Source organism: Protaetiibacter sp. SSC-01 (genome assembly GCF_014483895.1).
In the GTDB taxonomy this organism is placed as follows: Bacteria; Actinomycetota; Actinomycetes; order Actinomycetales; family Microbacteriaceae; genus Homoserinibacter.
The window spans coordinates 509978-565416 of record NZ_CP059987.1; the positions used below are offsets into that span (position 1 = coordinate 509978).

A 55439-nucleotide genomic window follows, 5' to 3' on the forward strand; every position below is an offset into this window, starting at 1 on the left:
CGAGATGGCGGCCGACCTGGGGGTGTCGGAGTCGCAGATCGGACTGCTCGTCACCGTGTTCGCCGCGACCGTGGTCATCTCGACCGCCCCGCTCACCGTGCTCACGCGCCGCTACTCGCGCAAGTGGCTCATGGTCATGCTGCTCGGCATCTTCGCGCTCACCAACGTGCTGTGCGCGATCGCGCCCACCTACTGGTTCCTCGTGGGCGCGCGCATCCTCGGCGGCCTCGCGCACGGCCTCTTCTGGGCCGTCACGGGCCCCTACGCGGCGCTCCTCGTGCCGCGCCACCAGCTCGCGCGCGCCATCTCGATCACGAACGCGGGCGGCACGATGGCGTTCATCCTCGGTGTGCCGCTCGGCACGTTCCTCGGGCACGCGCTCGGATGGCGTCTCGCGTTCGCCGCGATGGCCGCGGTCGTCGTCGTGTTCATGGTGTGCGTCATCGTGTACCTGCCGCCCGTGTCGCACCTCGTGCAGCTCTCGACCGGCGAGATCGCCGTGCCGACGCGCAAGGACCGCTCGCTGCCCGCCGTCGTCATCGTCTGCCTCACGGTCGTGCTCATCATCACGGGGCACAACATCTTCTACACGTACATCGCGCCGTGGGCGATCCAGGTGGGCGGCGTCGACGAGGCGGGCGTGAGCGGGCTGCTGTTCGCCTACGGTGCGGCGGGCGCCATCGGTCTCGCGCTCGGAGGCGCCTTCGGCGACCGCTTCCCGCGCGGCTCGGTCAACGTCGCGCTCGCGGGCGTCGCGCTCAGCATCCTGTTCCTCGCGGCGTTCGGCACCTCGGCGGTTCCGATCGTCATCGGCATGGTGATCTGGAGCGTGTTCTTCGGCGGCGTGCCCGCCCTCATGCACTCGCGCGTGCTGCACTCGGCGTCGGAGCGCATCCGCGACCTCGCCGCCGCGTGGCTCACGACGGCGTTCAACCTCGCGATCGGCGGGGGCGCGCTCATCGGCGGCTTCCTGCTCGACGGCCTCGGCATCCGCGTGCTTCCGTGGGTCGCGGCGGCGGTCATCGCGGGCGGGCTCGTGTTCGTCATCGTGACCGACCGCGCGCGCATGGCCGCGCACCGCTAGCAGCCGCGCGCCTCGGCGCGCTCAGGGCCAGGGGATGCCCGCGGGGCGCAGGTAGCGCACGCCCTGCGCGTCCCAGCGGGCGGCGAGGCGGATGAGACGGGGCACGAAGTCGTCGTAGTCGCGCGCGGACTGCGCGGTCCAGGCGACCTCGGCCATGGCCGCGAGCCGCGGCATCGCCATCTCCTCGACCTCGTCCACCGTGCGAAAGGTCTCGGTCCACAAGGGTGCCTCGACGCCCAGGATGTCGTCCTCGCCGATGCCGGGCAGCACCGTCGCCGGGTCCCACGCGTAGGCGTCCTCGATCGACGTGAAGCCGTTCGCCCACGTGAGCCCGCGCGGCGTGAGGAAGTCGTATTTCATGTCGAGGTAGGCGACGTCGGCGGGCGAGACGATGAGCCGACCGCCCTGCTCGACGATCGAGCGCGCCTCGGCGAGGTCGGCCTCCGAGGGCTCCACGTACCCCCAGTACTGGCCGATCGAGCCTGCGGGCAGCGCGCTCGACTGGCCGATCTGGTGCCAGCCGATGACGGTCTTACCGGTGCCCGCTGCGATGCGGGCCGCGCGCGTCACGAAGTACTCGTAGTCGTCGGCGGAGGTGGCGTGCGACTCGTCGCCGCCGATGTGCAGGTAGGGCCCGGGCGTGAGCTCGGCGAGCTCCGTTAGCACGTTTTCGACGAAGGCGTAGGTGACCTCAGACCGGGTGTCGAGCGTGGAGAACCCCACCTCGATGCCCGTGTAGGGCTTCGCGACCGTCCCGTCGGGGTTCAGTTCGGCGAGCGAGGCGAGCGCCGCGTTGGTGTGCCCCGGCATGTCGATCTCGGGCACGACGGTGATGAAGCGATCGGCCGCCGCCGCGACGATGCGGCGGTAGTCGTCTTTCGTGTAGAAGCCGCCCGGGTCGCTGTCGACCGCGTACCGCCCGCCGATCTCGGTGAGCTCCGGGTGGGCGTCGATCGCGATGCGCCAGCCCTGATCGTCGGTGAGGTGCAGGTGCAGCACATTGATCTTGAGCGACGCGAGCCGGTCGAGGTATCGCTCGACGTCGTCGACCGAGAAGAAGTGGCGCGCGACGTCGAGCATCGCGCTGCGGTACGCGAAGCGCGGGGCGTCGTGGATCGCGACCGCGGGCACCTCGCCGTCGGCACCCGGCGCGGGCAGTTGCAGAAGCGACTGCACCGCCCAGAACGCGCCCGCCGCATCACCCGCCTCGACGCTGATGCCCGTCGCGCCCACCTCGATGCGATGCTCCTCCGGCGCGAGCGCGGTGTCGAGGGCGAAGCGGATGCGCGGCTCGTCGCCGCCCGTCGGCAGCGCGATCCCCGTGCGCTCGGCGACGGCCTCGGCGTACGCGGCGACCACGGGCTCGAGCGACGGGTCGTCCGCGGCGATGCCCGTGGCATCCGTCAGCACGAAAGGTGGGTCGTCGCGCAGCTCGAGCTCGAGCGGCGCCGGCACGATCGACGGCACGGTGGGGGCGGATGCGTGCGGCGACAGGGAACCGGATGTCGCGCTCAGCGTCATCACCACCAGACCGGCCGCCGCGAGCACCGCGATCCCCGCGAGGCCGATCGTGGTCGCGGGGCGCACATCCGGTAGTCTGGCACCTGTCGCGACTGGCGTTCGGATGGGTCACCATCGGGGAGCGACGAACACGTGAACGGCGGCCGTACGCCTGGGCCGCCCCCAGCAATGACCGGGTAGTTTTCTCGTGACGTTAGGAGCGCCAGTGTCCGCCGAATCCACCTTCCTCCAGCCCCTCGCCGAGGTCGACCCCGAGGTCGCCGCCGCACTCGAGGCCGAGCTCGGCCGCCAGCGGTCGACGCTCGAGATGATCGCCTCCGAGAACTTCGTGCCGCGCGCCGTGCTCGAGGCGCAGGGCTCGGTGCTCACCAACAAGTACGCCGAGGGCTACCCCGGCCGCCGCTACTACGGCGGCTGCGAGTTCGTCGACGTCGTCGAGACGCTCGCGATCGAGCGCGCCAAGGAGCTCTTCGGCGCGAAGTTCGCCAACGTGCAGCCCCACTCGGGCGCCTCCGCGAACGCCGCCGTGCTCTCCGCGATCGCGCAGCCCGGCGACCGCATCCTGGGCCTCGAGCTCGCCCACGGCGGGCACCTCACGCACGGCATGAAGCTCAACTTCTCGGGCAAGCTCTACGAGGCCCACTCGTACAAGGTCGACCCCGAGACCTACCGCGTCGACATGGACGAGGTGCGCCGCGCCGCCCTCGAGGTGAAGCCGCAGGTCATCATCGCGGGCTGGTCGGCCTACCCCCGTCAGCTGGACTTCGCCGCCTTCCGTGCGATCGCCGACGAGGTCGGCGCGAAGCTGTGGGTCGACATGGCGCACTTCGCGGGCCTCGTCGCCGCGGGACTCCACCCCTCGCCCGTGCCGCACGCGCACGTCGTGAGCTCGACCGTGCACAAGACGATCGGCGGCCCCCGCTCCGGCTTCATCCTCACGAACGACGAGGAGATCGCGAAGAAGATCAACTCGAACGTCTTCCCCGGCCAGCAGGGCGGCCCGCTCATGCACGTCATTGCCGCCAAGGCGACCGCGTTCAAGCTCGCCGGCACCCCCGAGTTCCGCGACCGCCAGGAGCGCACGCTGGGCGGCGCCGCCATCCTCGCCGAGCGCCTCACGCAGCCCGACGCGACCGCCGCGGGCGTCGACGTGCTCACGGGCGGCACCGACGTGCACCTCGTGCTCGTCGACCTGCGCACCTCTGAGTTCAGCGGCAAGGAGGCGGAGGACCGCCTGCACGAGGTCGGCATCACCGTCAACAAGAACTCGGTGCCGAACGACCCGCGCCCCCCGATGGTGACCTCGGGTGTGCGCATCGGCACCCCGGCGCTCGCGACGCGCGGCTTCGGCGACGCCGAGTTCCGCGAGGTGGCCGACGTCATCGCGCTCGCCCTGCAGCCGGATGCCGACATCCCGGCCCTGCGCGCGCGCGTCGCGACGCTCGCCGACGCGTTCCCGCTCTACGAGGGCCTCACCTCGCCCGCCCGCTGGGCCTGACCGCGCCTCGTCCCCGAAAGTACGTACTTTTCGGGGATCGGGGGGCTCCCAGCGCGAAAAGTACGTACTTTCACGGAGATGACATGACCGCACAGGTTCTCGACGGGATCGCGACCGCGAGCGCGATCAAGAACGAGCTCAAGGAGCGGGTCGCGGCGCTCGCCGAGCGGGGGATCGTGCCGGGGCTCGGCACGCTCCTCGTGGGCGCCGACCCGGGCTCGGTGAGCTACGTCACGGGCAAGCACCGCGACTCGGCCGAGGTCGGCATCCGCTCCATCCGCGAGGAGCTGCCCGCCGACGCGACGGATGCCGACATCCGCGCCGCGATCGGCCGGCTCAACGCGAACCCCGAGGTCACGGGCTACATCGTGCAGCTGCCGCTGCCGAAGGGCATCGACGAGAACGCGATGCTCGAGCTCATCAACCCCGACAAGGACGCCGACGGCCTGCACCCGACCAACCTCGGCCGCCTCGTGCTCGGCGTCGACGGCGAGTTGCACTCGCCGCTGCCGTGCACGCCCGCGGGCGTCGTCGAGCTGCTGCGCCGCCACGACGTGCCCATCGCGGGCAAGCACGTGACGATCATCGGCCGCGGCCTCACCGTCGGCCGCCCGCTCGGGCTCGTGTTCACGCGCAAGGGCGTCGACGCGACCGTCACCCTCACCCACTCACGCACCGCCGACATCGCCGCCGAGGTGGCGAAGGCGGACATCGTGGTCGCCGCCGTCGGCGTTCCCCACTTCGTGAAGCCCGAGTGGGTGAAGCCCGGCGCCGCGGTGCTCGACGTCGGCGTCACGCGCGTCGGAACGACCGAGTCGGGCCGTGCCAAGCTTTCCGGCGACGTCGACCCAGCGGTCGCCGAGGTCGCCGGCTGGCTCTCGCCCAACCCCGGCGGCGTGGGGCCGATGACGCGTGCGATGCTCATCGCGAACGTCGTCGACGCCGCGGAGCGCGCAGCGCGCTCGTAGCCGCTTCGCACCCCCGCTTCGCTCGCGCGGGGTGCGACGCGTTAACGACGACGACGCCCGCTCGGGGCGGGCGTCGTCGGGGCGGCTCTACAGCTGCGGCGCGAGGGCGAAGCGGATGTCGCCCTCCGGGGTGATGACGGCGTCGAGCGTCATCTCGTCGAGCACCTGCGCGACCGGCGCATCCATGAAGACACGGGCGCCCTCGCGCTCGACCACGACCTCGCTCGGCCCGGGGGCCTCCGCGATCGCGATGTCGAAGCGGTTGTCGCCCTGCTGGATGCGCAGGCCCGCCGTGTCGGTCTCGCTCGCGCGCGACACCAGGTCGGAGACCACGGTTCCGGCGTTCTCGGTGAGGGTGAGCATTGCGGTTCCCCTTTCCTCGGTTTCGGAGTCGGCCACGATTCCGAGAATCCGCGGATGCCGCAACCCCGTCCCGCGGCGGGTCGCGGCATGTGGAGGGGATTGCCAGGAACGCCCCCGCTGGTTGAGTAGCCCGCGCAGCGGGCGTGTCGAAACCAGCCCGAGGTCACGCGTCGGTCGGTTTCGATACGCGCCTTCGGCGCTACTCAACCAACGGGTGGGCGTGCCTTCGGCGCTACTCAACCAACGGGTGGGCGTGCCTGCGGCGCTACTCAACCAACGGGGAGGTACCGCCTCACACCTCGCGGCGCGCACCCTCCGAGGGGGTCACGGTGAAGGTGACGGGCTGGCCGTAGCCGTGCTCCGCGAACGCGCCGTCGACCGCCACCTGCAGCCGCGAGACGAGCTCGCGCGGCACGAGGGCGATCGCCGAGCCGCCGAAGCCGCCGCCCGTCATCCGGGCCCCGATCGCACCCGCGGCCTGCGCCGTCTCGACCGCGAGGTCGAGCTCGGGCACCGAGATCTCGAAGTCGTCGCGCATCGACCGGTGGGATGCGTCGAGCAGCTCGCCGATCGCGCGCGGCCCCTGCGTGCGCAGCGTCTCGACCGTGTCGAGCACGCGCTGGTTCTCGGTGACGATGTGGCGCACCCGGCGGAAGGTGACGTCGTCGAGCAGCTCCTTCGCGCGCGGCAGGTCGTCGACCGTGACGTCGCGCAGCGCCGGCACGCCGAGCGCCGCCGCGCCCGCCTCGCACGACGCCCGGCGCTCGCGGTAGCCGCCGCTCGCGTGCGCGTGCTCGACCTGGGTGTCGATCACGAGGATCGTGAGGTCGTGCTCGGCGAGCCCGAGGTCGACCGCGGTGGCCTCCTGCGTGCGGCAGTCGATGAAGACGGCGGAGTCGTCGCGGCCGAGCAGCGACGCCATCTGATCCATGATCCCCGTCGGGGCGCCCACGAACTCGTTCTCGGCGGTGCGGCCCACGCGCGCGAGCTGCACGCGGTCGAGGCCGAGGCGCCAGAGCTCGTCGATCGCGAACGCGACGGCGCCCTCGATCGCGGCCGACGACGAGAGCCCCGCGCCGACGGGCACGTCCGACTCGAGCATGATGTCGAGACCCGGCACGGCGGCGAGGTCGGCGTGGCCGAGCTGCCCGAGCGCCCACACGACCCCGAGCGGGTAGCCCGCCCAGCCGCTCACGACATCCGGGCTCAGCTCGTCGAGCGCGATCTCGGCGATCTCGTCGGAGAAGGTCGATCCGACGCGGATGCGGGCGTCGTCGCGCAGGCCGACCGCGGCGAAGGTGCGGCGGTCGATCGCGAACGGCAGCACGAAGCCGTCGTTGTAGTCGGTGTGCTCGCCGATGAGGTTCGCGCGCCCCGGCGACGACCAGACGCCCGCCGGGGTCGTGCCGAACGCCTGCTCGAACTCGGCGCGCACGATGTCGCGCAGATCCTGGCTCATACCGAAGCCACCGCCTCCCGCAGCCGCTCGGCCGCATCCTCCGGAACGATATCCGCGATCCACGCGCCCATCGCCGACTCCGAGCCCGCGAGGAACTTGAGCCGCTCGGCGCCGCGTCGCGGCGAGGTGATCTGCAGCATGAGCCGCACGTCGTCGCGGCCCTCCCGCACGGGCGCCTGGTGCCACGCCGCGATGTAGGGCGTCGGGGTGTCGTAGAGGGCGTCGAGGCCGAGCAGCAGGCGCTTGAAGAGCACGGCGAGCTCGGCGCGCTCGGCCTCGTCGAGCGCGTCGATGTCGGGCACGTGCCGGTGGGGCAGCATGTGCACCTCGATGGGCCAGCGCGCCGCGAAGGGCACGAACGCCGTCCAGTGCTCGCCCGCGAGCACGACGCGCGGTCCCGCCTGCTCGCGCTCGAGGATCTGCTGGAAGAGGTCGGGCCCGAGCTCGGCGATCGCCTGCAGGGTCGAGCGCGTGCGCGGCGTCACGTAGGGGTACGCGTAGATCTGCCCGTGCGGGTGTCCGAGCGTGACGCCGATGGCCTCGCCGCGGTTCTCGAACGGGAACACCTGCGCGACGCCCGGCAGCGCCGAGAGCTCGCGCGTGCGATCCGCCCACGCCTCGATGACGGTGCGGATGCGCGTGACGCTCTGGGTGCCGAGCGAGCCGGTCGACTCGGGGCTGAAGCACACGACCTCGCAGCGGCCCACCGACGGGGCACTGCGGTCGAAGCCGCGGCCGGCGGGCGGAAGCGGGCCGTCGGAGTCGGGGCCGAACGACGGCGACTTGTTCTCGAAGACGACGACGTCGTAGAGGTCGGGGATCTCGGAGGGGTTGTCGGGCGTCTGCGGCGCGAGCGGGTCGAGGTGCGCGGGCGGCAGGAAGACGCGGTTGTTGCGGTTCGACGCGACCGAGATCCAGTCGCCCGTGAGCACGTCCTGACGCATGGTCGCGGTCGCGGGGCGCGGGTCGAGCTGCCGCTCGTCGAGGCGGCGCTCGGCGGGGAGCGTCGTGTCGGGGTCGTCGAAGTAGATGAGCTCTCGGCCGTCGGCCATGCGGGCCGTGCGGCGGGTGACACCGGACATGCACTTACGATAACGTAAGGCGATCTTGCCGAAACGAAAGGTTCCGTAAGTGACGGATGCCGCCCTCCCCGCCGAGGTCCGTCGCGCCCGCATCGCCGATCGCGTGCGCGAGGACGGCATCCTGCGCGTCGCCGACGCCGCCGCCGAGTTCCGGGTGAGTGAGGTCACCATCCGCTCCGACCTCGGCGTGCTCGAGGCCGCCGGGCTCGTGCGGCGCGTGCACGGCTCGGCGCTGCCCGCGGCGGGCGGGCCGCGCGAGGAGCCCGTCGAGCGCGTCTCGGCGCGCGACGCCGCGGCGAAGCGCGCCATCGGCCGCCGCGCGGCCGCGCTCGTCGACAATGGCACGAGCGTGCTGCTCGACGTCGGCTCGACGACCCTCGCGGTCGCCCACGCCCTCGTCGACCGCGTCGAGCGCGGCGACCTCGACGAGCTCGTCGTCGTCACGAACGGGCTCTCGATCGCGCTCGCCCTCGAGCCCGCGGTTCCGCGCGTCACGGTCGTGCTCACGGGCGGCACCCTGCGGCCGCTCCAGCACTCGCTCGTCGACCCCGGCGCATCCGAGTCGCTCGCGGGCCTGCACGTCGACCTCGCGATCCTCGGCTGCAACGGCGTCGACGACGACGGTCGCGTGACGAACCTCAACCTCGCCGAGGCGGGGGTCAAGCGCGCGATGGTCGCCGCATCCGCCGCGCAGCTCGTCGTCGCCGAGGCCGCGAAGCTCGGGGTGCGCCACCTCGGCACGATCGGGGTCGCCGACGAGCGCACGACCCTCGTCACGGCGGGCGCGTGGACGGATGCCGCAGCATCCACCGCACGCGCCCTCACGGCTCGCGGCGCCCGCGTGCTGCGCGCCGACGCCTGACGCTCCCGTCGGGCCGCTACATCCCCCCGGGGCAGATTTCAAGCTCCTACCGCGCCCCCGCGCGCCTCCCTAGCGTCGTACCGTGACGCAGAACACGGCCTCCATCCCCGCCGACGCCTTCTCCCTCCGCAGCCCCTTCGGGCGACGCGCGATCGGCCTCTCGGTCGCCGCGGCGGTCGGCGGCTTCCTCTTCGGGTTCGACTCCTCCGTCATCAACGGCGCCGTCGACTCCATCCAGGGCGACTTCGAGCTCGGCGCGTTCGTCACGGGCTTCGTCGTCGCGATCGCCCTGCTCGGATGCGCGGTCGGCGCCGTGCTCGCGGGTCGCCTCTCCGATCGCTGGGGTCGCCTCCGCGTCATGTTCATCGGCGCCATCATGTTCTTCGCGAGCTCGGTCGGGACCGGGTTCGCGTTCTCCGTGTGGGACCTCGGCGTGTGGCGCGTCGTCGGCGGACTCGGCATCGGCATCGCCTCCGTCGTCGCGCCGGCGTACATCGCGGAGGTCGCGCCGCGCCAGATCCGCGGCAGCCTCGCATCCCTGCAGCAGCTCGCGATCACGATCGGCATCTTCGCCGCTCTGCTGAGCGACGCGCTCCTCGCGGGCGGCGCGGGCGGAGCCGGCGAGAGCTTCTGGTTCGGGCTCGAGGCGTGGCGCTGGATGTTCCTCGTCGGCATCATCCCCGCCGCCGTCTACGGCATCCTCTCGTTCACGCTGCCCGAGTCGCCGCGCTACCTCATCGCGAACGGACGCTCCGACGAGGCGCGCGAGATCTTCGCGCGGCTCGTGCCGAAGGCCGACCTCGACCACACCGTGCGCGACCTGCAGAAGGCCATCGAGGAGGACCGCAAGAACGCCGGCGTCTCGCTCCGCGGCCCCGTGCTCGGGCTTCAGCGCATCGTGTGGGTGGGCATCATCCTGTCGGTGTTCCAGCAGTTCGTCGGCATCAACGTGATCTTCTACTACTCGACGAGCCTGTGGGCCTCGGTCGGCTTCGAGGAGTCGGCGTCGTTCACGATCAGCGTCATCACGTCGATCGTCAACGTGCTCGTCACCCTCGTGGCGATCTTCCTCGTCGACCGCGTCGGCCGGAAGCCGATCCTGCTCACGGGCTCCGTGCTCATGACGCTCTCACTCGCGACCATGGCGATCGCGTTCCTCTTCGCCGAGGGCTCGGGCGACGACGTCTCGCTGCCGGCACCGTGGGGTCCCATCGCGCTCGTCGCGGCGAACGTCTTCGTGATCGGCTTCGGCGCATCCTGGGGTCCGCTCGTGTGGGTGCTGCTCGGCGAGATCTTCCCGAGCCGCATCCGCGGGAAGGCGCTCGGTGTCGCTGCGGGTGCGCAGTGGATCGCGAACTTCCTCATCACGGTCTCGTTCCCCGCGATGAGCGGATGGTCGCTGCCGCTCACCTACGGCATGTACGCCCTGTTCGCGGCACTCTCGTTCGCGTACGTCGCGTGGCGCGTGCCCGAGACGAAGGGCATGGAGCTCGAGCAGACCGAGACGCTCTTCCACCGGAAGGAGTCCGAGAGGTCGCGCGCGTCCTAGGCTGGCGGTCGTGCTGACCCCCATCGGAGACGTCATCGAGCTGCGCACGGCGCGCTCCTCCGCGACCGTCGCGACGCTCGCCGCGGCCCTCACGAGCCTCGAGGTCGACGGGCGCGAACTCACCGAGCGCACCCCGTCGACGCGCCTGCCCGGCCACGGCAACGGAATCGTGCTCGCCCCGTGGCCCAACCGCGTGCGCGACGCCCGCTGGACCCACCGCGGCGAGGTGCAGCAGCTCGACATCACCGACCCGAGCCGCGGCAACGCCATCCACGGCCTGCTGCGCAACACCGCCTACCGCGTGCTCGAGCGAGCGGATGACGCGGTCGCCCTCGGCGCGCGCATCCACCCCCAGCACGGCTGGCCCTTCCTGCTCGAGACGTGGGTGCGTTACGCGCTCGCGGAGGACGGCCTCACGGTGACGCACGGGGTGCGGAACCTGGGAGCCGAGCCCGCGCCGTGGGCCGTGGGGGCGCATCCGTACTTCCGCGTCGGCGAGGTGCCCGTCGAGCAGCTGACGCTCGAGGTGCGCGCCGAGGGCTACCTCGAGCTCGACGAGCGGCTCGTGCCCGTCGCCGTGCGCGAGGTCGAGCCGGGCGGCGAGTTCGACCTGTCGGCACCGCGCGAACTCGGCGGCCTCGACCTCAACGTCGGCTACCAGGACGTCGTGACGGGCCCCGAGGGAGCCGCCGTTCTCACCGCTCCCGACGGCGCGCGCGTCGTGGTGTGGCAGGACGAGCCGTTCCGCTGGCTGCAGGTCTTCACGCCGCGCGACTTCCCGCACGTCGACGCCGAGGGTGCCGAGGCGCCCGCGCTCGCCGTGGCGCTCGAGCCGATGACGGCCGCGCCCGACGCGCTCAACTCCGGCGAGGGCCTCGTGTGGCTCGAGCCGGATCAGGACTGGGAGGCGTCGTGGGGCGTCCGCTACGAGGAGGGCGAATGAGCACGCGAACCGGAGTCGGCGAGCGCTTCGAGCTGCGCAACGGCGACGCGTACGCCGAGATCGGCACGGTCGCCGCGGTGCTGTGCGCGCTGCGTGTGGGCGACGTCGACGTGACGGAACCGCTGCCCGTCGAGACCGCGCCGCCCCCGTTCTGCTCGGGCATCGCCCTCGCGCCGTGGCCCAACCGTGTGCGCGCGGGACGCTGGGAGCTCGACGGCGTGCCGCAGCAGCTCGACATCACCGAGCCGAAGCGCGGCGGCGCCCTGCACGGGCTGCTCGAGTTCGCCGAGTACGAGGTGCGCGAGCGCAGCGACGACGCGATCACGCTCGGCGCCGTCATCCACCCGCAGCACGGCTGGCCGTTCCTGCTCGACACCTGGGTGCGGTTCGAGCTGCAGCCCGACGGTCTCACCGTGACGCACGGTGCCCGCAATCTCTCGGGCGTGCGCGCCCCGTACGCGACGGGGACGCATCCGTACCCCCGCATCGGCGCGCACGACGTCGCCGACCTGCTGCTCACCGTGCCCGCCGACGAGTACCTCGAGGTCGACGAGCGGCTCGACCCCATCGCGTGGCACGAGGTGTCGGGCGGCACCGACCTGCGCGACGGTGTGCGCGTGGGCGACCTCGAGCTCGACACGGCGTTCCGGGGGCTACGTCCCGTCGGCGGGGTGACCGCCGTGCTGAGCGCGCCCGACGGCTCGCGCCTCGAGATGTGGCAGGACGATGACTGGCGCTACCTGCAGGTCTTCACGACCCCGATCTTCCCGAGGGCCGACGGCCTCGGCACCGCGGTCGCCATCGAGCCCATGACGGCGCCGCCCGACGCCCTCAACTCGGGCGAGGGTCTCATCTGGCTCGACCCCGAGGAGTCGTACGAGGGCCGCTGGGGGCTGCGCCACATCGCGGCGTAGGCGGTCGAGGAGCGCCCGTGCAGCGGACGCGTCTCGAGACCCTCACCCGGGACCCGGGATTCGGCCGCCCGCAACTCGTATGCGCTCGGCAGAATGAATCGGTGCCGACCTCGAACACCGACCACATCCCCACGCCGACGCCCGCGCAGATCCGTCGTTGGCGGCGCTACCTCGCGGCCGAGCGCGCCGAGGCGGCGATCTACCGCGAGCTGGGGCAGCGGCGCGAGGGGCCGGAGCGTGAGATCCTGCTCGCCCTCGCCGACGCCGAGGCGCGCCACGAGAGCCACTGGCTGAAGCTGCTGGGGCCGAGGTCGGAACCCGCCCCGCACCCCGACCTGCGCACCCGGCTCCTCGGCTTCCTGGCCAAGCGGCTGGGCTTCCTCTTCGTGCTCGCGCTCGCCCAGCGCGCCGAGGGCCGCTCGCCCTACGACGACGACCCCAACGCGACCGTGCGGATGGCGGCCGACGAGCGCATCCACGGCGAGGTGCTGCGCGGGCTCGCCGCACGCGGTCGCACGCGGCTCTCGGGCACCTTCCGTGCCGCCGTCTTCGGGGCGAACGACGGTCTCGTGTCGAACCTCGCGCTCGTGCTCGGCATCGGCGCGACCGGCGCGCCGCCGAGCGTCGTGCTCTTCACGGGCATCGCGGGCCTCCTCGCGGGCGCCCTGTCGATGGGCGCGGGGGAGTACGTGTCGGTCAAGTCGCAGCGCGAGCTGCTCGCGGCATCCCGTCCCGACCCCGCGTCGCAGTCGGCGCTCGCGCACCTCGACGTCGACGCGAACGAGCTCGCGCTCGTCTACCGGGCGCGCGGCATGGCCCCCGAGGACGCCGAGGCGCACGCGCAGGACGTGCTCGCCACCCTGCATCTCGAGGCAGACGTCCCGCCCGAGGAGCTCGACCCGCACGAGGCCGTCGGCTCGCCCTGGCACGCCGCCGGCTCGAGCTTCCTGTTCTTCGCGTCGGGGGCGCTCATCCCGGTGCTGCCGTACCTGCTCGGCATGGCGGGGTTGCCCGCGGTCGTCGTCGCCTCGGTGCTCGTCGGCATCGCGCTGCTCGGCACGGGCGCGGTCGTCGGCATCCTCTCGGGCGCCCCGCCGCTCTACCGCGCCCTGCGCCAGCTCGCGATCGGCTACGGCGCCGCCGCCGCCACCTACCTGCTGGGCTTGCTCTTCGGCGCCACCCTCGCCTGATAGTTCCCGTTCCGCGTGTTAGTTCCCGAAGGAACGGGTGCAAACACGCGGAACGGGAACTATGGCGGGGAGAAGAGGCAGACTGGGCACATGGAGCGCGACGACCTCGTACGGCTGCGCAAGGCGCGCGACCGCATCGACCGCGAGTACGCCCAGCCGCTCGACGTGGAGGCGCTCGCCCGCACGGCCCTCATGTCATCCGGCCACTTCGCGCGCAGCTTCCGCGCCGCGTACGGCGAGACGCCCTACGGCTACCTCATGACGCGACGCATCGAGCGCGCGAAGGCGCTCCTGCGCCGCGGCGACCTCTCCGTGACCGAGGTGTGCGTCGAGGTGGGCTGCACCTCGCTCGGCTCGTTCAGCTCGAGCTTCACGAAGCTCGTCGGCATGTCGCCCTCCGCGTACCGCGCGGCCGCGCATCCGGATGCCGCCGAGTCAGCACTCGACGACCTCCCGTGCGTCGCGAAGAACGTCACGCGACCGGTCAGGATTCGAGAAGCGTCGGGAGCGTAGGCGGCCGTAGCGTGACGGCATGACGATCAAACTCCGCAACAGCTTCCTCTACGTCGACGACCCGGCCGCCGCGCTCGAGTTCTACCGCGACGTGCTCGGCTTCGAGGTGCTCATGGACGTCGACCAGGGCGGCGGCATGCGCTGGATCACGGTCGCGCACCCCGGCGCCGACGCCTCCATCGTGCTCACCCCCGTCACCGCGGGCGTCTCGGAGGAGGACGGCGCGACGCTCGCCGACCTGCTCGCGAAGGGCGTGCTCGCGGGCGTCGTGCTGCAGACCGACGACCTCGACGCCGACTTCGAGCGCATCGCGGCATCCGGCGCCGACATCATCCAGGAGCCCATGGACCAGCCGTGGGGCGCGCGCGACGCCGCATTCCGCGACCCTGCCGGCAACCAGCTCCGGATCAGCCAGGCCTGACGTGTGCGGTGTGTGCCTCCCCGGCGGGGGCTGGGCGCCACGTCCCGACGACGGCCGTGCCGTCCCGGTGCTCGTCTCGCACGACGCGCACGGCGAGGCCCTGCTCGTCGAGCAGTGACGCCGTGAGCGGCGCCTGGCGCTCGCTCGTCTCGATGACGACGCGGGCGCCGGGCGCGAGCCACTCACGGCATCCGGATGCGACGCGCGCCTGGACCGCGGTGCCGTCGGGTCCGCCGTCGAGGGCGATGCGGTGCTCGTGGTCGCGCGCCTCGGAGGGCATGAACGCGATCTCGTCGCTCGGCACGTAGGGCGCGTTGGCGACGACGAGGTCGACGCGGCCGCGCAGCTCGGGCGGCAGCGCGTCGTAGAGGTCGCCCGCGACCACGCGCTCGGGCGGGAGGTTCCTGCGGGCGACGGCCACGGCATCCGGGTCGATGTCGATGGCCCACACCTCGGCGTCGGGGCGTGCGGCGCGGATCGCGGCCGCGATCGCACCGACACCGCAGCACAGCTCGACCACGACCGCGTCGTCGGGCAGCCCGTCGAGTGCGAGGTCGACGAGCAGCTCGCTGCGCACGCGCGGCACGAAGACGCCCGGCGCGACGGCGATCCGCAGGCCCGCGAACTCGGCCCAGCCGAGCAGAGGCTCGAGCGGCTCGCCCGCGACGCGGCGCGCGACGAGCGCCTCGAGCTCGGCACCGGATGCGGCCTCCCGCAGCAGCGCGGCCTCGTCCTCCGCGAACACGCAGCCCGCGGCGCGCAGCCGCGCGACGAGCTCGGCGGTGCCGTGGGGGCCGGGGCCGACCGGGTCGAGGCCGAACGGGTAGGAGCCGGGCGCGATCACCGGGCAACCGTACCGCTGGCGGTGCGGCGGGTCAGCCCGCCCGGTCAGCCCGCCTGAGCCTCGCCCGCATCCGCATCCGCACCCACCGTCCGCCGCGCGGGCCGCGACGGCACGAGCTTCAGCCCGATCGCCGCGGCCACGATGACCCCGATGAACACCACCCTGAGCGCGGTCGCCGGCTCGTCGCCGACGAGCATCGCGTAGCCGACCGTGAGCGCCGCGCCGACGCCCGTCCACACCGCGTAGGCGGTGCCGATCGGGATGCGGCGGGCCGCCCAGCCGAGCCCCGCCATGCTCCCGACGAGGGCCACGGCGAACACGACGGTCGGGAGCGGCCGCGACAGCCCGTCGGAGTACCCGAGCGCTGTCGCCCACACGGCCTCGAGCACGGCGCTCGCGAGCAGCACGATCCACGGCATCCTCAGCTCACCGCCTTGAGGCCGACCACGGCGCCCACGAGAGCCGCGATGAGCAGCAGGCGCACGACATCCGCGCGCTCGGCGCCCGACACGATCGACCACAGCACCGTGAGGCTCGCCCCGATGCCCACCCACACGGCGTAGGCGGTGCCGGTCGGGATCTCGGCCATCGCGATCGCGAGGCCCACCATGCTGAGCGTCATCGCGACGACGAACACGATCGTCGGCAGCGGTTTCCGGAAACCCTTCGATGCCCCGAGCGCCGTCGCCCAGACGGCCTCGAGCATCCCGGATGCGATGAGCACGATCCACGACATGACGGTCTTCCCGAGTCAGTCTTGTCGTGGTGCGGGTACTGCTCCCTCGTCCGCGAGGCCGGATGCGGGCCTCCGACACCAGGGTAGCGAGCGTCGCCGGGCAGCGGCTGTGCACGCGTCGTCGTCGGCGCAGGTCGCCCGCTCCTGAGAGGATCGGGGGGTGAGCACCCCCGACCGCTACATCGTCGCCACCGACGGAGCCTGCAAGGGCAACCCCGGCCCGGCCGGGTGGGCCTGGGTCGGCGAGGACGGCGAGTGGGCCGCGGGGTCGCTGCCGAGCGGCACCAACAACATCGGCGAGCTGCTCGCGCTGCTGTATGCCATCCGCGACCACATCGACGTGCCCGAGCTCATCGTGCAGGCCGACTCGAAGTACGCGATCGACACCTACTCGTCGTGGATGGACGGACACAAGCGCCGCGGCTGGGTCACGAGCGCGAAGAAGCCCGTCGCCAACCGCGAGATCCTCGAGGACCTCATCGCCGTGCGCGACGCCCGCCGCGCCAAGGGGCTCCCGGATGTCGTGCTCGAGCACGTGCGCGGCCACGCCGGCCACCGGCTCAACTCGTGGGCCGACGAGCGCGCGGTGCGCGCATCCCGTCACGCCGCGAAGGGCACCGCGTCGGAGTGGTCGTCGCTCGGCGGCAAGCACGAGAAGCTCGACGTCTCGGTCGACCCGCCGCGCGGGTCTGGCGACCGGGTCTAGCGCCCAGCGCCGCATCCGCGCGCGTGACAGGGTGGTGAGCAGCCGCCCGGCGCTCTCGCCCGGCAGTGCTCGCTAGAGGAAGGTGTGCACGATGGACGACCGGATCGAGCGGGCTTTGGCCATCACGCCGGAGTCGTCGGCGTCGGCGCGAACGATCGACATCACGACGACGGGCGCGAAGAGCGGCCGCCCGCGGCGGATCGAGATCTGGTTCTACCGCGTCGACGGCGAGATCTACCTCACGACGACACCGGCTTCACGCGACTGGTACGCCAACTTGCGAGCGACCCCCGACTTCACCTTCCACCTCAAGAACGGCGTCAGGGCCGACCTCGCGGCGCGCGCTGAGCCCGTCCTCGAGCCCGAGGAGCGTCGCCGTGTCTTCGCCGCGATCATCGACGACCTGAACCAGCCGCGCCACAGCGACTACCTCGCCCAGCCCGTCGAGCCCCTCGACGCGTGGATGAGCGGCTCGCCGCTCGTGCGTGTGCACTTCGACGACTGAGCGCGCGTTCGAGGAATCCGGATGCGGTGGGCCCCGTGGGGCTCGAACCCACGACCTACGGATTAAAAGTCCGCTGCTCTACCGACTGAGCTAGAGGCCCGCGGCCCCCAGCGTAGCCGCCGAGCGCGCGGCTGCGCGCCGAGGGAGAATGGGGCGATGGCCGACGACTTCCACAAGCCGACGCTCTTCGGGGGGCGCGAGTTCGAGGCGTACGAGGGCGCAGCCCCCGACCCGGCCGTCAGCCGCCGCATCGCACACGACACGGCGCGAGCGCTCGTCGCGCGCGTACGAGACAGCGACGACCCCGAGGTGCTCGACCGCGTCGTGCGGCTCACCGACGAGCACGGGCTCGACGCGATCGCCGAGCTGTGGGCGCTGTCCGGCCCGCACACCCTGCCGGGAGCGCTGTGGCGCATCTACCTGCTGCGGGCGATGATCTCGAGCGACCCCGACGGCGTCGCCCTGCTGTTCCAGCGCGGCACCGAGGTGCTGCGCACGATCGACCCGGTCGTCGCCGGCGCCCCGACCCCCGCCGGGCCGGACGAGGTGCTGGAGCTGTCGAACCGCATCCTCCGCGGCGTCTTCGAGGGAGACCTCGCTCACGCGCTCGAGCGCGCGGCGGCGTTCTGCCGCGTCGAGGCGGCGGGAGCCGCATCCGTCGCCGACGACCAGGAGACACCCGCGCCCGAGCGCTCGACGACGCTCACGACGCGGGCCTCGCGGCTCACGACGATCGCCGACGACCTCGCGATCTGCGCCCGGATGGCGCACGACGGCTCGCTCGACTGACGCGGCCGGGCACGCCGCATCCGTTTCGCCGCATCCGTCCCGCTGCATCCGTTCCGCCGCTCGGCGGCCAGTCACCGTACCGTCCCCCGTATCCGCCTCACCGCGCCCGCACCCCGCATCCGCTGCAGGCTCCCCACCTCAGAAATGCAGGAGATCCGCGTCCGGATGCCGGTAGCTGCGGATGCCGTCGGTGTTCGCTGGGAGCATCTCCTGCATTTCTGAGGTCGCCGGGACGCATCCCGCACCTCGCGTAAACTGTAGGAGCCGGGCCGCAGTAACCCCGGGCTCCACTCTTAGCCGCTTCGAGCGGCCTCGCGCCGAGAGGCGTTCTGCGGCCCGGCACTCACATGTCCGGGCTCTGCGCGCCGCGGAAGCTGTTGTGCAGGAGTTCGGGTTCGCCGAATCGCCCCCACGGGCGCAAATCAACCTCGGGTGCTAGATATCAGCCGCCGAGCGGCGCTCGGATCCTGCACAACAGCAGAACTCCTGCACAACAGCATCCCTCCCTGCGCGGCTCACCCGAACTTGCCCGAGACGTAGTCCTCGGTGGCCTTCACCGACGGCATCGAGAAGATCTTCGTCGTGTCGTCGTACTCGATGAGCTTGCCCGGCTTGCCCGTGCCCTCGATGTTGAAGAACGCCGTGCGATCGGAGACGCGCGAGGCCTGCTGCATGTTGTGGGTCACGATGACGATCGTGTACTCCTTCTTGAGCTCCTCGATGAGGTCCTCGATCGCGAGCGTCGAGATGGGGTCGAGGGCCGAGCACGGCTCGTCCATGAGGATGATCTCGGGCGAGACGGCGATCGTGCGCGCGATGCACAGACGCTGCTGCTGACCTCCGGAGAGGCCCGAGCCGGGGCGGTCGAGGCGGTCCTTCACCTCGTTCCACAGGTTCGCGCCCCGCAGTGAGCGCTCGACGAGGTCGTCGGCATCCGTCTTCGAGATCTTGCGGTTGTTGAGCCGCACGCCCGCGAGCACGTTCTCGCGGATCGACATCGTCGGGAACGGGTTCGGCCGCTGGAACACCATGCCCACCTGCCGCCGCACGAGCACGGGGTCGACGCCCGGGCCGTAGAGGTTGTTGCCGTCGATGAGCACCTCGCCGTCGACGCGCGCGCCCGGGATGACCTCGTGCATGCGGTTGAGGGTGCGGATGAAGGTCGACTTTCCGCAGCCGGACGGGCCGATGAAGGCGGTCACCGTGCGCGGCTCGATCGTGAGCGTCACACCCTCTACGGCGCGGAAGGCGCCGTAGTAGACGTCGAGGTCGCGGACTTCGATGCGCTTGGACATGGGTTCCTTCGGGTGGGTCAGGTGGGTCAGGTGGGTCAGCGGGTATCAGCGCCCGAGCTTGGGCGAGAAGAAGTGGGAGACGAGGCGGGCGATCGCGTTGAGCAGCGCGACGATGAGGATGAGGGTGAGCGCCCCCGCCCACGCGCGCTCGATGTAGAACTGCGCGTCGGTGCCGGGGCTCACGTACTGCGTGTACACGAACACCGGCAGCGACATCATCCGCTCCGAGAACGGGTTGTAGTTCATGGATGCGGTGAAGCCGGCCACGATGAGCAGCGGCGCCGTCTCGCCGATGACGCGCGAGACCGAGAGCATGACGCCCGTCGTGATGCCCGCGAGCGAGGTCGGCAGCACGACCTTCACGATCGTGCGCCACTTGGGCACGCCGAGCGCGTAGGAGGCCTCCCGCAGCTCGTTCGGCACGAGGCGGATGATCTCCTCGCTCGAGCGCACGACGACCGGGATCATGAGGATCGACAGGGCGATCGACCCCGCGACACCCGACCGCACGCCGTCGCCGAACACGAGGGCGAAGAGCGCGTAGGTGGCGAGGCCCGCGACGATCGAGGGGATGCCGGTCATGACGTCGACGAAGAAGGTGACGCCGCGCGCGAGGCGGCCCGTGCCGTACTCGACGAGGTAGATGGCCGTCATGAGACCGACGGGGATCGAGATGACGGCCGCGAGCCCCGTGATGAGCAGAGTGCCGACGATCGCGTGCAGCGCACCGCCGCCTTCGCCGACGACGTTGCGCATCGACTGGGTGAGGAACGTGCCGTTGAACAGGGTCGGCAGCCCGTTCGTGACGACCGTGATGGTGAGCCACACGAGCGGGATGAGGGCCAGCACGAAGGCGCCCGTCACGAGCGAGGTCACGAGGCGGTCGGCGGCCTGCCGCGCACCCTCGACGAGCAGCGCGATCACCCAGTTGACGGCGACGAAGAGGGCGACGCCCACGACGATCGCGCCGATCCAGTTGAGCTCGCCGTCGGATGCCGCGGCCATGAGCAAGAACGCCCCGAGCGACACCGCGAGGGCCGCCGCGAGGATCGGCCACGGCATCCAGCGCGGCAGCTTGCCCGTCGTGTAGGCGTTCGCCAGCGCCCGGGGAGCGGCCGGGGTGCGGGTGTCGATCGCCATCAGTTCGCCCCCGAGAAGTCCTTGCGGCGCGCGACCGCCCAGCGTGCGACCGAATTCACCGCGAACGTGATGACGAACAGGATGAGGCCCGTCGCGATGAGCACGTTGACGTAGCCGCCGTGCGCCTCGGGGTAGTTGAGGGCGATGTTGGCGGGGATCGTGGTCGGGTTCTGCGGGCCGGTGAGCACGAAGCTGATGACGGCCGCGGGCGAGAGCACCATCGCGACGGCCATGGTCTCGCCGAGCGCGCGCCCGAGGCCCAGCATGACGGCCGAGATGATGCCGGGGCGGCCGAACGGCAGCACGGCTATCCGGATCATCTCCCAGCGCGTCGCACCGAGCGCGAGCGCCGCCTCCTCGTGGAGCTTCGGCGTCTGCAGGAACACCTCGCGGCAGAGCGCCGTGATGATCGGCAGGATCATGACCGCGAGCACGATCGCGACCGTCAGGATGGTGCGGCCGGTTCCCGAGACGGGCGGCGCGAAGAGGGGGAACCACCCCAGGTTGTCGACGAGCCACGCGTAGAAGGGCTGGATCGAGGGCGCGAGCACCCGGGCGCCCCACAGCCCGAAGACGACCGACGGCACGGCGGCGAGCAGGTCGATCGTGTAGCCGAGGCCCTGCGCGAGGCGGCGCGGCGCGTAGTGCGAGATGAAGAGCGAGATGCCGAGGGCGATGGGCACGGCGATGAGCAGCGCGAGGGCGGCTGCCCACACCGTTCCGAAGACGAGCGGCCCCACGTAGTGCCAGAAGCTGTCGGGGGAGCCCTTGATGTCGGCCGGGTCCATGACGAACGCCGGCAGCGACTGCGCCACGAGGAAGATCGCGACGCCGGCGAGCACGACCAGGATGAGGGCCCCCGCCGTGAGCGCACCGCCCGAGAACAGGCGGTCGCCGAGACGCTGCTTGGCGGTGATCCGTGCCGGTGCGGCGGTCATGCGGTCCTCGCGGGTCGGTTTCGGTTTCAGTGTGTCGGGCTGCGACGCCCCGTGCAATGCGCGGGGGTCGCAGCCCGACAGGGGGTGCTGATGCTTACTTGATGGAGGCGATCGCCTCGGCCACCTTCGCCGAGAGGTCGTCCGAGAGCGGAGCGGCGCCCGCCGACTCGGCGGCGACCTGCTGGCCCTCGGGGCTCGTGATGTAGCCGAGGTAGGCCTTCACGAACTCGCCCTTCGCGGCATCCGCGTACTCGGTGCACGCGATGCTGTACGAGACGAGCACGAGCGGGTAGTGGCTCGGGTCGGTCGTCTTGCGGTCGAGCGTGAACGCGAGGTCGTTCGCCTCGCGGCCCTCGACGAGCGGCGAGCCGGCGACGACCGCCGCGGCGGCCTCAGGGGTGTAGGCGACGAACTCGTCGCCGACCTTGATGCGGGCGGTCGACAGCTCGCCGGCACGGGATGCGTCGGCGTAGCCGATCGTGCCGCGGCCGTTCGCGACGGCGTCGACGACGCCCGAGGTGCCCTGCGCGCCCTCACCGCTCTGGAACGGGAAGGCGTCGGCCGGCTTCTCGGTCCACACCTCGGGGGCGACCTGGTTCAGGTAGTCCGCGAAGTTCTTCGTGGTGCCCGAGTCGTCGGAGCGGTGCACCGCGGTGATGGCGAGGTCGGGGAGCGTCGTGCCCTCGTTGAGCGCGGCGATCGCCGGGTCGTTCCAGTTCGTGATGTCGCCCGTGAAGATCTTCGCGAGCGTGGCGGCGTCGAGGTTGAGCTCGTCGACCCCCTCGACGTTGAAGATGACCGCGATGGGGGAGATGTAGGTCGGGATGTCGATGGCCGTCGCGTCGGCGGCGCACGCCGCGAAGGTCTCGGCGAGCTCGTCGTCCGAGAGCGCCGAGTCGGAGCCGGCCCAGTCGGAGCCGCCCGCGATGAACGTCTCACGGCCCGCACCAGAGCCGCTCGGCTCGTAGTTGATCGTGACGTCGGGGTTGGCGGTCTGGAAGGCCGCGATCCAGGCGTCCTGGGCCGAGGCCTGCGACGACGCACCGGCGCCGTTGAAGGTGCCGGAGAGCGTGCTGCCGTCGCCCTCGTCGCCGGATGCCGGGGCCTCGTTGGCGGCGCAGGAGCTGAGCGCGAGGGCGCCCACGAGCGCGAGAGCGGCGATGCCGCCGGTACGCGTGATCTTCACTGTGTTCCCTTCGGGAATGTCGGTCAGGTGCGAGGCTCTTGGCGGCCTCGCTGCCGACGCTAGGAAGCGACGGTGACCACGTTCCCCGGGCACGGTGAACGGAAGGTGAACTGCAACCGAACTACGCGGTGGGGCTGTGCACCTCGACGGCGACGATGCCCGACTCGGGGTGGTCGATGGGTACGTGCAGCACGGCGTACTCGCCCGTGGCGAGGGCGGCGGCGCGCTGCAGCTTCGATGTGCCGTCCGTGCGCGTCTCCTCCATCACGGCGGAGATGATCTGCGGCAGCACGGGCCCGTGGCTGCACAGCACGACAGTGTCGCCCTTCGCGAGCAGCTCCGCGACCGCCTTGCGCACGGCCTTGCCGTCCGAGCGGTAGGCGTCCTGGCTGATCGTGTGGTCCTCCTCGACCGCGAGACCCGTCACGCGCGCCGTCGGCGCGATCGTGCGCAGGCAGCGCTCGGCGGTCGAGCTCACGAGCGAGCGCGGGCGGTACGCCGCGATGCCGTGCGAGACGCTCAGCGACTGGTTGATGCCGCGCTGCATGAGCGGGCGCGTCGCATCCGGGCCATCCCAGTCCTCGCCCGGCACGGCCTTGCCGTGGCGCAGCGCGATGATCGCGAAGGTGCGCGCACGGCCCTGCGCGTAGAGCTCGGCGAAGCGGTCGACGATGTCGACGTCGTGCGGATAGCTGAGCACCTTGCGGGCCTTCTTCAGCCCCACCCAGCGCAGCTGCTCGATCTCGTCGTTCGACACGAAGGTCGAGTTGGCGCGCGCCTCATCGCTCACCTCGCCGGCCCAGTAGTACACCTGCTTGTCGCGCCCGCCGGGCAGCTGGTACTCGACGACGCCGAGCGGCGCGCCGAGCGCGATGATGAGGCCGGTCTCCTCGGCGATCTCGCGCACGGCCGTCTCGGGCAGCGTCTCGCCCGGGTCGACCTTGCCCTTGGGGAGCGACACGTCCTTGTGCTGCGTGCGGTGCACGAGCAGGATCTTCGGCTTGCCTTTCTTCGAGACGCGCCAGCAGACGGCCCCGGCGGCGAGCACGGGCGACGGGCTCATCGGGTCCCTTTCGATCGGCGGCGGCTCGAGATGCGGCGCCACGTCTCGTCCTGCAGGTCGACGAGCGGGCGGCCGTCGGCGTCGCGGTTGTGCCGCTCCCACACGCCGTCGGGCTGCAGGTGCCACGCCGAGGTGCCCTCGTCGAGCGCGAGGTCGAACAGCGCGCTCGTCTCGGCGATGTGCGCGGGGTCGTCGAGCCGCACGAGAGCCTCGACGCGGCGGTCGAGGTTGCGGTGCATCATGTCGGCGCTGCCGATGTAGACCTGCGGGTCGCCGTCGTTCTCGAAGCAGAAGATGCGCGAGTGCTCGAGGTAGCGCCCGAGCACCGAGCGCACCCGGATGTTCTCCGACAGCCCCGGCACGCCGGGCCGCAGCGAGCAGATGCCCCGCACCCACACATCCACGGGCACGCCCGCCTGGCTCGCGCGGTAGAGGCCGTCGATGATGGCCTCGTCGACCATCGAGTTGACCTTGATGCGGATGCCGGACGGCTTGCCCTCGAGCGCGTTGTGCGCCTCGTGCTCGATGTGCTTGAGCAGCCCCTTGCGCAGATACCGCGGCGCGACGAGCAGCCGCTTGAACTTCTTCTCGATCGCGTAACCCGAGAGCTCGTTGAAGAGGCGCGTGAGGTCCTTGCCGATCGTGTCGTCATCCGTCAGCAGGCCGAGGTCCTCGTAGACGCGGCTCGTCTTGGGGTTGTAGTTGCCCGTGCCGATGTGGCTGTAGTGCTTGAGCGTGCCGCCCTCCTGGCGCACCACGAGCGCGAGCTTGCAGTGCGTCTTGAGGCCCACGAGCCCGTAGACGACGTGCACGCCCGCGCGCTCGAGCTTGCGCGCCCACGAGATGTTCGCCTGCTCGTCGAAGCGCGCCTTGATCTCGACGAGCGCGAGCACCGCCTTGCCCGCCTCGGCCGCGTCGATGAGCGCCTCGACGATGGGGCTGTCACCGCTCGTGCGGTAGAGGGTCTGCTTGATGGCGAGCACGTTCGGGTCGGCCGCCGCCTGCTCGAGGAACGCCTGCACGCTCGTCGCGAACGACTCGTAGGGGTGGTGCAGCAGGATGTCGCCCTTGCTGATCGACGCGAAGATGTCGGGCTTGTCGGTCGGCTCGGCGGGCTGCAGCGAGACGGATGTCGTGGGCACCCGCCGCGGGAACCGCAGGTCGGGCCGGTCGATGCCCGAGAGCCCGAAGAGGCCGCCGAGGTCGAGCGGCGACGGCAGGCGGTAGACCTCGCGGTCGGTGATGCGCAGCTCCTGCATGAGCAGGTCGAGCGTGACCTCGTCCATGTCGTCGGAGATCTCGAGGCGGATGGGCGAGCCGAAGCGGCGACGCAGCAGCTCCTTCTCGAGCGCCTGCAGGAGGTTCTCGGTCTCGTCCTCCTCGATCACGACATCCTCGTTGCGCGTCACGCGGAACTCGTGGTGCTCGAGCACCTCCATGCCCGGGAAGAGCTCGTCGAGGTGGTTCGCGATGAGGTCCTCGAGGGCCAGGTAGCGGTGGGTGCCGCTCTGCTCGGGGAGCTTCACGAAGCGCGGCAGGTTCGTCGGCACCTTGAGGCGCGCGAACTCGACGCGGTCGGTCTTCGGGTTGCGCACGCGGATCGCGAGGTTGAGCGAGAGGCCTGAGATGTAGGGGAACGGATGCGCGGGGTCGACGGCGAGCGGCATGAGCACGGGGAAGATCTGGTTCTGGAAGATCTCGTGCACGCGCTCGCGGTCGGTCTCGTCGAGGTCGCCCCACTTCTCGATGTGGATACCGGCCTCGTCGAGGGAGGGCTTCACGAGGTCGTGGAAGGCGCGCGCGTGACGCTCCTGCAGCTCGTGGGCGCGCTCGGAGATGTCGGAGAGCACGTCGAGCGGGGCGCGGCCGACGTTGGTCGGCACGGCGAGCCCGGTGTCGATGCGGCGCTTGAGGCCCGCGACGCGCACCATGAAGAACTCGTCGAGGTTCGAGGCGAAGATCGCGAGGAAGTTCGAACGCTCGAGCAGCGGCAGCGTCGGGTCCTCGGCGAGCTCGAGCACGCGCTGGTTGAACGCGAGCCAGCTCAGCTCGCGGTCGAGGAAGCGGTCGGGGGGAAGGGTGCCGTCGTCGTCGGGCGCCGGATCCGCGTCGTAGTCGTCGAGCAGATCCGCGGCCAGCGTGGCGTCGCCCAGCGGGCTGTTCGTCTCCATCGCCCCATCCTGCCAGGAACGCGGTGAACGGCGGATGCCGCAACATCCGCTGACCGGTCGGTTTCTGGCCTCAAACGCGCGGGATGAGGCCGAGAACCGACCACTCAGCGGATGCTGGGCTCGCTCGAGGAGGGGGCGGGCACCTGGTCGTCCTCGTACACGTTGAAGCGGTAGCCGACGTTGCGCACCGTGCCGATGAGCGAGTCGAGCTCGCCGAGCTTCGCGCGCAGGCGCCGCACGTGCACGTCGACCGTGCGGGTGCCGCCGAAGTAGTCGTAGCCCCACACCTCGGAGAGCAACTGCTCGCGCGTGAAGACGCGCGAGGGGTGGGTCGCGAGGAAGCGCAGCAGCTCGAACTCCTTGAAGGTCAGGTCGAGCGGACGCCCGTGCACCTTCGCCGAGTAGCTCGCCTCGTCGATGACGACGCCCGAGGCCTGGATCTTCGAGACCGAGTTGTCCTTGGCGAGACGGTCGATGACGAGACGGATGCGCGCATCCACCTCCGCGGGACCGGCGGTGGACAGGATGACCTCGTCGACCCCCCAGTCGGCCGAGACGGCGGTGAGACCGCCCTCCGTGAGGGCGAGCACGAGCGGCACGCCGAGGCCCGTCGTGCGCAGGATCTTGCAGAGCGACTTCGCGCTCGCGAGGTCCTGCCGGGCGTCGACGAAGATGAGGTCTGCTGTGGGCGCGTTGACGAGCGCGGCCGGCTCCGCGGGGATGACGCGCACGCGGTGGCTGAGCAGTCCCAGCGCCGGCAGCACATCCGTGTCGGCGGCGGAGCTCAGGATCAGCAGCTGCGCCACGCAGTTCCTTTCGGGGCGGTCTCGGGTCTCGTCGCTAGGCGACAGTGTACGCAGCCCTAGGCTGGGTGGGTGGCCCTCTCGTTGCGCAGCGTCATACCGGTGTGGGTCGCCGCGGCTCTCGGCGCCGCGGCGGTGCTCCTCATCGCGCCCTCGTCGGCACTCGTGTGGGTGCCTGTCGTCATGGCGGCCCTCGTGCTGCTGACCTTCGCGATCCAGCTCTCGCTCGCCCGCAAGGAGGGTCTCGTCGAGCGGATGGTCGCGAGCCTGAGCGGTGCGCTCGGCATCCTCGTCGTCGCGACGCTCATCGCGTGGCTCGTGGGCGGCGCGACCGTCGGCGGCTGAGCCGCGACACCACTAGACTCGTCAGCATGATGCTGGCGCTCGAGCTCTTCTTCATCGGTCTGCTCGGCCTCGCGACGCTGTCCATCGGCGCCGTCTCCGTCGTGGTGCTCTACAACCTCTTCCGCGGCCAGCGCTGAGGCTGTGTTCGAGCTCGACGTCGACCTTCCGGCCGAACTCGTCCCCCTCTCCTGGCTGATCGGAGTCTGGGAGGGCAGCGGGGTCATGGCCTACAAGGTGGGCGACGAGGTGCGCGAGCACGAGTTCGGCCAGCGCATCGCCTTCAGCCACGACGGCACGCCCCACCTGCAGTACTCGGCCACCGCGTGGCTGCTGCCGGATGAGGACGGCGATGCGTCCGACGACGACGAGGCGCCGCATCCGCGTCAGCTCTTCTCCGAGATCGGCTACTGGCGCCTCTCGCGTCCGCTCGGCTCGGGCGACGACGGCCCCGGCATGCTGCCGCGCACCGGCGAGCCCGTCTTCCAGACCGCCGACGCCGTCGAGACGCTGCGCAATGCGCGCGGCGCGTTCGACATCGAGGTGCTGCTCGTGCAGCCGGGCGGCGTGAGCGAGCTCTACCTCGGCGAGATCAACGGCCCCCGCATCGACCTCGCGACGGATGCCGTGCTCCGCTCCGCCACGGCGAAGGAGTACTCGGCGGCGACGCGCCTCTACGGCCTCGTCGAGGAGCACCTGCTGTGGGCGTGGGACATCGCGGCGCTCGGTCAGGACCTCCGCACCCACGCATCCGGACGTCTGGCGCGCGTCGAATGACCTCCCCATTCGCCTCGCGACCCGGCGCCGTCGGCGACCCGCCGGAGCACTACGGCGACCCGATCGGCGAGCAGCGCCCGCTCGCGGCGGGGCGCGCGATCGTCGACCTCTCCGACCGCGAGGTCGTCTCCCTCGACGGCCCCGACCGGCTCAAGCTCCTCGACTCGCTCACCTCGCAGTCGCTCCTGGGCCTCGCGCCCGGCGGCTCGGCCGAGACGCTCCTGCTCGACCCGAGCGGCCGCATCGAGTACGCCGCGCGCGTGCTCGACGACGGCGAGACGACGTGGCTGCTCATGGACGCAGGCACGGGCGCGGGCTTCGCGACCTTCCTCGACCGGATGCGGTTCATGCTGCAGGTGAAGGTCGCGGATCGCACGGCCGAGTTCGCGACGATCGGCACCTTCGGCGCGGCCCCCGCCGCCACGGCCGCGCCGAACGGCGTGCCGCTCGTGTGGGTCGACCCGTGGGCGTCGGTGCAGGCCGGCGGGTTCCAGTACGCCACGGGCGCGCACCCGTCGGAGGGCTGGACGTATCGCGAGGCGCTCGTGGAGCGTGCGCGTCTCGGGGAGCTCGCCGAGCTGCCCGCCGCGGGCACGCTCGCCCTCGAGGCCCTGCGCATCGCCGCGTGGCGCCCGCGCGCCGCGACCGAGCTCGACGCCACCTCGATCCCGCACGAGCTCGACTGGCTGCGGTCGGCCGTGCACCTCGCGAAGGGCTGCTACCGCGGGCAGGAGACGGTCGCCAAGGTGCACAACCTCGGCCACCCGCCGCGCCGTCTCGTCATGCTGCACCTCGACGGAACCGACGCGGTGCTGCCGCCCGCGGGCTCCGAGGTGCGGATCGGGCGTCCGGATGCCGAGGGCGCCGTCGTGGGACGCGTCACGGCATCCGCGTGGCACCACGAGCTCGGCCCCGTCGCGCTCGCGATCGTCAAGCGCTCGGCCGACCCGGCATCCGAGCTCACGGTCGTCGCGGACGAGGTGCTCGTGCCCGCCGCGCAGCAGCTCATCGTGCCGCCCGACGCGGGCGCCACGGCCGACGTGCCCCGCATCCCGCGTCTCGGCGCGGTCCGGCGCTGAGTGGCCGCGCCGGGGGAGGATGTGAGCGCTGAGCTCCGCCGCCTCGAGCGCCGAGTGCGCCGGCAGGCCGACCTGCGGATGGCGTGGCGACGCGTGTGGGAGTCGCTGCCCGCGATCGTGCAGATCCTCGCGGCCGTCGCCGCCGCGTACGCGATCGCGCACTGGGGGCTCGGGCACGCGGTGCCGCTGCTCGCCATCACGGTGACGATCAACTCGCTCGGATTCGCGCGCGACGCCCGGCCCGTGCGGGTCGCCGAGACGGTGCTCGGCATCCTGCTCGGCATCGCGCTCGGCGACGCGCTCGCGCTGCTCGTCGGCCGGGGGCTAGGGCAGCTCGTGCTCGTGCTCGCCGTCGTGTTCGTCGTGGGGCGCGCGGTGGCGGCGAACCCGGCGTTCGCGGTCGCGGCGGCGGTTCCGTCGGCGCTCGTCGTGATGCTGCCGGATGCCGCGGCCGGGCCGTTCTCGCGCTCGCTCGACGGGCTCGTGGGCGGCGTCGTGGCGCTGCTCGCGACGGCGCTCATCCCGCGGAACCCGCGGGGTGCGGCGGCGCGCGACGGACGCACCCTCCACTCCGTGCTCGAGGAGTCGATCGGCTCGATCTCCGACGCCTTCGCGCACGCTGACCCCGCCGCGGCCGACCTCGCCCTCACGCGCCTGCGCCGCACGCAGCCGCTCATCGACGCGTGGGGCGCATCCCTCGACTCGGCGATCTCGATCGCGCGCATCTCGCCGTGGGTGCGCCGTCATCTGCCCGAGCTGCGCCGCGACACGCGTCGGCTCCGGGGAGCCGACCTCGCCGCCCGCCACCTGCGCACGATCGCGCGGCGCACCGACTTCCTCGTGCGCGACGGGCGTGCGCGCCCCGAGCTCGCGGGGCTCGTCGCGCAGCTCGCCGCCGGCATCCGGCTGCTCGGCGCCGTGCAGGATTCCCCCGAGCGGGCGCCCGAGGCCCGGGCCGAGTTCGCGGCCCTCGCGGCCCGTCTCGACCCCGCCGAGGTCACGCCGGGCGCACCCATCACGGATGCCGCGATCGTGCTCCTGCTGCGCCCGCTCGTCGTCGACCTGCTCGACGCGTCCGGGCTCGACCCCGACGAGGCGCGCACTCTGCTGCCGCCCGTGGCGTGAGCTACGCGGGGGCGACGGCGGACCAGGGGAGCGACAGCTCGCCCAGGCGCCAGCGGCCGCGGCCGCCGAGGGGCGGGGTGTCGAGCACGGGCCAGCCGCCGTCGCGCACGGATGCCACGGTCGCCTGCCAGCGCTGCACCGGCCCGTAGACCCCGAGCGGCGCGTGCACGGCCCACGCGCGATCGAGGTCGACGAGCAGCTCGTGGATGCGCTCGCCCTCGACGTTCCGGTGGATGAGCGCCTTCGGCAGCCGCTCGGCCACGATCGACGGCTCCTCGAGCTCGGCGACGCGCAGCGAGATCGTGAAGGTGTGCGGGCCGTCGGCGTCGAGCGTCACCCAGCTGCCGATCCGCCCCACCTCGTTGCAGGTGCCCTCGACGAGCTGCCCGCCGGGGGCGAGCCGCGCCGTCATGCGGGCCCACGCATCCGCCACCTCGGCCTCGTCGTACTGCCGCAGCACGTTCATGGCGCGGATGATCGCGGGGCGGCGCCCGGCATCCGTCGGCACCTCGAAGCCGCCGAGCCGGAAGCTCACGCCCGGCCGCGCGGCTGCGGATGCGATGCGCACCCGCTCGGGGTCGATCTCGATGCCCAGCACCTCGACGTCGGGGCGCACGGCCGAGAGGCGCTCGTGCAGCTCGTTGCTCGTGGTCGCGGACGCGCCGTAGCCGAGGTCGACGACGAGCGGGTCGTCGGCGGTGCGCAGGGCGGGCAGCGCCGCGATCCACCGGTCGACCCGCCGCAGCCGGTTCACCCCGGTCGTGCCCCGCGTGATCCGCCCCTCGGGCCTCGTGCTCCTCGCCATGTCTCTCGCACAAACGCTATAGCGCTGTGCGGCGCGCGGCAGTCATCTCTGCAGCCCTCCGGCAACCGCTGCAGCGTTTGGCGAACAAGCCACCTCGCTAGGGTGGAGGCATGACCTCGACGCTCATCCTGCTCCGCCACGGCAACTCCGAATGGAACCAGAAGAACCTCTTCACGGGGTGGGTCGACGTGCGGCTCTCGGAGCAGGGCGTCGCCGAGGCCAAGCGCGCGGGCGAGCTGCTCGCCGAGTCGGGCCTCGCGCCCGACATCCTCTACACGAGCGTGCTGACGCGCGCGATCCAGACCGCCAACCTCGCGCTCGACGTCGCCGACCGCGCGTGGATCCCGGTCAAGCGCAGCTGGCGCCTCAACGAGCGCCACTACGGCGCGCTGCAGGGCCTCGACAAGGCCGAGACGCTCGAGAAGTTCGGCCAGGAGCAGTTCATGCTGTGGCGTCGCTCGTTCGACGTGCCGCCGCCGCCCCTCGCCGACGACGCCGAGTGGTCGCAGTTCGGCGACCCCCGCTACGCCGACGTGCCCGACGCCGAGTTCCCGCGCACCGAGAGCCTCAAGCTCGTGATCGACCGGATGCTGCCCTACTGGGAGTCGGACATCACGAAGGACCTCGCGGCCGGCAAGACCGTGCTCGTCACCGCCCACGGCAACTCGCTCCGCGCGCTCGTGAAGCACCTCGACGGCATCAGCGACGCCGACATCGCCGAGCTCAACATCCCGACCGGCATCCCGCTCGTCTACGAGCTCGACGACGACTTCCGCCCCACGGGCCCGAGCCGCTACCTCGACCCGGATGCCGCGGCAGCGGGCGCCGCCGCGGTCGCCGCGCAGGGCAAGAAGTAAGGCGATGGCCGTGCTCGTCGCCTTCTCGGTCGCTCCGACGACGAGCGACGTGAACGGCTCGGTGCACGACGCCGTCGCCGCGGCCGTCACGATCGTGCGCGAGTCGGGCCTTCCGAACCGCACGACCTCGATGTTCACTGAGATCGAGGGGGAGTGGGACGAGGTCTTCGACGTGGTGAAGCGCGCGACGGAGGCCGTGGCCGCCTACGGCTCGCGCGTCTCGCTCGTGCTCAAGGCCGACATCCGTCCCGGCTACACGGGCGAGCTCGACGCCAAGGTCGAGCGCCTCGAGCGCGCGATCGAGGGCCAGGGGTCTTAGGTCCTCCCCCGGCTCACGCGCCCGGGGCTAGGGTGACGGCATGCTGCCGGCCATCTCCGCGGGCGACGCCCTCCTGGCGTTCTTCTTGGCGCTCGGCGACTTCTGGCAGATCATCGCGACGCTCCTGCTGTTGGTGCTCGCCTACGTCGTGCTCTCGGTGGCGCTCGGCGCGGGGGTGAAGGCCGGCACGGACGCGTTCCGGCGGCGCCGCGCGGCCAAGCGTGCACCGAATCAGCCCGCCGCGCAGATCGACGACGCGGCTGAGCACACGATCGAGACGCAGGGCCCTTAGCCGGATGCTGCCCAGGCGTCGCTGCGTCGCGAGATACTTCCAATCTGGAAGTAGGTGGACGGATGGCACGCAAGCTCGACAGCGCGGAGCCCGCGGGTGAGACCCCGCGCATCCCGGAGTACCGCCACGACGTGACGCGATCGCTCGTGCGGGTCACCGCGACGTGGATGTCGACCGACTACCAGAGCCGCTTCGCCGAAGCCGCGGGCGTGCCCGACGAGCCCCACGCGATGACGACGATGTACCTGCTCATCCAGAGCGGTCCGCTGCGGCCGACCGCGCTCTCCGGCATCCTCGGTATCTCCGCCGCCGCCACGAGCCGTCTCGTCGAGACCCTCGCATCCGCCGGCCTCGTCACGCGCACCCCCGATCCGGATGACGCCCGGGCCACGCGCATCGCCCTCACCGAGCAGGGGGTCGCCTCCGCGACCGTGCTGCACGAGGAGGGCGACCGGCTCTCCCAGCGCCTCCTCGACGGCTGGACCGACGAGGAGCGCACGATCTTCACCCGTCTGATGCACCGTTACGCGGACGCCGTCGAAGACGACGCCCGCACCACCCGAGAGGAAACACCATGAGCACCTACGCCGTCACCGGATCCGCGTCCGGCATGGGCAAGGCGTCCGCCGAGCGCCTGCGCGCGGCGGGCCACACCGTCATCGGCATCGACCTCAAGGACGCCGACGTCGTCGCCGACCTGTCGACCGCCGAGGGCCGCGCTACGGCCGTCGCCGAGGTGCTCGAGCGCGCGGGTGGCACCCTCGACGGCGCCGTGCTCGCCGCAGGCCTCGGACCCCATCCGGGCCGCGAGACGCTCATCGCCCAGGTGAACTACTTCGGCGTCGTCGACCTGCTGACCGGTTGGCACGATGCCCTCGCGAAGGCGGGCGAGGCGCGCGTGGTCGTGTTCTCGTCGAACTCGACCACGACCGTGCCGATGGTGCCCGAGAAGACGATCCGCGCCTTCCTCGCGGGCGACGCCGACAAGGCGATCGCCGCCACGAAGCGCTTCAAGGACAACGCCTCCGCGATGGTCTACGCGGGCTCCAAGATCGCCGTCAGCCGCTGGGTGCGCCGCACCGCCGTGCTGCCCGAGTGGGCCGAGGCCGGCATCCGCCTCAACGCCGTCGCGCCCGGCGCGATCCTCACCCCCATGGTCGAGGCGCAGCTCGCCGACCCGCACCAGCGCGGGGCGATCGAGGCGTTCCCGATCCCGGTCGGCCGCCACGGCCAGGCCGAGGAGGTGGCCGAGGCCGTCATGTTCCTGCTCGGACCGGCCTCGGCGTTCATGGCCGGCACCGTGCTGTTCGTCGACGGCGGCACCGACGCCTACTTCCGCAGCGACGACTGGCCGAAGCAGGTGCCGCTCTCGGGGCTGCGCCGCTACATCCGCCTCGGCCGCGAGTACGCCGCGAAGAAGGGCGTGAAGCCCAACTTCTGATCGAGCGAGCCGGGCCGCTACGGCCGCGCGTCGAGGAACGCCCGCACCGCCTGCTCCGACGGGCCCGGGCTGTTGAGCCACGGCGCGTGGCCGCCTGGCACCGCGGTGAAGGTGAGGTCGGCGACGGATGCGAGCCCCGCACGCCCCGCGGGCGGCTTGAGGAACACGTCGTCGTCGCCCCACAGCGCGTGCACGGGCAGGTCGACGGATGCGAGCTCCTCGCTCGTGAGGGTCAGCTCGCGCCGCCCGAGGGCTCGGTAGTAGCGCGGCGCGGTCTCCCGGAACTCGGGACGCAGCGACGCGTACCAGCCGACGTCGACGAGCTCGCGCGGCCAGCCGGCGACGGTCCCCGTGCCGAGCGTCATGGCGCTGTTGGCCTCGTAGCGCTCGCGGCTCACGGGCGCCGTGAACAGCTGTGCGAGGCCCGGGAACGCCATGAGCCGCATCGAGAACGGCGCGTGCGTGCCGGGCAGCGCGACGCCCGGCGCCCCGAGGATCGTGAGGCTCGCGACCCGCTCCGGGCGGGCGAGCGCGTAGTACAGCGCGAACTGGGCGCCCATCGAGTGGCCCACGAGGTGCGCCCGCTCGACCCCGGCATCCGCGAGCACGGCGTCGAGCAGGGGGAGGGGCACGTCGCGCAAGCCGTCCGGGGGGAGCTCGGCGGCATCCGAGAGCCCGTGGCCCGGCCAGTCGGGCGCGATGACGCGGCGCCCGCCGAACGCGGGGATGAGCGGGATCGCGGCCGCGGTCACGGCGGCCATGCCGTGCAGCAGCACGACGGGCAGGCGGTCGTCGCCCGCGAGCTCGATCACGTGCAGGCGCGTGCGGGCATCCGGCATTTCGACCATGCGGTCGTCGGCGCGCGCGAGACCGTACTCGGCGAGCAGGCGCGCCTCGGCGTCACGGTAGGCGGATGCGACGTCGGTCGGGGCGGCGGTGGTCACCCTCCCAGGCTAGGGCCGCCCGCTACCTCGCAGGCGCGAGCGCCAGTCAGCCCCAGTCGCCCGTCGCGAGGTACTGCACCTTCTTCGCGATCGACACCGCGTGGTCGGCGAAGCGCTCGAGGTAGCGGGATGCGAGGGTCGCGTCGACCGTGTCGGCCGTCTCGCCCTTCCACTTCTCGCCGAGCACCTTGTCGAACACCTTGAGGTGCAGCGCGTCGACCTTGTCGTCCTCGTCGCGGATGTGCTCGGCGAGCGCGGGCTCCTGGGAGCGCAGCAGCTCGACGAGGTCGCGCGCGATCTGCACGTCGAGCTCGCCCATCTCGCGGAAGGTCTTGCCGAGCCCCTTCGGCACGACCTTCTCGGGGAAGCGGTAGCGCGCGAGCTGGGCGATGTGCTCGGCCATGTCGCCCATCCGCTCGAGCGACGCCGAGACGCGCAGGGCGCTCACGACGATGCGGAGGTCGCGGGCGACCGGCTGCTGGCGGGCGAGGATCGTGATGGCGAGCTCGTCGAGCTCCGCGGCGAGCACGTCGATGCGGCGGTCGTCCTCGATGACCTCCTCGGCGAGCGCGACATCCGACTCGTTGAACGAGCGCGTGGCCTTGTCGATCGAGTCGGCGACGAGCTCGGCGATCTCGACGAGTCGGTCCTGCACCTCGCGCAGCTCCTGCTGGAACACCTCGCGCATGGTTCCCCTTTCCGACGCAACCGTCCCCCGGGAAGGTTAACGGCCGGTGACCTGGCCGTGAACGTCCACGGAAGGAATGTCGGGAGGGCCCCGAACCCGGGCGCGGCCCGTTCCGGCCACCCTAATCTGGACGCATGGACGCCGCCTGGCTCGTGCCCGCCGCCTTGGGCTTCGGGCTCGCCGTCGGCATCGGCGGCACCGCCGCGGTCGTCGCGGCCCACGCCCGCGGGCAGCGCGCCGCGGCGGTCGTGACACCGAGCGTGCCGGACGGCGTGGAGGACGTCATCGACGCTCTCGACTCGGCGGGCATCGTGCTCGACTCCTCCAACAACGTGCTCACGTTCTCGGCGGCGGCGCTCTCCCTCGGCCTCGTGTGGAATCACGCCCTCATGCACCCCGAGCTCGTCGAGCTCGTCGACCGCGTGCGCTCGGAGGGCACCGCGGAGGGGGCGGAGCTCGAGCTGCCCCGCGGCCCGTTCGGCGAGGCCACCGTCCACCTGCTTGTGCGCGCGGCGCCGCTCGGCAGCCGCTTCGTGCTGCTGCTCGCCGACGACCGCACCGAGGCGCATCGCCTCGAAGACGTGCGCCGCGACTTCGTGGCCAACATCTCGCACGAGCTCAAGACCCCCATCGGCGCCGTGGGCCTGCTCGCCGAGGCGCTCGAGTCGGCGGCCGACGAGCCGGATGAGGTGCGCCGGTTCGCGGGACGCCTCACGATCGAGGCCGCGCGCCTCCGCAGCCTCACGAACGAGATCATCGAGCTCAGCCGCCTGCAGGCCGCCGACGCGCTCGAGAACGCGGGGCCCGTGAGCGTCGACTCGGTCGTCGCGCAGGCGATCGACGCGAGCCGGGTCGCCGCCGACTCGCACCGCATCGCGATCGTCGCGCAGAGCGACCCCGAGACGATCGTGTGGGGCGACGAGGCAATGCTCGTCACGGCCGTGCACAACCTCATCGCGAACGCCATCCAGTACTCGCCCGACGGCACGCGCGTCGGCCTCGGCATCACGCGGCGCGGCGGCGCGATCGAGATCGCGGTGACCGATCAGGGCGTCGGCATCCCCGAGGCGGAGCGCGAGCGCGTGTTCGAGCGCTTCTTCCGCGTCGACTCCGCCCGCAGTCGCGACACGGGGGGCTCGGGCCTCGGGCTCTCGATCGTCAAGCACATCGTGCAGAACCACGGCGGCCGGGTACGTGTCTGGTCGCAGCAGGGGCGCGGCTCGACGTTCACCATCCGCCTGCCCGAGGCCGACCCCGCAGCGGTGGCCGCCGCATCCGAATCCGCCTCCTCCCGCCCGACCCGTGGAGCCCGCTCGTGACCCGCATCCTCATCGTCGAAGACGAGCCGTCGCTCGCCGAGCCGCTCGCGTTCCTGCTCGGCCGCGAGGGCTACGACACCGCGATCGCGGCCGACGGACGTGCGGCGCTCGCCGAGTTCGACCGCCACGGCGCCGACCTCGTGCTGCTCGACCTCATGCTGCCCGGGATGCCGGGCACCGAGGTGTGCCGCGAGCTGCGCGCACGATCGAGCGTGCCCATCATCATGCTCACGGCGAAGGACTCGGAGGTCGACATCGTCGTGGGCCTCGAGCTCGGCGCCGACGACTACGTCACGAAGCCGTACTCGAGCCGCGAGCTGCTCGCCCGCATCCGCGCCGTGCTGCGTCGACATGTGGAGGAGACGGATGCCGCCCCCGAGCCCGTGCTCGAGGCCGGCCCCGTGCGCATGGACGTCGACCGCCACACCGTGACCGTGGACGGACGCGACGTGGCCATGCCGCTCAAGGAATTCGAGCTGCTGGAGTTCCTCATGCGGAACGCGGGGCGCGTGCTCACACGCGGTCAGCTCATCGACCGCGTGTGGGGAGCCGACTACTTCGGCGACACGAAGACGCTCGACGTGCACATCAAGCGCATCCGCTCGAAGATCGAGCCCGATCCGAGCGAGCCGCGGCTGCTCGTGACCGTGCGCGGCCTCGGCTACCGCCTCGAGGGCTGAGCGCGGGGGACGTTCGACTAGCGGCAGGCGACCGAGCGCGTCAGGCCGCGGGGGTCTCCGTTGGCGTCGGCGTCTCGGTCGGCGTCGGGGTGGGCGTAGGCGTCGGCACGGCCGGGCCGTACTCGGGCAGCGTCGCGTCGAGCACCGGGATGCGGAACTGCTTCTGGTCGTTGCTCACGTGCACGACGGCGTCGAGCAGCGAGCCGGCGATCGTGCCGAGCGGCTCGAGGGCGACCTGCGAGCCGCCGAAGCCGAAGTCGGTGCGGCCGTTCGCCTCGGCCGTGAGCCCCACCTCGTGGAACTCGCCGTCGACCTCCCACTGCACGGTGAAGTCGATGTCGGAGCCCGTCGAGTTGACCGCGGTGCCCACGAGGCTGCCGAGCTCGCCGTCTTCGGTGACGACGAGCACGTTGCGCAGCTCGAGGTCGCCGAGGTCGAGGCTCACGCCGTCGCTCGCGTCGTACTCGCGGCCGGTCTCGGCCTCCTGCCAGAACGTGCAGCCGCTCAGGCCGACGGCGAGCGCTGCGCTCAGGGCGATGGCGGCCAGGGCACGTGCTCTCACGGGATCCTCCAGGCAAAGTCGACGAGCCCACCCAGCCTACCGGTAGCCCGGGGGTGCGGATGCCGCCGCCCCCGGCCGGGGGACGTTCCCTGTGATAAAATGAGAGGTCTGCGGAAGGAATAACTCCATGCTCTTCGAGGTCGGCGAAACCGTCGTTTACCCCCATCACGGTGCGGCAACCATCATCGAGGTGAAGGACAGGGTCATCAAGGGTGAGACCAAGAAGTACCTGAAGCTCAACGTCACCCAGGGCGACCTGGTCATCGAGGTCCCCGCTGAGAACGTCGACCTCGTCGGCGTCCGCGACGTCATCGGCAAGGAGGGCCTCGACAAGGTCTTCGAGGTGCTGCGCGCCCCCTTCACCGAGGAGCCCACGAACTGGAGCCGCCGCTACAAGGCGAACCTCGAGAAGCTCGCCTCGGGCGATGTCATCAAGGTCTCCGAGGTCGTCCGCGACCTGTGGCGTCGCGACCAGGACCGCGGCCTCTCGGCCGGCGAGAAGCGCATGCTCGCGAAGGCACGTCAGATCCTCATCTCCGAGCTCGCGCTCGCCGAGAAGACCGACGAGGAGAAGGCGTCGAGCGTGCTCGACGAGGTTCTCGCGTCCTGATCTCCGACGGTCGCGACGGGCTCGTCGCGCCGTAGGCTCGAGGCATGAGCCTCGCCCCGGATGCCGCGCGCCTCGCGATCATCGTCGTCGCCGCCGGGAGCGGCACGCGCCTCGGCGAGGACGTCCCCAAGGCGTTCGTCGAGCTCGGCGGTCGCACAATCCTCGAGCACGCCCTCCACGGCGTCTTCGGCGCCACGCATCCCGCCCAGGTGATCGTCGTCGCGCCCGCGTCGCTCGTGTCGCGCGCTCGAACGCTGGGGGAGCGCGTCGCGGGGGCGGCATCCGGTTATCTCACGGTCGTCGCCGGCGGTGACAGCCGCCAGGCCTCGGTCGCAGCGGGGCTCGCCGCGCTGCAGCCGAGCGTCGGGGCCGTGCTCGTGCACGACGCCGCACGCGCGCTCGCGCCGAGCGCCCTCATCGACCGCGTCGCAACGGCCGTGCTCGCCGGCGGAGCGAGGGGTGTCGTGCCCGCACTGCCCGTCGTCGACACCGTCAAGCGGGTCGAGGGCGAGCGCGTGCTCGAGACCGTCGACCGCAGCGACCTCGTGCACGTGCAGACGCCGCAGGGGTTCCCGCGCGCCGAGCTCGTCGCCGCCTACGCCGCCGCGCACGACGAGCACACCGACGACGCGGCGCTCTACGCCGGGGCCGGCCACGAGGTCGTCACTGTGCCCGGCGAGCCGCGCGCGTTCAAGATCACGACCCCGTGGGACCTGCGCCGGGCCGAGCTGCTGCTGTCGGCCGGCACGCGCATCCGCACGGGCGTCGGCATCGACGTGCACGGCTACGACGAGAACCAGCCCATGTGGCTCGGCGGCGTCTACTTCCCCGACGAGCCGGGCCTCGCGGGCCACTCCGACGGCGACGCCGTCATCCATGCGATGTGCGACGCACTGCTCTCGGCCGCCGGGCTCGGCGACATCGGGTCGCGCTTCGGCACCTCCGCCGAGGAGTACGCGGGCGCGGCGAGCGAGGTCTTCCTGCGCGAGACGCTCGCGCTCGTGCGCGGCGCCGGCTACCGCGTCGGCAACGTCGCCGTGCAGGTCATCGCCCAGCGGCCCCGGATCGCCGCCCGCCGCATGGAGCTCGAGCGTCACCTCGGCGAGCTCGTCGACGCGCCCGTGAGCGTCGCGGCCACGACATCCGACGGCCTCGGTTTCACGGGACGCGGCGACGGCCTCATGGCGGTCGCGACCGCGCTCGTCACGCGCTGACCCGGAAACGGGACCGCCCGCCCGATCCCGGGTGCGCCGGGGATCGAGCGGGCGGAACCGTGCAGTGCGTCAGGCCTTGCGGCGGCGCACCAGGATCACGACGAGCAGCACGAGGATCGCCGCGAGGAGCGCGATCAGCACGGTCGCCCAGACGGGCCAGCCGGCATCCGAGGCGGGATCGGCCTTATCCGACTCGCTCGGCGTGGCCTCGGGCGTCTCGAGGGGCTCGCCGCACCCGGAGTCGACCGTCGCGACGATCGTGAGCGGGTCGAGCGCCTCCCCGGCGGGGTAGGTGCCGAACGCGGCCGAGCCCGACTCGGTGAGCGTCGCCGGCACCGCGGTCCACGTGAGGGTGTCGCCGTCGCGCGTCACCGTGGCATCCGCGAGGTCGAGCTCGCCGAACTCGACGTCGGCCTGGTCGACCGCCTCGCCCGTCTGGGTCGTGCCGTGGATGTCGACGATGAGCAGGGCGCTGTCGCCGTCGATCACGATGCGCGGGTTCTCGACCGTCGTGTCGAGGATGCCGCCGTGGCCCGTGAAGCGGATGCCGCCCGCGAACGCGAGGTCGAGCGCCTTCTCGCCGTCGGTCGAGCCCGTGCCGCCGACCCACGTGAAGTCGGGCGTCGCGTAGCTCACGTCGTCGCCGACGGTCGTCCACTCGCCGTTCGCGATCGAGCCGTCGATGTAGGCGCGGAAGCTCTCCTTGAAGCCCCACACGAGGGTCGCGTCGTCGACCGTGCACTGCAGGGCGGCGAGGGCGCGCACGGCGTCGAGCTCGAGCACGGCGCCGCGGGCGACCGAGCCCTGGAAGGTGAGCGTGTGCGTGCCGGTGAGGCCCTGCGGAAGCTTGCCGGTCCAGGTGGCGACGCCGTTCGCATCCGCAGTCACGTTCTGCGCCAGCACGGTCGGCGTCGAGTAGATGACGACCTGGATGCCCGACTCGTTCGGCTGGAAGCCGCTCGCGGTCGCGCTCACGCTGCCGCCGGGCTGCACGTCGCCCGAGACGTCGAGGCCCTCGGTGGCCGGCGGGGTCGCCGGGATGGGGTTCCGCACGGCGGCGGAGGCGACCGTCACGGTCCCGCCCGTGACCGCGCCCTTCGCGCCGATCGTGAACGACACCGGGTCGAGCGCCTCGCCCGCGCCGTAGAAGCCGCGGAACGCGACCGCGCCGGCGGCCGTGAGAGTCGCGGGCACGTTGCCGTAGCGCACCGAGCCGTCGGTGCCGACCGTGCGCGACGCCGAGCCGAGCGCGAGGTTCGCGAAGGCGACCGTCGAGCCGTTGACTGTCACGAAGAGCGTGCCGCTCGTGGCCGAGTCGATGCGCACCTGCGGGTCCGAGAAGCGCAGGTCGAGCTCGCCGTGGTGGCCGGTGAAACGCACCGTGCCGCCGTACGAGACCGTTCCGACGCCGTTCGCGAGCGCCGCATCCGAGGTCTGCGGGAACACGAACGCGTTGCCGAACGTCGACGCCCCGGTCGTGATGATGGATCCGGATGCGATGGGTCCCGTCACGTAGGCGCGCCACGCGCCCTTGACGCCCCAGCTGAGCGATCCCGTGGTGACGGGGGTGACCGTGCCGGGCTCCTCGGGCTGCTGCGGCGGCGTCGACGAGCCGACGACGGCATCCCACTGGGCGGGTGAGACGGTGACGTCGGCGCGCGCGTAGATGGTGTCGGCGCCGGGCATCGTCTCCTTCTGCCACACGATGACCTCGTACTGCTTCGTGCGGTCGAGCTTGTCGGCGGCGGCCGTGAGGCTCTGGTCGAACGCGCCGTTCACGAAGACGCCCGGCGTGGCCCAGTAGCCGAAGGCCGCGTAGCCGCCGTCGCGGCCGACGTTCGCCTCGGTGCCCTTCTCGATGAGCGCGGCGTAGGCGCCCGTCACGTCGCCGAAGTTCGTGCCCTGAACGCGGACGGTGAGTCCGCTCGCGGCCGTCGCCGAGGTGACCGAGGTGGCGATCGCCGGGGTCGCGGCCGGGCTGGGGAAGGCGAGGGGCACGAACTGGTCGTAGGTGTAGGTGGCGTTGGCGCCGGAGCCGGAGTTGTGGTCGGGGCGCACGAAGATGCCGCACGTGACGCCGCCGTCGCCGGCGGGGGTCGCGTCGACGCACGCGTTGGTGCTCCAGGCGGCGACGGGGGTGAACTGCAGGCTGAAGGTCCAGACGCCGTCGGTGACGGTGCCGGCGTTGGTCGAGCCGGGGACGCCGGCGACGCCGGGCTGGATGACCCACTTCTGGGCGGAGCTGAGGCACGCGGTGCCCGTGGGGCGGCCGGTGGAGCCGGTGCCGGGGGTCCCGGCGGGCTCGACGCAGTTCATGAGGTAGAGACCCATGGTCTGCGTGGAGCCGTTGGTCGCGGTGTAGGTGGCCGGGAAGGTGCCGTTCACCGTCACGTAGCCGTCGGTCGCGAGGGTGGACTGGTCGACCGTGATGCCGTAGTCGGGCTCGGGGGCGGGCTCGGGCTCCGGCTCCGGGGCGGGCGGGAAGACGGCATCCCACTGACCCGAGGTCACGGCGACGTCGGTGCGCGCGATGATCGTGTCGGCGTTCGGGTTGGTCTGGTGCTGCCAGAGGATGACCTCGTAGAGCTTCGCGCGGTCGAGCTTGTCGGCGCTGATGTCGATGATCGACTCGATGCCGCCATTCTGGATGCCCGCCCAGTAGGCGAAACCGACGTAACCCGAGCGGCCCGTGACCCCGGCCTCCGTGCCCTTCTCGATGATCGCGACGTAGCCGCCCTCGGGCGCGATGCCCGAGCCGACGACGCGCACGCTGAGGCCGGTGGCCTGCGAGGCCGCGGTCACCTCCGCGCTGAGCGAGGGGCCCGCCTCGGCGGATGCCGGGGTCGCGGTGAAGACGCTCGCGAGAGCGAGCAGCGGGACGAGCAGCAGGGCGATCCAGGGCGCGCGTGAGCGCGCGCGGGCAGGCGCGTACGACAAGGAGTGACTCCGTGGGTTTGGGTGTTGTTCGGGTCCGCGACGCGCACCATCGCGAAGACTCAGGTAAGCCTTACCTTACTCATTTCTGTTGACATTGTCGAACCCGCCCTCGACGGGCCGGGGTCTCGCGCGCGTCCCGCCGGTAAACTCGCCGAGTGACGATCCGCCTCTACGACAGCCGCACCCAGGGGCTCCGCGACTTCGAGCCGCTCGAGCCCGGCAAGGTCGGCATGTACGTGTGCGGACCCACCGTGCAGTCCTCGCCCCACGTGGGGCACCTTCGCTCGGCCCTCGCCTACGACCTGTGGCGCCGCTGGTTCGCGTACCGCGGCTACGACGTCACCTTCGTGCGCAACGTCACCGACATCGACGACAAGGTGCTCGCGAACGCCTCCGAGCACGAGCCGTGGTGGGCCGTCGCCTACCGCGTCGAGCTCGAGTTCGCCGCGGGCTACCGGGCCATCGGCATCCTGCCCCCCACGTACGAGCCGCGCGCGACCGCGAGCATCCCGCAGATGCAGGAGCTCATCGACACGCTCATCGATCGCGGTCACGCCTACGTCGCCGACGACGGCACGGGCGACGTCTACTTCGACGTGCGCACGTGGCCCGAGTACGGCGCGCTCACGCGGCAGAGGCTCGACGACATGGCCGACTCGCCGGATGCGCCCACGCGCGGCAAGCGCGACCCGCGCGACTTCGCGCTCTGGAAGGGCTCGAAGCCCGAGGAGCCCGCCGACGCATCCTGGAACTCGCCGTGGGGAGCTGGCCGACCCGGCTGGCACGTCGAGTGCTCGGCGATGTCGAAGCGCTACCTCGGCGCGGAGTTCGACATCCACGGCGGCGGCCTCGACCTACGCTTCCCGCACCACGAGAACGAGCTCGCCCAGTCGAGCGCCGCGGGCGACGGCTTCGCGCGCTACTGGGTGCACAACGGCATCGTCATGGTCGAGGGCCAGAAGATGTCGAAGTCGCTCGGCAACTCCATCTACGCGGCCGAGTTCCTCGCGCTCGCCCCGCATGTCGTCGTGCGCTACTACCTCGCGAGCGCCCACTACCGCTCGACGATCGACTACCACCCCGGCGCCCTCGAGGAGGCCGAGGCGGCTCTCGACCGCATCCGCGGCTTCCTCGAGCGGGCCGAGCGCGCGCTCGAGTCCGCCCAGGTCGCGGGCCCCGGCGACGGCCGCGTGCCCGACGCCTTCGCGGATGCGATGGACGACGACCTCGGGGTGCCTCAGGCGATCGGCGTGCTGCACGAGACCGTGCGCGCCGGCAACGTCGCCCTCGACGCGGGCGACTTCGAGCAGGTCGCCGTCGCGCGCGAGCGCGTGAAGGCGATGGCGGGCGTGCTGGGGGTCGACCCGACCTCGCCCGAGTGGGCCGCGCCCGCATCCGGAGCCGCCGAGGCCGCGCTCGGGGCGCTCGTCGAGAAGCTGCTCGCCGACCGGGCCGCAGCCCGAGCCGCGAAGGACTTCGCGCAGGCCGACCGCATCCGCGAGGAGCTCGCCACGGCGGGCATCGCGATCGACGACACCCCCGACGGGGCGCGCTGGAGCCTCGCATGATTTCCACCGACCACATGACGACGCAGGGGAGCTGCTGATGGCCAAGCCGGGACGCCCGGGGGCGCGCAAGACCAAGAAGGGCGCGACCGCCGGAACGGGAGGCCACGGGCGCAAGGCGCTCGAGGGCAAGGGGCCCACGCCGAAGGCGGAGGACCGCAGCTGGCACGTGGCCGGCAAGCGCAAGGCGGCGAAGGAGCGCCTAGACGCCGCACGCGCCCGCGCCGGGAAGACGGATGCGCCCGCCAAGCGCGCGCCGCGCCCCAAGAAGGCGGACGAGGGCGAGCTCGTCACGGGCCGCAACTCGGTCGTCGAGGCGCTGCGGGCGAAGATCCCCGCGACGACGCTCTACGTCGCCGCACGCGTCGAGATGGACGACCGCGTCAAGGAGGCGCTGTCGATCGCGACGAAGCGCGGCATCCCCGTGCTCGAGGTCATGCGCCCCGAGCTCGACCGCATGAGCGGCCACGACGCCGTGCACCAGGGCCTCGCGCTCAAGGTGCCGCCGTACGAGTACGCCCACCCCTTCGACCTCGTCGAGCGCGCGCACGAGACGGGCCGCCCGCCGCTCATCGTCGCCCTCGACGGCGTGACCGACCCCCGCAACCTGGGCGCGATCATCCGCTCGGCGGGCGCGTTCGGCGCCCACGGCGTGATCGTGCCGCAGCGTCGCTCGGTCGGCATGACGGCGTCGGCGTGGAAGACCTCGGCGGGTGCCGCGGTGCGCGTGCCCGTGGCGATGGCCGCGAACCTCACGCAGACGCTGCAGGCGCTCAAGAAGGAGGGCCTCTTCGTGCTCGGCCTCGACGGCGGGGGCGACACCTCGCTGCCGGGCATCACCTTCGCCGATCGGCCGATCGTGATCGTCGTCGGCTCGGAGGGCAAGGGCCTTTCGCGCCTCGTCACGGAGAACTGCGACGCGATCGTCTCGATCCCGATCTCGTCCGATACGGAGTCGCTCAACGCGGGCATCGCCGTGTCCGTCGCCCTCTACGAGGTCGCGAAGCTCCGCGCCGAGTCCTGACCCGCCATAGTTCCCGTTCCGCGTGTTCGCACCCGTTCGTTCGGCGACTAACTCGCGGAACGGGAACTATCGGGAGGAGAGGTAGCGCCGCACCGCCTCGGCGGTCGTCGCATGGTCGACGACGTCGGGCTCGCCCGAGGTCGTGATGGTGCCGACGACCTCGCCGGCCACGCGGATGGGGATCGAGCCGCCGTGCGCGCGCAGGAGCTCGTGGTCGACATCCGTCCGCTCCTCGAACGGCGTGCCCGCCTCCGCATGACGCAGCTTCACGAGGAGCGACGGCTCGCCGAAGCGCTCCGCGACGGCCGCCTTGCCGGCGAGCCAGGGGTCGTTGCCGGGGCCCGTCGTGCCGAGCTTCGCCTGGAACACCACGTCGCCGCGCAGCACGATGCGCACGGCGAGGTTGAGCCCGCGCTCGTCGATCACCTCGAGGGCCGCGAGGCCCAGGTCGACGGCGTCGTCGTTGTCGAACGACTCGACGTCGACCGCGTCCTCGCGCTCGAGGTCGGCGACGGTGTACTCGGGGAGCTCGGCCATGTCGGCAGACTATCGCCGCGCGCGGGTCGCGACCGTCAGTCGCGCAGCGCGAACCGCGCGTGCAGTCGCTTGAGCGGCGCGGGCGCCCACCACATGATCCGCCGCTGCCACGTCATGAACGCCGGCACGAGCAGGCAGCGCACGAGCGTCGCATCGAGCAGCACCGCCACCGCGAGCGCTGTGCCGAGCTGCTTGATGACCATGAGGTCGCCCGTCGCGAAGCCCGCGAACACGACGATGATGATGAGGGCGGCGGATGTGATGATGCGGCCCGAGCGCTGGATGCCGCGCGCGATCGCCTCGGCGTCGTCGACCCCGCGTTCCACGAGCTCGGTGATGCGCGACAGGATGAACATCTCGTAGTCCATCGCGAGACCGAAGCCGAACACGAGCGTCAGCAGCAGCACGAGCACGTCCACGCCGAGCACATCATCCGGGTCGACGCCCATGAACCCGGCGAAGTTGCCCTCCTGGAACCCCCAGACCAGCACGCCGAGCGACGCCCCGAGCGACAGCACGCTCGCGAGCAGTGCCTTGATCGGCACGACGAGCGAACCGGTCATGAGGAACAGCAGCACGACCGTGCCGAGCGCGATCACGAGCACCGCCCACGGCACGCCGTGAGCGAGGGTGTCGGTGAAGTCGGCCGTGCGGGCGTCCGCACCCGTCACCCACGCCGGCGCGTCGGGCCGCTCGGCGCGCACCTCGCGCACGACCTCGACGCCCGTCTTCGGCTCGACCACGACGTTGGTCCGCCACACCTCGTTCACCTGCTCGGGCTCGCCCACCTCGACGACGTGCTCGAGACCGGATGCGGCATCCGCCCACCCCGCGAGCACCGCCTCCGACTCCGCGACGAGCACGACGCGCGGTGGCGCCGCATCCGGGAAGTGGTCCTCGAGCGCCGACATGAACGGGTACTGCGTCGACGACTCGGGCAGCGTGTCGACGCTCGTGTTGGCGATGCGCAGCTGCAGCACGGGGCTGCCGAGCAGCACGAGCACGGCGGCGGATGCGAGGGCCACGAGCGCGGGATGCCGCTGCACCCGGCGCGTGAGCCGGGAGAAGAACCCCTCGTCGGGGGCGATGTCGCCGAAGCGGCGCAGCACGCGGCCGGCACCCGGAATGCGCGTGAGGAGGCCGGGCTTGAGGAGCGAGCCGCCGAGCAGCGCGAGAAGCGCGGGCAGCAGGGTGAGCGCCGACAGGATCGAGATCGCCGTGACCGAGAGCGCCCCGAGGCCGATCGCGCGCACGACCGCGGCGTCGAAGCACAGCATCCCGAGCGCCGCGATGCCGAAGACGGTGCCCGAGTAGAGCACCGTGCGGCCCGCGGTGTCGGCCGTGCGCGCGATCACCTCGAGGCGGGTGCGGCCGTCGGCGTGCCGTGATTCCTCGCGGAAGCGGCTCACGATGAGCAGGCCGTAGTCGATCGAGAGGCCGAGTCCGACGGCGGTCACGACGTTCATGACGGTCGTGTTGATCTCGAGCAGGTAGGTGAACGCGAAAAGGGCACCGAGGCCGCCGACGCTCGACACGAGCGCACCCACGAGCGGCGTGCCCGCGGCGAGGAAGCCGCCGAACACGACGAGCATCACGAGCAGCGCGATCGGCAGGGCGATCGCCTCGCCGCGTGCGAGATCCGACTGCGAGAGCTGCATGATCGAGTCGACGAGCAGGGCCGTGCTGCCCACCTCGGCGGTCGCATCGGGGTCGAGGGAGCGGATGTCGGATGCCGCCTCCGCGAGGCGCTCGTCGACCCGCTCGACGAGGTCGTCGTCGACCGTGCCGTCGTGCGCCCGCACGGTCGCCGTCAGCAGGAAGCCCTCACCGTCATCCGAGAACAGGCCCGCGGCCTGCGGGGGGATGCTGCCGTCCGGCATCCGGGGGATCGCGAGCGGGTCGACGACCTCGACGTCGTCGCCATCGAGGTCGGATGCGACCGCGGCCGTGATCCGCGCGAGCTCGGCATCGTCGAGGTCGACGCCGTGCACGAGCAGGGTCGAGGTCTCGTCGGCGCCGCCGGAGAGCAGGTCGTCCGCATCCGCCGACTCGACGTCGCCCCACGCCCAGGACGAGCCGAGTCGGTCGAACAGGCTCTCACCGAGCACGCCGCCGATCGCGACGGCGACGACCGCCGTGAGGCCCGCGGCCCACGCGACGACGGTGACGATCGGGTGGCGCGCGGCGGATCGGGCCAGCCGCCCCGGCACGCCCGGTTGCGCGCTCAGACCTTCGCCATCCAATCCTCTTCGCCGTCGTCGACGACCGCGATGGGGAGCGTGATGGCGGCCGTCGGCGGGCCGACCACGGTCACCTCGTCGCGGCGGTGGCGCAGCACGGTGTCGATGTAGGAGGTGAGCGCCTCGGCGAGCGGCACGTTGCGCTTCTGCTCCTGCGAGAGGTACCAGCGGTGGTCGAGCAGCTGGTGGAACACCTCGGCCGGCTCGAGCTTGCCGCGCAGGTCTTTCGGGATCGAGCGCACGACCGGTTCGAACACCGACACGAGCCACTCGTGGGCCACCATCTCCTCGTCGTCGGCGGCCTTGCCGCGCGTCGCCCGGTAGGAGTCGAGATCGTTGAGCAGACGCCGCGCCTGGTTCTCGCCCGCGTCGAGCCCCGTGAGGCGCAGCAGGCGCCGGGAGTGGTGGCCGGCATCCACGACCTTCGGCTGGATGCGCACGCTCGTGCCGTCGCCGTCCTTGCGGATCGAGAGCTCCTCGATGTCGAAGCCGAGGTCGTTGAGGCGCTCGACGCGCTCGCGGATGCGCCAGCGCTCCGCCTCGGGGAAGGTCTCGGATGCGGTCAGCTCGCGCCACAGCGACCGGTACGCCGCGACGATGCCGTCGGCGATCCCGACGGGGTCGACGGCCTCATCGAGGCGACCGCCCGACTGCAGGTCGAGGAGCTCGCCCGCGATGTTGACGCGTGCGACCTCGAGGTCGTTCTCGCGCTGCCCGTTCGAGAGGCCGCCGTCGTAGAGCTTGCCGGTCTCCGCATCCACGAGGTAGGCGGCGAAGGCGCCCGCGTCGCGGCGGAAGAGGGTGTTCGAGAGCGAGACGTCGCCCCAGTAGAAGCCGATGAGGTGCAGGCGCGCGAGGAGGAGCGCGAGGGCATCGACGAGTCGCGTGGCGGTGTCGGGGCGAAGCGCCTGCGAGTAGAGCGCGCGGTAGGGGAGCGAGAACTTGAGGTGGCGCGTGACGAGCGCGGGGGAGAGCTCCTCGCCGTCGTCGCCGATGCGGCCCGTGACGACCGCGACCGGCTCGACGCACGGCACGTCGAGGCGCTGCAGGGTGCGGAGCATGTCGTACTCGCGCCGTGCGAGCTCGACCGTCGTCTCCTTGATCGCGACGACGAAGCCCTCGAGGTGAACGAATCGTACGAGGTGGCGCGAGATGCCCTTCGGGAGCGCCGCGATCGTCTCCTCGGGCCACACCTCGAGCGGCAGGTTCCACGGCAGGTCGAGCAGCGCCGGGTCCGGCATGGCGGAGGTGATCGACAGCGAGCTCACGGGTCGAGCCTATTGCTTGGGGCAGGGCGTGGGCCGTGGGGGTGGGCCGGTGCGGGGCGGGACGGTGCCACTCCTCCACAAAGGGTGTTCGACGAGTTCTCCACCGGTTCTCCACATCTGTGGAATACACGTTCGAGTCTCGGTAGAATCGCTCCATGGCCACTTCCGCATCCGCATTCGAGGCGTCCGCCGCGGCGTCCTACGCGGATGCTGTGCGCGCGGATGCGGATGACGCTCGGTTCGTCACGACGGTGATCGCACCAGACGGCAGTGTTGCGTGCCCGGCCGCCACCCGCGAGTTCGTCGACGAGTCCGATTTCGCCGCGTGGGATCGGGAGCTCGGGATTCCGCCTGTACCCGAGCCCGTCGTCGAGCAGGCGAGCGCGTTGGGCGCCATCATGATCGCCGCGTGCGACGCCGATCGGCTGGGCGAGGTCACCGACCGTGCCCTCCTGGAGCTCGCCGAGCTCGTCGCCGCGCAGGAGAGACTCGTGCGCGCGCAGTCCGCCCTCATCGCGGGCGAGGTCGCGCGCCGCTCGCGTCCAGAGCTCGGACTCTCGGGGCTCGCGCAGTCGCTCGGGCATCGCACGGCCGCTGAACTCATGCGCGTCGCGACGGGATCGTCGCTGTCAGACGCCAAGCGCAGCGTCGCGGTCGGCACGATGCTCGTCGAGGCGGCGGAAGCCGCACGGGCAGCGCAGGCTGCGGGAACAGCTGGCGGCGCCGGTGGCGGCCCCGGTGGCGAGGGTGGCGACGGCGACGCCGCGTCGGTGGGAACGGGGCGCGACGGGCTCGGGCCCAGCGGCGACGAGCTCACCGGCGACGAACCCAGCGGCGACGAGCCCAGCGGTGATGGGCCCAGCGGTGACGTCATCGGCGGGGTCGGGCTCGTGGACCCGGCGACGGGCGAGGTGCTCGATGCCCCGGTATCCGCTGCCGCCGCGCCTCCCGTTCCGCCGTCGCAGCCGTGGATGGCTCCCGTGCTGCAGTCAGTACGCTCCGGCGACGTGTCGGTCGAGCAGGCGGATGCCATCCGCCGTGGGCTGGGCGAGCCCGACCGGCCGACCGGCGATCCCGCACAGGATGCGGGACGCGTCACGGTCGAGGCGCTCACCGAGGCGGCCCGTCTGCTCGCTGACGAGGCTCGCTCGCTCGACGTCGACCGGCTCCGCACGCGGGCCCGTGTGCTCCGTGACGAGCTCGACGTCGCGGGCGTCGCCCTGCGCGAGCGCCGTCGTCACGAGGCGCGATCGCTGCGCGTCTATCGCCAGCCCGACGGCATGTCGCGCCTCGTCTGGCTCATGGACCCCGAGACCGCGGCTGTCGTCACCGAGGTGTATGACCGGGTCACCTCGCCCAAGCTCGGCGGGCCCCGCTTCGTCGACGCTGCCCAGCTCGAGCGTGCTCGGGGCGTCGAGCGCGACCCGCGCAGTGCGGAGCAGCTCGCGTCCGACGCGTTCACCGAGCTTCTTCGCGTCGGCCACACCGCCGACCCCTCGCTCCTCCTCGGTGAGGGTGCGCCCGCCGTGCGGGTGCTCGTCACCGCCACCGACCTGGCCGCCGGAACGGGCGTCGCCTTCCTCGAGGGGCAGACCGCCCCCGTCTCGATCGCCACCGCCGAGCGCCACATCTGCGTCGCGGGTGCTCGGCACATCGTCTTCGACGCCGAGAAGCGCCCGCTCGACCTCGGCCGCACGACCCGCCTCTACACGCGCAAGCAGCGGATCGCGCTCCACGCTCGAGACGGCGGATGCATGTTCCCCGGCTGCGAGCGCCCGCCATCCTGGACAGAGTCCCACCACATCCGGCACTACGTGCGAGACGGCGGCGGCAGCGACATCGACGACGGAATCTCGCTCTGCCGACACCACCATCGACTCGTGCACGACCAGGGCTGGGAGTTCCGGCACCGGGTGCACGAGGGCGCCATCCGCTACGAGCTCATCCCACCGCGGACGATCGGCCGGCAGCAGCGCCCCATCCCGCTGCCCACCAAGTCCGGCGCCTACCGCCGCCTCGCCGCTCGACATTGAACTGTGACGCGCGCGCCGCCAGCGGCGGTGCCCAGCGGGCAGAGATGACGAGCGGTCCCCGGCGCCCGCGAGCGACGGTCATTCGGGCGTGTCCGGCGGCCACTGTCCTGCCGGGCCGGTCTCGAGACGCGTCGCCTGCGGCGGCGCTCCGCGACCACCTCGAGTGGAGACCTGCGGAACCGTGAGTCGCGTCCCGGACGAGGCCACCCGAGCATCAGGCCCATCCCCAGAGCGAGACCGACCTCGGGTGACCGCGGGACCGACCCACCCCGGGCACGAGCCCGGCCCGCGCACTCGTACCCGCAAACGACGGAGGCCGCACCCCCGAGGGGATACGGCCTCCGTGCTGAGAGTTGCTTACGCGCTGGCGCTGACCGCCGCGTTGAGACGGTCGCCCGACTCGACGTCGAACACGTGCACGTGCTTCGGAACGGGGGTCACGACGACCTTCTCGCCGGCCTCCGGGTGGTTGCGACCGTCGACACGGGCGATGATGTCGACACGGTGACCGTCGAGCTCCGTGTGGCCGTACAGGTAACCGTCCGCACCGAGCTCCTCGACGACGTCGACCTCGACCGTGAGGCCCTCGCCACCCGACGAGATGGCGACATCCTCGGGGCGGACACCGACGATGACCTTGCCCGACTTCGCCGACGCGAGAACGTCGCGCTCGATCGGAGTGACCGACGTACCGAAGCGCACACCGCCGTCGGCGACATCCGCCTGGAAGAGGTTCATCGCGGGCGAGCCGATGAAGCCGGCCACGAACACGTTGTTCGGCGTCTCGTACAGGTCACGCGGCGAACCGACCTGCTGCAGGATGCCGTCCTTGAGCACCGCGATGCGGTCGCCCATCGTGAGGGCCTCGGTCTGGTCGTGGGTCACGTAGACCGTGGTGACACCGAGACGACGCTGCAGCGACGCGATCTGCGTACGGGTCTGAACGCGGAGCTTCGCGTCGAGGTTCGACAGCGGCTCGTCCATGAGGAACACCTGGGGCTGACGCACGATCGCGCGACCCATGGCGACACGCTGACGCTGACCACCCGAGAGGGCCTTCGGCTTGCGACCGAGGTAGGGCTCGAGGTCGAGGAGCTTCGCCGCCTCGAGCACGCGAGCGGCACGCTCCTCCTTGCCGACACCGGCGATCTTGAGCGCGAAGCCCATGTTCTCGGCGACGGTCATGTGCGGGTAGAGCGCGTAGTTCTGGAAGACCATCGCGATGTCGCGGTCCTTCGGCGGAACGTCGGTGACGTCGCGGTCGCCGATGAGGATGCGGCCGTCGTTGACCTCCTCGAGACCCGCGAGCATGCGCAGGGTCGTGGACTTGCCGCAGCCGGAGGGGCCGACGAGCACGAGGAACTCGCCGTCATCGACCTGCAGGTCGATCGCGTCGACCGCGGGGCGGGTCGAGCCGGGATAGATGCGCGTGGCCTTGTCGAAAGTGACGGATGCCATGATCGTTCGTTCTCCTTCACCGGCAGGTACGTGCCGGACGATCCGTAGTGAATGGAAGATCACCGGCGTCAGTGCCGGCGATTCCGCTCAGTATGACATAGCGCCGGAGGGGCGTCGTGCTCAGCGAGCGTCCGGAAGGTTCCCAGATTGGCTCCCTAGCATCGTGCCCGGGGCGCGAGTGGCGTCCGTGTACCCGCGCGTCGTATCCTTCCGAACGCGCTCCCACACCCGAGAACGAGGATCGATGACCTACGGCGAGTCCGATCGCCCGGAGCCCGGCGGCAACGATGCCCGGGCTGCAGCGAAGGAACGCGCCCGCGAGCTGCGCACCCTGCACCGCAAGCAGGAGCGCCGCCGCCGGCTCGTGCTCCAGCTGAGCATCCTCGGCGGCGCCATCGTCGTCATCGCGGTCGTCGCCGTCACCCTCATCTCCATGAACCAGGCGCCCGCACGCGGCCCCCTCAACATGGCGAGCGACGGCATCAAGATCGGCGCCGACCTGAAGGCCGAGCGCACCCCCGGCCTCGCCCCCAGCGCCACCCCCGTGCCGTCGGAGCCCACCGAGCCGGGCGTCATCGACATCCGCATCTACGTCGACTACCTGTGCGCGAACTGCGGCACCTTCGAGGCGAACAACGCCGAGCAGCTGCGCACGTGGGTCTCGTCGGGCGCAGCGACCCTCGAGATCCACCCCATCGCGCTCCTCACGACCAAGTCGGCCGGCACCCAGTACTCGCTGCGCGCCGCCAACGCCGCCGCGTGCGTCGCCGAGTACTCGCCCGACGCGTTCTTCGACTTCCACGGCGCCCTGTTCAAGAACCAGCCCGAGGAGGGCACCGAGGGCCTCACCGACGAGGAGCTCCTGGCGCGCGCGACGAAGGCCGGCGCGACCGACACCGCGCGCATCAAGACGTGCATCGAGAAGAAGCGCTTCGCGTCGTGGGTGCAGGCCGCCACCGTGCGCGCACTCAACGGCCCCATCCCGAACGCCGACATCCCCGCCGTCACGACGGCGCCGACGATCATCGTCGACGGCAAGAGGTTCCAGTACACGAAGGACTTCGACCCGAAGGAGCTCGCGCAGTTCGTGACGGGCGCCGCGGGCGACAACTTCGCCGCCACCCCCACACCGAGCCCGTCCGCGAGCGAGGCCCCGGCCTCGGCCCCGTAGGCTGGACCCCTGTCGCCTCCTTAGCTCAGTTGGCCAGAGCACCCGTTATCTACAGCATGGCTTCGCACTGACCTTGTAGTTGCTGAGGAGAGGCGTGGATGACATGCCATCGACGGGCATTTGGGGCCGGTAGTGTTGGCCCGAACGTCCATCCCTCGCCTCCTTAGCTCACCAGGTAGAGCGTCTCACTTGTAATGAGAAGGTAGCCGGTTCGAGTCCGGCAGGAGGCTCCAATCGCCACTTTGCATTGGTCAGTGGTGGCTGTATAGTCAGTACATGCTGACTCTTGCTTCGCGCCTCGACGTGATGAACCGACTCGGGCGCGCCATGGCCGACCCGACGCGTTCCCGCATCCTGATGACCTTGCTGGACGGGCCAAGCTACCCCGCGGTGCTGTCGCGATCGTTGGAGCTCACACGCTCGAACGTATCGAACCACCTGACCTGCCTGCGCGACTGCGGAATCGTGGTCGCCGAACCCGAGGGCCGGCAAACCCGCTACGAGATCGCGGACCCGCACCTCGCGGCCGCACTCACCGCGCTCGTCGACGTCACCCTTGCCGTGGATCAGGACGCTACGTGCGTCGACGCTTCATGCACGGTTCCAGGCTGCTGCGGGATCGGCGGAGACGCGTGAGCGCGCCGCTGACCGCCGAGCGGCGGGCACGACTCCACCGCCGGGTGCGGTTCATCGTCGCATTCACGATCACCTACAACGTGATCGAGGCCATCGTGGCCGTGTGGGCCGGCGTCGCGGCATCCTCGGCCGCACTCATCGGGTTTGGCCTGGATTCGGTGGTCGAGGTCCTCTCCGCGGCCCTGATCGCCTGGCAGTTCACTCGCAAGCACCCGGAGCGCTGGGAGAAGGTGACAGTCCGGGCGATCGGCCTGGCGTTCTTCGCCCTCGCCGCATACGTGATCACCGATGCGGTGCTCAGCCTGTTCTCGATGGAGGGGCCTGAGCACAGCCCCTTCGGCCTAGCGATTACGGCGCTCAGCCTGCTCATCATGCCGCTGCTGGCCTGGTTCGAGATCCGCACCGGCCGCGAGCTCGACTCAAAGAGCGTGCTGGCCGACGCGAAGCAGCTCATCCTCTGCATCTACCTCTCCGGCACCGTCTTCGTCGGCCTCGTCCTCAACAGCATGTTCGGGTGGTGGTGGGCCGACTCGGTGGCCGCGCTGGTCGTCGCGATCCTCGCCATCCGAGAAGGCATCGAGGCGTGGCGCGGCGACGTCGAATCGCCCTTCGAGGTGCTCGAAGATCTGGGCGTCGACGACGAGGACTGACTCAGAATCGTCGTTCCCGGATCGGGAGCACGTTTGGCGGAAGCACCGGATTCTGCAACGCCACGACCTCCGCGATGAGGGTTGCGTTCTTCGCGCGTTCGGCCTCTAGCGCGTCCGTGAGCGACCTGATCTCCTGGAGGGCGGCGGCGAGGCGGGTGCGAAGGGATGCGTCCGTCGATCCGCCGGCTTTCGACTTCGGCAGCGATTGGGGCCTGCGCTCAGCGAACTCGGTACGGGCGCCGAGTACAAGATCGCGGGCTTCAGGAGTGGTGTAGATGAAGTTGCGCGAGACGCCGGCCTCCGCGGCGACCGAGCTCACGGAG

General features: G+C 71.6%; 56 protein-coding genes, 2 tRNA genes and 2 riboswitches (2 of these 60 running past the window's edge). Of the genes, 33 read left to right on the forward strand and 25 right to left on the reverse strand.

Annotated features, from left to right (window positions below):
• Positions 1-1084, forward strand: partial view of an MFS transporter gene (locus H4J02_RS02380; RefSeq protein WP_187675535.1) — the 3' portion only. It extends 104 nt beyond the left edge of the window; the window shows 1084 of its 1188 coding nt (coding positions 105-1188); its start codon lies beyond the left edge, outside the window; its stop codon occupies positions 1082-1084.
• A gap of 21 nt (positions 1085-1105) precedes the next feature.
• On the opposite strand, the gene H4J02_RS02385 is transcribed toward H4J02_RS02380, so the two are convergent.
• A complete protein-coding gene (locus H4J02_RS02385) occupies positions 1106-2671 on the reverse strand; it encodes a beta-N-acetylhexosaminidase (RefSeq protein WP_262406182.1) in 1566 nt (521 codons plus the stop codon).
• 12 nt (positions 2672-2683) lie between these two features.
• Positions 2684-2769, forward strand: a riboswitch (ZMP/ZTP riboswitch).
• A 41-nt stretch (positions 2770-2810) separates the two neighbouring features.
• On the opposite strand from H4J02_RS02385, the gene glyA reads away from it, so the two are divergent.
• Positions 2811-4103, forward strand: a complete 1293-nt coding sequence (gene glyA / locus H4J02_RS02390) for a serine hydroxymethyltransferase (protein WP_187675536.1) — start codon at positions 2811-2813, stop codon at positions 4101-4103.
• 83 nt (positions 4104-4186) lie between these two features.
• A complete protein-coding gene (locus H4J02_RS02395; protein WP_187675537.1) occupies positions 4187-5071 on the forward strand; it encodes a bifunctional methylenetetrahydrofolate dehydrogenase/methenyltetrahydrofolate cyclohydrolase in 885 nt (294 codons plus the stop codon).
• An 87-nt stretch (positions 5072-5158) separates the two neighbouring features.
• Here the strand turns inward: H4J02_RS02395 and H4J02_RS02400 are convergent, their stop codons facing one another.
• From H4J02_RS02400 to galT, 3 genes are all read right to left on the reverse strand, one after another.
• On the reverse strand, positions 5159-5434 hold the full coding sequence (locus H4J02_RS02400) for a Fe-S cluster assembly protein HesB (protein ID WP_187675538.1): 276 nt from the start codon (positions 5432-5434) through the stop codon (positions 5159-5161).
• A 292-nt stretch (positions 5435-5726) separates the two neighbouring features.
• On the reverse strand, positions 5727-6893 hold the full coding sequence (galK, locus tag H4J02_RS02405) for a galactokinase (protein ID WP_187675539.1): 1167 nt from the start codon (positions 6891-6893) through the stop codon (positions 5727-5729).
• On the reverse strand, positions 6890-7975 hold the full coding sequence (galT, locus tag H4J02_RS02410; RefSeq protein ID WP_187675540.1) for a galactose-1-phosphate uridylyltransferase: 1086 nt from the start codon (positions 7973-7975) through the stop codon (positions 6890-6892). The genes galK and galT overlap by 4 nt, the downstream gene beginning before the upstream one ends.
• Before the next feature lie 49 nt (positions 7976-8024).
• Here galT and H4J02_RS02415 point away from each other — a divergent pair, with 49 nt between their 5' ends.
• From H4J02_RS02415 to H4J02_RS02445, 7 genes are all read left to right on the forward strand, one after another.
• Positions 8025-8837: a DeoR/GlpR family DNA-binding transcription regulator gene (locus H4J02_RS02415; RefSeq protein ID WP_187675541.1), complete on the forward strand. Its 813-nt coding sequence runs from the start codon at positions 8025-8027 to the stop codon at positions 8835-8837.
• Positions 8838-8919: 82 nt separating this feature from the next.
• A complete protein-coding gene (locus H4J02_RS02420; protein WP_187675542.1) occupies positions 8920-10386 on the forward strand; it encodes a sugar porter family MFS transporter in 1467 nt (488 codons plus the stop codon).
• A gap of 10 nt (positions 10387-10396) precedes the next feature.
• Positions 10397-11329 (forward strand): aldose 1-epimerase family protein, encoded by a 933-nt coding sequence (locus H4J02_RS02425; RefSeq protein WP_187675543.1) that lies wholly within the window; start codon positions 10397-10399, stop codon positions 11327-11329.
• Positions 11326-12243, forward strand: coding sequence for an aldose 1-epimerase family protein (locus H4J02_RS02430; protein ID WP_187675544.1), 918 nt, complete (start codon positions 11326-11328; stop codon positions 12241-12243). Before H4J02_RS02425 ends, H4J02_RS02430 begins: the two co-directional genes overlap by 4 nt.
• A gap of 101 nt (positions 12244-12344) precedes the next feature.
• A complete protein-coding gene (locus H4J02_RS02435) occupies positions 12345-13433 on the forward strand; it encodes a VIT1/CCC1 transporter family protein (RefSeq protein ID WP_262406183.1) in 1089 nt (362 codons plus the stop codon).
• 90 nt (positions 13434-13523) lie between these two features.
• A complete protein-coding gene (locus tag H4J02_RS02440; protein WP_187675545.1) occupies positions 13524-13946 on the forward strand; it encodes a helix-turn-helix transcriptional regulator in 423 nt (140 codons plus the stop codon).
• Between the two features lie 19 nt (positions 13947-13965).
• Positions 13966-14367: a VOC family protein gene (locus H4J02_RS02445; RefSeq protein ID WP_187675546.1), complete on the forward strand. Its 402-nt coding sequence runs from the start codon at positions 13966-13968 to the stop codon at positions 14365-14367.
• Here H4J02_RS02445 and H4J02_RS02450 read toward each other — a convergent pair.
• Genes H4J02_RS02450 through H4J02_RS02460 form a run of 3 tightly spaced genes read right to left on the reverse strand, consistent with a single transcriptional unit; the run spans position 14354 to position 15947 of the window.
• Positions 14354-15211, reverse strand: a complete 858-nt coding sequence (locus H4J02_RS02450; protein ID WP_397420146.1) for a putative protein N(5)-glutamine methyltransferase — start codon at positions 15209-15211, stop codon at positions 14354-14356. The two genes, H4J02_RS02445 and H4J02_RS02450, sit on opposite strands and share 14 nt — an antisense overlap.
• A gap of 44 nt (positions 15212-15255) precedes the next feature.
• Positions 15256-15630, reverse strand: coding sequence for a multidrug efflux SMR transporter (locus tag H4J02_RS02455; RefSeq protein ID WP_187675547.1), 375 nt, complete (start codon positions 15628-15630; stop codon positions 15256-15258).
• 2 nt (positions 15631-15632) lie between these two features.
• Positions 15633-15947 (reverse strand): multidrug efflux SMR transporter, encoded by a 315-nt coding sequence (locus H4J02_RS02460; protein ID WP_187675548.1) that lies wholly within the window; start codon positions 15945-15947, stop codon positions 15633-15635.
• Positions 15948-15956: 9 nt separating this feature from the next.
• Positions 15957-16023: riboswitch (guanidine-III (ykkC-III) riboswitch) on the reverse strand.
• Positions 16024-16107: 84 nt separating this feature from the next.
• Here H4J02_RS02460 and H4J02_RS02465 point away from each other — a divergent pair.
• Positions 16108-16653 carry a ribonuclease H gene (locus H4J02_RS02465; protein WP_187675549.1) on the forward strand — a complete coding sequence of 182 codons (546 nt, stop codon included), beginning with the start codon at positions 16108-16110 and terminating at the stop codon, positions 16651-16653.
• A 91-nt stretch (positions 16654-16744) separates the two neighbouring features.
• Positions 16745-17158 carry a nitroreductase/quinone reductase family protein gene (locus H4J02_RS02470; protein ID WP_187675550.1) on the forward strand — a complete coding sequence of 138 codons (414 nt, stop codon included), beginning with the start codon at positions 16745-16747 and terminating at the stop codon, positions 17156-17158.
• 27 nt (positions 17159-17185) lie between these two features.
• On the opposite strand, the gene H4J02_RS02475 is transcribed toward H4J02_RS02470, so the two are convergent.
• Positions 17186-17258 (reverse strand) — tRNA-Lys (locus H4J02_RS02475).
• A 56-nt stretch (positions 17259-17314) separates the two neighbouring features.
• Here H4J02_RS02475 and H4J02_RS02480 point away from each other — a divergent pair.
• Positions 17315-17947 carry a DNA-directed RNA polymerase subunit beta gene (locus H4J02_RS02480; protein ID WP_187675551.1) on the forward strand — a complete coding sequence of 211 codons (633 nt, stop codon included), beginning with the start codon at positions 17315-17317 and terminating at the stop codon, positions 17945-17947.
• A gap of 515 nt (positions 17948-18462) precedes the next feature.
• Here the strand turns inward: H4J02_RS02480 and pstB are convergent.
• The 7 genes from pstB to H4J02_RS02515 form a co-directional block, all read right to left on the reverse strand.
• On the reverse strand, positions 18463-19242 hold the full coding sequence (gene pstB / locus H4J02_RS02485) for a phosphate ABC transporter ATP-binding protein PstB (protein WP_187675552.1): 780 nt from the start codon (positions 19240-19242) through the stop codon (positions 18463-18465).
• A 45-nt stretch (positions 19243-19287) separates the two neighbouring features.
• Positions 19288-20382 carry a phosphate ABC transporter permease PstA gene (pstA, locus tag H4J02_RS02490; RefSeq protein ID WP_187675553.1) on the reverse strand — a complete coding sequence of 365 codons (1095 nt, stop codon included), beginning with the start codon at positions 20380-20382 and terminating at the stop codon, positions 19288-19290.
• Positions 20382-21320 carry a phosphate ABC transporter permease subunit PstC gene (gene pstC, locus H4J02_RS02495; protein WP_187675554.1) on the reverse strand — a complete coding sequence of 313 codons (939 nt, stop codon included), beginning with the start codon at positions 21318-21320 and terminating at the stop codon, positions 20382-20384. Before pstC ends, pstA begins: the two co-directional genes overlap by 1 nt.
• Positions 21321-21414: 94 nt before the next feature.
• Complete coding sequence (gene pstS / locus H4J02_RS02500; RefSeq protein WP_187675555.1) at positions 21415-22506, reverse strand: phosphate ABC transporter substrate-binding protein PstS; 1092 nt, start codon at positions 22504-22506, stop codon at positions 21415-21417.
• Between the two features lie 121 nt (positions 22507-22627).
• Positions 22628-23569 carry an NUDIX domain-containing protein gene (locus H4J02_RS02505; RefSeq protein WP_187675556.1) on the reverse strand — a complete coding sequence of 314 codons (942 nt, stop codon included), beginning with the start codon at positions 23567-23569 and terminating at the stop codon, positions 22628-22630.
• Positions 23566-25740 carry an RNA degradosome polyphosphate kinase gene (locus H4J02_RS02510; RefSeq protein WP_187675557.1) on the reverse strand — a complete coding sequence of 725 codons (2175 nt, stop codon included), beginning with the start codon at positions 25738-25740 and terminating at the stop codon, positions 23566-23568. Before H4J02_RS02510 ends, H4J02_RS02505 begins: the two co-directional genes overlap by 4 nt.
• 104 nt (positions 25741-25844) lie before the next feature.
• On the reverse strand, positions 25845-26546 hold the full coding sequence (locus tag H4J02_RS02515) for a response regulator transcription factor (protein WP_187675558.1): 702 nt from the start codon (positions 26544-26546) through the stop codon (positions 25845-25847).
• Positions 26547-26615: 69 nt separating this feature from the next.
• On the opposite strand from H4J02_RS02515, the gene H4J02_RS02520 reads away from it, so the two are divergent.
• From H4J02_RS02520 to H4J02_RS02535, 4 genes are all read left to right on the forward strand, one after another.
• Positions 26616-26888 (forward strand): hypothetical protein, encoded by a 273-nt coding sequence (locus H4J02_RS02520; RefSeq protein ID WP_187675559.1) that lies wholly within the window; start codon positions 26616-26618, stop codon positions 26886-26888.
• Between the two features lie 141 nt (positions 26889-27029).
• On the forward strand, positions 27030-27662 hold the full coding sequence (locus H4J02_RS02525; protein ID WP_187675560.1) for an FABP family protein: 633 nt from the start codon (positions 27030-27032) through the stop codon (positions 27660-27662).
• Positions 27659-28741 carry a folate-binding protein YgfZ gene (locus H4J02_RS02530; protein WP_187675561.1) on the forward strand — a complete coding sequence of 361 codons (1083 nt, stop codon included), beginning with the start codon at positions 27659-27661 and terminating at the stop codon, positions 28739-28741. Before H4J02_RS02525 ends, H4J02_RS02530 begins: the two co-directional genes overlap by 4 nt.
• Positions 28742-28762: 21 nt before the next feature.
• Complete coding sequence (locus H4J02_RS02535; RefSeq protein WP_262406184.1) at positions 28763-29866, forward strand: FUSC family protein; 1104 nt, start codon at positions 28763-28765, stop codon at positions 29864-29866.
• A gap of 1 nt (position 29867) precedes the next feature.
• On the opposite strand, the gene H4J02_RS02540 is transcribed toward H4J02_RS02535, so the two are convergent.
• Positions 29868-30671 carry a class I SAM-dependent methyltransferase gene (locus H4J02_RS02540; protein WP_187675563.1) on the reverse strand — a complete coding sequence of 268 codons (804 nt, stop codon included), beginning with the start codon at positions 30669-30671 and terminating at the stop codon, positions 29868-29870.
• Between the two features lie 110 nt (positions 30672-30781).
• Here H4J02_RS02540 and H4J02_RS02545 point away from each other — a divergent pair, with 110 nt between their 5' ends.
• The 5 genes from H4J02_RS02545 to H4J02_RS02565 all read left to right on the forward strand — a co-directional run bounded on the left by H4J02_RS02545 (position 30782) and on the right by H4J02_RS02565 (position 33580).
• Entirely contained in the window at positions 30782-31528 is a 747-nt protein-coding gene (locus H4J02_RS02545) for a phosphoglyceromutase (protein WP_187675564.1), read from the forward strand.
• A gap of 10 nt (positions 31529-31538) precedes the next feature.
• Positions 31539-31847, forward strand: a complete 309-nt coding sequence (locus tag H4J02_RS02550) for a thiamine-binding protein (RefSeq protein ID WP_187676391.1) — start codon at positions 31539-31541, stop codon at positions 31845-31847.
• A gap of 40 nt (positions 31848-31887) precedes the next feature.
• Positions 31888-32139 carry a hypothetical protein gene (locus tag H4J02_RS02555; protein WP_187675565.1) on the forward strand — a complete coding sequence of 84 codons (252 nt, stop codon included), beginning with the start codon at positions 31888-31890 and terminating at the stop codon, positions 32137-32139.
• 62 nt (positions 32140-32201) lie between these two features.
• Positions 32202-32717, forward strand: coding sequence for a MarR family winged helix-turn-helix transcriptional regulator (locus H4J02_RS02560; protein ID WP_187675566.1), 516 nt, complete (start codon positions 32202-32204; stop codon positions 32715-32717).
• The gene (locus H4J02_RS02565) at positions 32714-33580 is read left to right on the forward strand and encodes an SDR family oxidoreductase (RefSeq protein ID WP_187675567.1); all 867 of its coding nucleotides are present in this window, start codon (positions 32714-32716) and stop codon (positions 33578-33580) included. The genes H4J02_RS02560 and H4J02_RS02565 overlap by 4 nt, the downstream gene beginning before the upstream one ends.
• Positions 33581-33597: 17 nt before the next feature.
• On the opposite strand, the gene H4J02_RS02570 is transcribed toward H4J02_RS02565, so the two are convergent.
• Positions 33598-34524 (reverse strand): alpha/beta fold hydrolase, encoded by a 927-nt coding sequence (locus tag H4J02_RS02570; RefSeq protein ID WP_187675568.1) that lies wholly within the window; start codon positions 34522-34524, stop codon positions 33598-33600.
• 46 nt (positions 34525-34570) lie between these two features.
• Positions 34571-35212 carry a phosphate signaling complex protein PhoU gene (gene phoU / locus H4J02_RS02575; protein ID WP_187675569.1) on the reverse strand — a complete coding sequence of 214 codons (642 nt, stop codon included), beginning with the start codon at positions 35210-35212 and terminating at the stop codon, positions 34571-34573.
• 134 nt (positions 35213-35346) lie between these two features.
• Between phoU and H4J02_RS02580 the strand changes: the two genes are divergently transcribed.
• Both H4J02_RS02580 and H4J02_RS02585 read left to right on the forward strand, forming a co-directional pair.
• Complete coding sequence (locus H4J02_RS02580) at positions 35347-36531, forward strand: cell wall metabolism sensor histidine kinase WalK (RefSeq protein WP_187675570.1); 1185 nt, start codon at positions 35347-35349, stop codon at positions 36529-36531.
• Positions 36528-37211, forward strand: a complete 684-nt coding sequence (locus tag H4J02_RS02585; protein ID WP_187675571.1) for a response regulator transcription factor — start codon at positions 36528-36530, stop codon at positions 37209-37211. Before H4J02_RS02580 ends, H4J02_RS02585 begins: the two co-directional genes overlap by 4 nt.
• Before the next feature lie 40 nt (positions 37212-37251).
• Here H4J02_RS02585 and H4J02_RS02590 read toward each other — a convergent pair whose 3' ends face one another.
• A complete protein-coding gene (locus tag H4J02_RS02590) occupies positions 37252-37773 on the reverse strand; it encodes a hypothetical protein (RefSeq protein ID WP_187675572.1) in 522 nt (173 codons plus the stop codon).
• Between the two features lie 127 nt (positions 37774-37900).
• On the opposite strand from H4J02_RS02590, the gene H4J02_RS02595 reads away from it, so the two are divergent.
• Both H4J02_RS02595 and ispD read left to right on the forward strand, forming a co-directional pair.
• A complete protein-coding gene (locus H4J02_RS02595; RefSeq protein ID WP_187675573.1) occupies positions 37901-38383 on the forward strand; it encodes a CarD family transcriptional regulator in 483 nt (160 codons plus the stop codon).
• Positions 38384-38427: 44 nt separating this feature from the next.
• Positions 38428-39597, forward strand: coding sequence for a 2-C-methyl-D-erythritol 4-phosphate cytidylyltransferase (gene ispD / locus H4J02_RS02600; RefSeq protein ID WP_187675574.1), 1170 nt, complete (start codon positions 38428-38430; stop codon positions 39595-39597).
• A 69-nt stretch (positions 39598-39666) separates the two neighbouring features.
• Here the strand turns inward: ispD and H4J02_RS02605 are convergent, their stop codons facing one another.
• Positions 39667-42534 carry an HtaA domain-containing protein gene (locus H4J02_RS02605; RefSeq protein ID WP_187675575.1) on the reverse strand — a complete coding sequence of 956 codons (2868 nt, stop codon included), beginning with the start codon at positions 42532-42534 and terminating at the stop codon, positions 39667-39669.
• A 155-nt stretch (positions 42535-42689) separates the two neighbouring features.
• Between H4J02_RS02605 and cysS the strand changes: the two genes are divergently transcribed.
• Positions 42690-44102 (forward strand): cysteine--tRNA ligase, encoded by a 1413-nt coding sequence (cysS, locus tag H4J02_RS02610; protein WP_187675576.1) that lies wholly within the window; start codon positions 42690-42692, stop codon positions 44100-44102.
• Between the two features lie 37 nt (positions 44103-44139).
• A complete protein-coding gene (gene rlmB, locus H4J02_RS02615; protein WP_187675577.1) occupies positions 44140-45123 on the forward strand; it encodes a 23S rRNA (guanosine(2251)-2'-O)-methyltransferase RlmB in 984 nt (327 codons plus the stop codon).
• Between the two features lie 66 nt (positions 45124-45189).
• On the opposite strand, the gene H4J02_RS02620 is transcribed toward rlmB, so the two are convergent.
• The 3 genes from H4J02_RS02620 to H4J02_RS02630 are packed head-to-tail and all read right to left on the reverse strand — an operon-like array spanning position 45190 to position 49141.
• Positions 45190-45660, reverse strand: a complete 471-nt coding sequence (locus H4J02_RS02620; RefSeq protein ID WP_187675578.1) for a heme-degrading domain-containing protein — start codon at positions 45658-45660, stop codon at positions 45190-45192.
• A gap of 35 nt (positions 45661-45695) precedes the next feature.
• A complete protein-coding gene (locus tag H4J02_RS02625; RefSeq protein WP_187675579.1) occupies positions 45696-47870 on the reverse strand; it encodes an MMPL family transporter in 2175 nt (724 codons plus the stop codon).
• A gap of 14 nt (positions 47871-47884) precedes the next feature.
• Complete coding sequence (locus H4J02_RS02630) at positions 47885-49141, reverse strand: DUF4032 domain-containing protein (protein ID WP_187676392.1); 1257 nt, start codon at positions 49139-49141, stop codon at positions 47885-47887.
• A 182-nt stretch (positions 49142-49323) separates the two neighbouring features.
• On the opposite strand from H4J02_RS02630, the gene H4J02_RS02635 reads away from it, so the two are divergent.
• A complete protein-coding gene (locus H4J02_RS02635) occupies positions 49324-51201 on the forward strand; it encodes an HNH endonuclease signature motif containing protein (RefSeq protein ID WP_187675580.1) in 1878 nt (625 codons plus the stop codon).
• A gap of 357 nt (positions 51202-51558) precedes the next feature.
• On the opposite strand, the gene H4J02_RS02640 is transcribed toward H4J02_RS02635, so the two are convergent.
• On the reverse strand, positions 51559-52659 hold the full coding sequence (locus H4J02_RS02640) for an ABC transporter ATP-binding protein (RefSeq protein WP_187675581.1): 1101 nt from the start codon (positions 52657-52659) through the stop codon (positions 51559-51561).
• A 244-nt stretch (positions 52660-52903) separates the two neighbouring features.
• On the opposite strand from H4J02_RS02640, the gene H4J02_RS02645 reads away from it, so the two are divergent.
• The 4 genes from H4J02_RS02645 (at position 52904) to H4J02_RS02660 (ending at position 55116) form a co-directional block, all read left to right on the forward strand.
• A complete protein-coding gene (locus H4J02_RS02645) occupies positions 52904-53830 on the forward strand; it encodes a thioredoxin domain-containing protein (protein WP_187675582.1) in 927 nt (308 codons plus the stop codon).
• A gap of 157 nt (positions 53831-53987) precedes the next feature.
• A tRNA-Thr gene (locus H4J02_RS02650) sits at positions 53988-54063 on the forward strand.
• A gap of 43 nt (positions 54064-54106) precedes the next feature.
• On the forward strand, positions 54107-54466 hold the full coding sequence (locus H4J02_RS02655) for a helix-turn-helix transcriptional regulator (RefSeq protein WP_187675583.1): 360 nt from the start codon (positions 54107-54109) through the stop codon (positions 54464-54466).
• Positions 54463-55116, forward strand: a complete 654-nt coding sequence (locus H4J02_RS02660) for a cation diffusion facilitator family transporter (protein ID WP_262406185.1) — start codon at positions 54463-54465, stop codon at positions 55114-55116. The genes H4J02_RS02655 and H4J02_RS02660 overlap by 4 nt, the downstream gene beginning before the upstream one ends.
• A gap of 1 nt (position 55117) precedes the next feature.
• On the opposite strand, the gene H4J02_RS02665 is transcribed toward H4J02_RS02660, so the two are convergent.
• On the reverse strand, positions 55118-55439 hold the 3' portion of the coding sequence (locus H4J02_RS02665; protein ID WP_222942203.1) for a DUF6262 family protein. Its footprint extends 101 nt past the window's final position; only the last 322 of its 423 coding nucleotides appear in the window; its start codon lies beyond the right edge, outside the window — the gene reads right to left on this strand; the stop codon is at positions 55118-55120.

Coding starts and splice junctions, on each gene's coding strand:
- H4J02_RS02395 (WP_187675537.1), top strand. CDS start 4,187: ATGACCGCACAGGTTCTCGACGGGATCGCGACCGCGAGCGCGATCAAG.
- H4J02_RS02400 (WP_187675538.1), bottom strand. CDS start 5,434: ATGCTCACCCTCACCGAGAACGCCGGAACCGTGGTCTCCGACCTGGTG.
- galK (WP_187675539.1), bottom strand. CDS start 6,893: ATGAGCCAGGATCTGCGCGACATCGTGCGCGCCGAGTTCGAGCAGGCG.
- galT (WP_187675540.1), bottom strand. CDS start 7,975: ATGTCCGGTGTCACCCGCCGCACGGCCCGCATGGCCGACGGCCGAGAG.
- H4J02_RS02430 (WP_187675544.1), top strand. CDS start 11,326: ATGAGCACGCGAACCGGAGTCGGCGAGCGCTTCGAGCTGCGCAACGGC.
- H4J02_RS02440 (WP_187675545.1), top strand. CDS start 13,524: ATGGAGCGCGACGACCTCGTACGGCTGCGCAAGGCGCGCGACCGCATC.
- H4J02_RS02445 (WP_187675546.1), top strand. CDS start 13,966: ATGACGATCAAACTCCGCAACAGCTTCCTCTACGTCGACGACCCGGCC.
- H4J02_RS02455 (WP_187675547.1), bottom strand. CDS start 15,630: ATGCCGTGGATCGTGCTGCTCGCGAGCGCCGTGCTCGAGGCCGTGTGG.
- H4J02_RS02460 (WP_187675548.1), bottom strand. CDS start 15,947: ATGTCGTGGATCGTGCTCATCGCATCCGGGATGCTCGAGGCCGTCTGG.
- H4J02_RS02470 (WP_187675550.1), top strand. CDS start 16,745: ATGGACGACCGGATCGAGCGGGCTTTGGCCATCACGCCGGAGTCGTCG.
- H4J02_RS02480 (WP_187675551.1), top strand. CDS start 17,315: ATGGCCGACGACTTCCACAAGCCGACGCTCTTCGGGGGGCGCGAGTTC.
- pstB (WP_187675552.1), bottom strand. CDS start 19,242: ATGTCCAAGCGCATCGAAGTCCGCGACCTCGACGTCTACTACGGCGCC.
- pstA (WP_187675553.1), bottom strand. CDS start 20,382: ATGGCGATCGACACCCGCACCCCGGCCGCTCCCCGGGCGCTGGCGAAC.
- pstC (WP_187675554.1), bottom strand. CDS start 21,320: ATGACCGCCGCACCGGCACGGATCACCGCCAAGCAGCGTCTCGGCGAC.
- H4J02_RS02505 (WP_187675556.1), bottom strand. CDS start 23,569: ATGAGCCCGTCGCCCGTGCTCGCCGCCGGGGCCGTCTGCTGGCGCGTC.
- H4J02_RS02510 (WP_187675557.1), bottom strand. CDS start 25,740: ATGGAGACGAACAGCCCGCTGGGCGACGCCACGCTGGCCGCGGATCTG.
- H4J02_RS02530 (WP_187675561.1), top strand. CDS start 27,659: ATGACCTCCCCATTCGCCTCGCGACCCGGCGCCGTCGGCGACCCGCCG.
- H4J02_RS02540 (WP_187675563.1), bottom strand. CDS start 30,671: ATGGCGAGGAGCACGAGGCCCGAGGGGCGGATCACGCGGGGCACGACC.
- H4J02_RS02545 (WP_187675564.1), top strand. CDS start 30,782: ATGACCTCGACGCTCATCCTGCTCCGCCACGGCAACTCCGAATGGAAC.
- H4J02_RS02555 (WP_187675565.1), top strand. CDS start 31,888: ATGCTGCCGGCCATCTCCGCGGGCGACGCCCTCCTGGCGTTCTTCTTG.
- H4J02_RS02560 (WP_187675566.1), top strand. CDS start 32,202: ATGGCACGCAAGCTCGACAGCGCGGAGCCCGCGGGTGAGACCCCGCGC.
- H4J02_RS02565 (WP_187675567.1), top strand. CDS start 32,714: ATGAGCACCTACGCCGTCACCGGATCCGCGTCCGGCATGGGCAAGGCG.
- phoU (WP_187675569.1), bottom strand. CDS start 35,212: ATGCGCGAGGTGTTCCAGCAGGAGCTGCGCGAGGTGCAGGACCGACTC.
- H4J02_RS02580 (WP_187675570.1), top strand. CDS start 35,347: ATGGACGCCGCCTGGCTCGTGCCCGCCGCCTTGGGCTTCGGGCTCGCC.
- H4J02_RS02595 (WP_187675573.1), top strand. CDS start 37,901: ATGCTCTTCGAGGTCGGCGAAACCGTCGTTTACCCCCATCACGGTGCG.
- ispD (WP_187675574.1), top strand. CDS start 38,428: ATGAGCCTCGCCCCGGATGCCGCGCGCCTCGCGATCATCGTCGTCGCC.
- rlmB (WP_187675577.1), top strand. CDS start 44,140: ATGGCCAAGCCGGGACGCCCGGGGGCGCGCAAGACCAAGAAGGGCGCG.
- H4J02_RS02620 (WP_187675578.1), bottom strand. CDS start 45,660: ATGGCCGAGCTCCCCGAGTACACCGTCGCCGACCTCGAGCGCGAGGAC.
- H4J02_RS02630 (WP_187676392.1), bottom strand. CDS start 49,141: ATGCCGGACCCGGCGCTGCTCGACCTGCCGTGGAACCTGCCGCTCGAG.
- H4J02_RS02635 (WP_187675580.1), top strand. CDS start 49,324: ATGGCCACTTCCGCATCCGCATTCGAGGCGTCCGCCGCGGCGTCCTAC.
- H4J02_RS02640 (WP_187675581.1), bottom strand. CDS start 52,659: ATGGCATCCGTCACTTTCGACAAGGCCACGCGCATCTATCCCGGCTCG.
- H4J02_RS02645 (WP_187675582.1), top strand. CDS start 52,904: ATGACCTACGGCGAGTCCGATCGCCCGGAGCCCGGCGGCAACGATGCC.
- H4J02_RS02655 (WP_187675583.1), top strand. CDS start 54,107: ATGCTGACTCTTGCTTCGCGCCTCGACGTGATGAACCGACTCGGGCGC.